We start from the raw sequence: 56,194 nt of genomic DNA, 5'->3' as shown, positions 1-56,194 counted from the left end.
TTTTTGTCAGAAGGAGCATGATAAGAATGATTACAAAGCAATCCGTCATTGGGTTTATCGGAACCGGTGTCATGGGAAAAAGCATGGCTAGAAACTTGCAAAAGGAAGGATTCCCTCTTCATGTTTATACCCGTACGAAAGAAAAAGCAGCCGAATTAATCGAACATGGAGCGGTATGGAAAAATTCCGTTCAGGAACTGGCGGCATCGTCTGATGTCATTATTACAATGGTCGGTTATCCTCAAGATGTGGAAGAAGTATATTTTGGCGAGGCAGGTATACTAGAAAATGCAAAAGAACATACTTATGTCATTGACATGACGACATCCAAACCGTCATTAGCGGTAGACATTTACAGGAAAGCAAAGGAAAAAAATATCTTTGCCTTGGATGCTCCAGTTTCCGGCGGTGATATCGGCGCGAAAAATGGCACTTTGGCGATTATGGTCGGAGGAGATGAAGATGTATTTCAGCGGATGATGCCGATTTTTGAAGTCCTGGGAGAAAATATTCGCCTGCAGGGCGGTGCCGGCAGCGGCCAGCATACAAAATTGGCCAATCAAATTACGATTGCTTCCAATATGATTGGTGTTTGCGAGGCCATCGTTTATGCGAAGAAAGCCGGACTAAATCCGGAAAAGGTTTTGGAAAGCATCTCCACCGGTGCTGCAGGAAGTTTTTCTTTGTCAAAACTCGGCCCGCGGATGTTAAAAGGTGATTTTGCCCCAGGATTTTACGTGAAACATTTTATTAAAGATATGACAATTGCTTTGGAATCTGCAAAAGAAATGGGGCTTTCCACCCCTGGTCTCGAATTGTCGTTGCGCTTATATAAAGAACTGGCAGAAAAGGGCGAAGCAGATAGCGGTACACAAGCATTAATCAAATTATTTGAATAAATACGCAAACAGCTGGAGCATGGAAATTGCATCCAGCTGTTTTTTATAGCACCAGCATTACCTCTTTTGAAACATAAATACCCACATGAAGGATAAGGCTTGCTTTAACTCTAACGGCAATCCTTCAATGTGCTTCTCTTGTACAGCTTTTTTATATACGCCAAATCCGTCGACATAGTGTAATTGCTGATCTGAGGCTAATTTCAGTAATTCCCAAGGCATCATCGAATTACAAATAACTTTCTCGCCATAGAGTCTTGGATACCCCTTCGACCTCGGTCCAGCGGTGGGACCAAGCAAACCTATACAAAGATGGCCGTCATTTTTTATCGTTCGCTTCATTTCCAACAATGCCTGTAATGGGTCCGGCGTCCATTCCAAGACGGTGACTGCCATTGCCCCGTCAAAAGTATCATCGGGGAAAGGCAGTTGTTGGATATCCCCTTGCAAAAAGGTTAAATGGTTATGTTGAAATTTCTCCTTGGCAATGGCAATCATTTCTGACGATAAATCAACCCCAGCAGCTTCATATCCCAATTTCGCCAGCTGATATGTACTGTAACCGTTGCCGCAGCCTACATCTAAAACAGTGCTTTTTTCCGGAATAAATTTGGATAAAAAGGGGATAATGTCTTTTCTGCTCCCGTCTTCCCATATACTCTCACTTCGATCGTCCCAGGATTGAGCCCGAGCATTCCATTGCTGTTCCGCTGCTTTTTTCCACTCCATCATCTGGTTCACCTTCCTTTCTGTCCTTTCTTCGACAGAACTGTCGGAAAACCCTTTAAATGAAATATAAAAAAAGCTTATCTCCAAGGAGATAAGCCTTTCTTGTTATTATAAGCGAACAACGTTAGCTGCTTGTGGTCCGCGATTGCCTTCAACGATTTCAAATTCTACTTCTTGACCTTCTTCAAGAGTTTTGAAACCTTCTGCTTGAATCGCTGTGAAGTGTACGAATACATCGTCACCATCTTCACGTTCGATGAAACCAAAGCCTTTTTCAGCGTTGAACCATTTTACTTTTCCAGTCATCTATCATGACCTCCTTATACAAGTATGCTGCAAAACAATTGAACCTTTCATACTTTTACAGCTCTTGAATAAGAGGTCGTAAAGTATTACTCAATTTCCTTTTGCCTCTTAACTTTACTATGTTCCAAAGCAAATTGCAAGCTTTTTATGGAAAATTTTTTCAGCGGCTGCTTTAATGGAATTATTTTGAATATATAGGTTTTCACTATACGTATAGTAATAACGTTAAAAACGTGGTAAAATTATTGTTTGCAAGATAAAAATAAAAATCACCCCACATTTGTATCTTGCAAATATAAATGGGACAGGTGGTAAATATGACAAAAGATTATCGAGTATTATTGTATTATAAATTCGTCACGATTGACGATCCGGAAACATTTGCAAAAGAACATTTGGATTTTTGCAAAAGCCTCGGATTAAAAGGACGTATTTTAGTAGCAGAAGAAGGTCTCAACGGCACGGTTTCCGGAACGGTGGAAGCAACGAATAAATATATGGAAACGATGCACGAAGACCCTCGTTTTGCTGATATGGTATTTAAAGTAGACGAACATGATGGACATGCCTTTAAGAAAATGCATGTGCGGCACCGGAAAGAAATCGTTACCCTTCGTCTTGATGAAGAGGAATATGTCAACCCGCAGGAACTGACCGGGGAAATGCTCAGTCCGAAAGAATGGTATGAAGCGATGCAGCGGGACGATGTCGTTATTTTAGACACACGGAATGACTATGAATATGATTTGGGCCATTTCCGCGGAGCCATTCGACCTGATATTGAAACATTCCGGGAACTGCCGGAATGGGTAAGGAAAAACCGTCATCTTATTGAAGGAAAGAAAATTTTAACGTATTGTACCGGCGGCATCCGCTGTGAGAAATTCACCGGCTGGATGATCAAAGAAGGTTTTGAAGACGTTGCCCAGCTCCACGGCGGAATCGTCACTTACGGCAAAGACCCGGAAGTTCAGGGAGAATTATGGGATGGCAAATGTTACGTCTTTGATGAGCGGATTGCCGTGCCGATTAACAGGAAGGAACACGTCGTCGTCGGCAGAGACTATTTTGACGGCGAGCCTTGCGAGCGGTACGTCAACTGCGCCAATCCGGAATGCAACAAACAAATTCTTTGCTCTGAAGAAAATGAGCATAAATATTTGCGGGGCTGTACCCATGAATGCCGTGTACATCCTAATAACTTGTATGTAAAAGAACATAACTTAACGAAAGAAGAAGTTGAAGAAAGACTCGCTGCAATTGGCGAAACGTTAGAAGCGGGGGCGTAATGGATGGAGGCAGCCATGTATTTGGCTGTCCCTTTTTTATATTTGCAGCAATGCACATTTAGTTAGGAGGATAAGGAATGACTGTTTACTCTTTTACGGTAAAAACGATGGACGGGACAGAAAAGTCGCTGGCAGATTATAAAGGCAAAGTGCTTCTTATTGTGAATACAGCAAGCAGATGCGGCTTTACCCCACAGTTTCAAGGGTTGCAAGACCTATACGATACATATAAAGACAAAGGTTTTGAAATTCTCGGCTTTCCTTGCAACCAATTTGGCAATCAAGATCCGGATTCCAATGAAGAAATATTAAACTTCTGCCAAACAAACTACGGTGTCACCTTTCCGATGTTTCAAAAAATCGATGTGAACGGGGAAAATGCCCACCCTTTATTTCAATATTTGAAGAAAGCAACGAAAGGAATGCTGACAGAAAACATTAAATGGAATTTTACAAAGTTCCTTGTAAATAAAGAAGGAGAAGCAGTGGAACGATTCGCTCCTCAGACGAAGCCGGAAAGCATTGCAAAGCACATCGAGAAACTGCTCGCGTCATAAAAAATAGCGCGGCATACAATTGCCGCGCTATCTTTAGTAAGCTTTTGCCCAATATACGAGTTCTTTTGCTTCTTTGCCACAGCATACACAAGTATCCGCCACTTTTTCCTGTTCGAATGGAATACAGCGGGAAGTTGCTGTCGTTTCCTCTTTGATTTTTTCCTCGCATGCGATGTCGCCGCACCACATCGCTTTAATAAATCCGCCTTTGTTTTCCAGCGTCTCTTTAAATTCTTCCATATTCGTTGCTACGGACGTCATTTCTTTTTGGTGCGCCAATGCTTTGTCGTACAGATTTTGCTGGATTTCTTCCAACAGTTTTGGCAAGCGGGTCTCCAATTCGCTAAGTGATACGAATTCTTTTTCTAACGTATCCCGGCGAACGAGAACAACTTGTTCCTTCTCGATATCCTTCGGTCCCATTTCAATACGGACAGGGATACCTTTCATTTCGTATTCATTAAACTTCCATCCAGGCATTTTATCGCTGTCATCGATATCGACACGAACAATCTCTGTTAAGCGGTCACGGAGTGCGTACGCCTTATCGAGTACCCCTTCCTTATGCTGGGCAATCGGAACAATCATCGCTTGAATTGGAGCGATGCGAGGCGGAATGACTAGACCGCGGTTGTCTCCATGCACCATAATTAGCGCACCGATCAGACGGGTCGTTACTCCCCAGGACGTTTGATGGACGTATTGGCTCTTGCCGTTTTCATCCAAATAGGTAATATCAAAGTTCTCTGCAAAGGATGTTCCGAGATGGTGAGATGTCCCCGACTGAAGCGCCTTCCCGTCGTGCATTAAACTTTCAATCGTTAACGTATATTTTGCCCCGGCAAACTTCTCTTTTTCCGTCTTTCTGCCGCGAAGTACAGGAATCGCCAAGTAATTTTCCACTACATCCGTATAGACATCTAACATTTTGCGTGTCTCTTCTGCCGCATCTTCATCCGTTGCATGGGCGGTATGGCCTTCTTGCCAATAAAATTCTAAGGAGCGCAAGAACGGACGGGTCGTTTTTTCCCAGCGGACCACGTTAGCCCATTGGTTATAGAGCATTGGCAAATCACGGTAGGAATGAATATTCTTGGAATAATATTCACAGAACAGAACTTCAGAAGTTGGACGTACGGCAAGTCTTTCTGCAAGTTCCTCATCTCCGCCATGGGTTACCCAGGCAACTTCCGGCGCAAAACCTTCTACGTGATCCTTTTCCTTTTGCAGCAAACTTTCCGGAATAAATAACGGAAAGGACACGTTGGAATGTCCTGTTTCTTTTATTTTCCGGTCCAATTCATTGCGAATGTTTTCCCAAATGGCATGACCATACGGCTTGATAATCATCGTCCCGCGGACAGACCCGTAATCTACAAGTTCTGCCTGTTTTACGACATCCGTATACCACTGGGCAAAATCCTCTTCCATCGCTGTAATTTTTTCCACAAACTGTTTATTTTTCTTACCCATTTAAAACCACCCCATTACATGATCTCATTTATTCGGAAACAAAAAAATCCTCCATCCGATAAGGGACCGAGGATTGGCGTTACCACCCTTGTTTGTAAACATGTTTGTTTACACACTCTTACTGATAACGGTATGATAAACCGCGCACTTCTTCAAAGCGTATGCTAATCCGAAGGCGAACTCCAGAGGCAGGTTCCAATTTGTGTCTTTGGAAATTTCCACCACCATTTCCTCTCTGGAAAAGACGGACAAATTGTACTAATCCCCATCATCGTTTCTGCTTTTCATTTATTAACCTAAATATATCGATATGCATTTGTAAAGTCAAGATTTTACCATAACTGTTTTTCATACAGGGACATCTTATCTGTTCCATAGTTTTTGTAAGCTTTTAAAGTAAATCCTGCCTGCAAATAAAACTCATTTAATATTTTGTTATCCGCAACACAATCAAGGCGCAGACAGTCCTTTCCCTCAAGATGCGCAATAATCCACTGAAGAAGCTCGCTTCCGACATTTTGATTTTTATACGTTCGGTTGACGGTAAAACGGTGCAGGTAATAGGCATCTTTCAAATTGTCTTTCCACAGTTCATAATCCCATTCTGACGGTTCTTCATAGATCGTAAAGGTTGCAACGTATTTATTATCTTTCTTCACAACATACGTGTTCCCTGCCAATATATCTTTTGGAATCTCTTCGTTATTCTCAGCATGGAGCAAATACGTCCATTGGGAAACCCCTTTTTCCTTTAGCCAAGCTGCAGACTTTTTAAGCAGGGCAGTTACCGGCTCCATATCCTTTTCCTCAGCAGCTTTTACATAACAGCCATTCCATTTTTCCTCAGAAAATAATCCAATCATCGTTTCAGCTGCATCCTTTTATATTACTTTTGCCCCTAAAGTGTCAGCAAAATGCCCCAGCGCCCATTCGTGACCCTGGGCATTGAAACTTGCTACCGCATCTTTATGAATGACGATGTCAAATCCTTTATTATAAGCATCCACCGCCGTGTGCAAAACACAGATGTCGGTACAAACGCCGACAATATGCACTTCTTTAATGCCCCGCTCCCGCAATTTTAATTCTAAATCTGTACCGCAAAAAGCGCTGTACCGGGTTTTGTCAAAGTAGTAAACATTGTCTTTATCCTTATGTTCTTCATAAACAGCCTTTAATTTGCCGTATAAGTCCCTTCCCGCTGTCCCGATAATATTATGGGGCGGGAATAGACGGTGTTCCGGATGGAGAGTATCCCCTTCTTTATGGGCATCAATGGCAAACACGACATAATCGCCCTGTTCGATAAACTCCTTCGTTATTTCAGCTATTTTTTCTTCAATGTTTTGCCCAGGCTCACCGCAAGTTAACGCGCCGTCCGCTGCCACAAAATCGTATGTATAATCGACGTTAATTAATGCCCGCTTTGTATTTCCCATATTAACCTCTCCCCTCTCTGTTCGTTATTTTAATTTCATGGGCCTTTCCAAAATTCCTCTCTGCTGCATGGTACGTCGGTCCAACAATATTCGTATAGGAAAAGCTATGCTGAATGGCTGTCGTCACAAAGCTTTTCGCGATAAGAACTGCATCTTCCACCCTTTTGCCTTTCGTCAATTGGGCCGCAATTGCTGCTGAATAGGAACAGCCTGCACCACTCGTATGGTCCGTGTCAATTCTCGGTGCTTCATAAAACGTCAGTGTCTTGCCGTCATAGAGTACATCGATGGCCGGACCTTCCAGCCTGCCACCCTTCACTAACACATATGGAGAACCGTAGGAGTGAAGATCCATTGCTGCCGCTGCCAAATCATCCACGGTTTCAATCGGCCGGTCATCCAGCAAAATTGATGCCTCAATGACATTGGGAGTTATAATCGTTGCCTTCGGTATTAGCCGTTCTTTCAAAGCGAGGATTGCATCATCTTTTAGTAATTTGGATTTCATTTTTCCTACCATAACCGGGTCTACGACAATCGCTTTTCCGTCCAAATCTTCTATTAAAGAAGAAACCGTTTCGATGATTTCGACAGAAAACATCATTCCTGTCTTTAGTCCATCAACCCCTACTTGTTTCATCGCAGTATAAAACTGGGCTTCGATCGCTTCGATGGTCATTGGATGAACATTTTCCTTCGTTTCCGGATGCCTGCCGACAATGGCGGTAATCACACTCATTCCGTAAACGTCCATTTCCTGAAATGTCTTTATATCAGCCTGAATCCCGGCGCTTCCGCCAGCTGCAGCTCCAGCAAAAGTCATCACACGTGGTGGTCTTGCCATATATATTACCTCTTTCTTTCTAGTCTAGATTAATATTACGACAAAAAACCACATAATCATAATAAGTTGAATCAGAACTTTCGCAACGGAACCGCCCAGAAACCCAAGTAATGACCCGATGGAGGCGCCTAATACTTCCCGGGCAGTTCGCTGCTGGAACAGCTCGATTGCAAATACGGCAATGAATGGAAGAATAATAATTCCTAGCGGGGGATAAATAAAGGAACCAACGATTACCGCAACTGCTGCCCCCCGCTCTCCCCATTTGCTGCCGCCATATTTTCGGACAAAATAACTGTTGGCGAGAATATCTGCGACAAACAAAATGATGGTAAACAATCCCATTACGATCCAAAATAAAAGACCAAGCTCCCCGGAATGAATAAACAGGTGATAAATAATAAAACCTGCCCATAGCAATAATACCGAAGGAATGACGGGAAAAAGGATCCCGGCAAAACTTAAAATAAAGAAAAGAATAATCACGAGCCAAAGTAAGAAGTCAATCATGACCGGTGTCCTCCTGCCTATTAAGAAGCTTTCTTTTTAAACATGCTGGAAATTTTCCTTTCATCCTTATTTATAATACGGCGATAGTTTTCCAGATGTTTCAAAAAGCTGAGAATCAACAGGATTCCGGCAATAATTTCAGGAATGACATCGTATAAAACAAAAGTGGAGACAAAAAAGGCGATATACATGAAAAGGACACCGATGACAAGATAGTCTGTCAGCAAGGAAACGAGCAAAAGCACACCAATGCCGATGACCGCTATTTTCCAATCGATAATGAGCAGCGATCCGACAAGGGATGCGGTTCCTTTTCCCCCTTGAAACTTCATTGTAATCGGAAAGTTATGCCCGATAATGACAAAAAGTACCGTAACATATACATATAATGTTTTAGCCTCTTGTGGTATGCTGAAATACTCGGCTAAATAAAGAACGGCCAATACAGCAAAGGTTGCCTTAAATATATCGATAATCCCGACAATGATACCGTACTTCCAGCCTAACAGAATGGTTGTGTTCGATGCTCCTGCATTTTTTACACCTTCATTTTTAATATCTATATTTTTATATTTTCCTATGATTTGGGAACCGTGAATACACCCAAAAACATAGCCTAGGAAAATGGAAATGAATAAAAACATGTTTTCCCCCTTTTTTATTCCGTACGGAAATATACCTTTTTAAGAAATGGCAGTCTTAGCTTTTATTAGCCATTTCCTTCTTCTCTCCATCCTCTTTTGGAAGAGGATCTACACTATGTTTATAAGCGTAGCTTTTATTAATTTGAAAAACAGTCAATACAAAGACAAGAATGACTACAATAACTGATAGCACGATGATTTCCAAAGTTCCCATTAGAATCCCTCCTATTATGTTTAGATTATATGAATCTGTCTGTGAACTCAATAACAATTTATGAGAGAACATACACTTCGCAATAAAATTTTTGTTCGCATGCCGGAAAGCTCAAATTTAGCGAAATTGGAGGAAACAAGAGGATATTAGACCATTTGCCAGGATGTTTCTGCATACTCTCATCAGACAAACTACAGGCCTTTATACTGCATATAATTGGGAAATATCAAAAAATATAGCATTTGAGACTCATATTAATAAAACCTATCATTGAAAGTGTACCCTTTTCTTATCGGTTCCAGCAGAGGAGAGGACAATTAGGAGCGTGAAAAATAAGGAGGTTTTTATTATTTTAAAGAAATTTTTTCCAACATTGGCTATTGGACTAGCCATATTCCTAGCCGCATGCGGTTCGGAAAATGGTTCGGAATCAGCTGATTCCGGGGGAAGTGACGGTGACGGAGGAAAATTAGAAGAGTTACGGGAAAAAGGAACTGTCACTGTCGGTTTTGCAAATGAAAAGCCTTATGCCTATGAAGAAGAAGGAGAATTAAAAGGAGCTGCCGTTGATATTGCCAAAGCTGTATTTGCTGAGCTGGGCATTGACAATATGGATGCGAAACTAGCTGATTTCAGCCAATTAATTCCTGGCCTTCAAGCAGGACAGTTTGACGTTGTCACGGCAGGCATGGCCATTTTGCCTGAACGGTGTGAAAATGCCCTATTCAGTGAACCGGAAATGAAATATGGTGAAGGATTAATTGTACCGAAAGGGAACCCGTTAGGATTACAAAGCTATAAAGATATTGCAGCAAACCCGGATGTTACCGTGGTCGTAATGGAAGGTACTACCGAAATTGGTTTTCTAAAAGAAGAAGGGGTAAGTGAAAACCAGATTGTAACTGCACCAGACATTCCAGCGACGTTTTCTGCTGTGCAATCCGGACGTGCGGACGCAACAACAGGGACAGAAATGACCGTGAAGATGGCTTTGGAATCTCTGGATTCTGATGATTTGGAATTTGTTGAATCATTCGAACAGCCAGATGTAGATGGAGTTCCAAGCTATGGAGCGGCTGCATTCAGTTTAGAAAACGCTGACCTTAGGGATGCATACAACGAAGTTTTAGAAAAGCTGAAAGAAGACGGCACCGTTGCCGAATTACTTGAAAAAAACTATTTTAGTGCAGAAATGAATATGGTTCAACCTGGAGAAGTGACGACAGAGGCTATTTGTAACGGGGAAATATAATTCACAAGCAAGAAAGTGAAGGTAGGGTCCGGTTCCCGTCCCCTGGGGCCGGACCTTATTTTTATGGGATGACAACGAAGGAGTGATCAAAATTAATGCATTAATTGAAGTTTTTCCACAGCTTGCCCGCGGTTTGGGGATTACCGTTTCCGTCCTTATTGCAGCTGCCATTTTTTCTTATATCATGGCATTTGCCGCCGGATTGTGCCGGCTTTCCAAAAATGTCTTCATTCGGAAAGCGACGAGTGTATATGTTGAAATTTTCCGCGGAACATCCCTCATCGTTCAATTATTCTGGCTTTACTATGCGATTCCGATGCTTTTCGGCATTCAGCTCGGAAGCAATTGGTGGACCGGGGTTATTGCCATCGGCCTGAATTACGGGGCATATATGTCTGAAGTAGTTCGAGGATCCATTTTGTCTGTTGCTAAAGGACAAACGGAAGCAGCCATCGCTCTAAACATGTCGCCATTTCAGCGAATGCGTCTCGTTATTTTTCCTCAGGCTCTCCGGATGATGCTCCCGGAATTTAGCAATTACACGATTCAAATGCTGAAAGCAACATCCCTCGTTTCTCTAATTGGGATGACCGATATTTTATACTATGGTGACATTATTCGCAGTGCTAATTTATCCCAGGCGCCAATTGTTTACGTATTAGTATTGATTTTTTATTTCCTGCTGGCATTGCCGCTCATCTTTCTCCAGAGGAAGGCAGAGGAAATTTCTAAGAAAGGAGTGGCCAGCCAATGAAATGGAATTGGGAGATCTTTTTTGATGCCTTTCCCTTTGTATTACAAGGGTTAGGGATTACTGTCGGACTGACCGTTACATGCTATCTGTTTGCATTGCTGCTTGGCTTTTTCTGGACCTTTTTACGCCGGGTGCCGAGTAGACCTTTTCATTGGTTCGTAACGTGGGCGATGGAATTTATCCGTTCCACACCTCCCCTTGTACAGCTATTCTTTATTTATTATGCATGGCCGATGATTCCTGGGGTTGGCGTTACCTTAAGTCCTTTCGCCAGTGCCGTTTTAGGACTGGGAATCCATTTCAGCACGTATATCGGCGAGATTTATCGGTCGGGCATCGAGAGTGTCGACAAAGGCCAATGGGAAGCAGCAACAGCACTTAACTTTTCAACTTATCAAAAATGGCGAAAAATTATTTTGCCGCAAGCAGTTCCCCCGGTTATACCGATGCTGGGGAATTATTTCATCATCATGTTTAAAGAGGTTCCCCTTGCCTCCACGGTCGGTGCTGCAGGAATCCTTTACATGGCGAATACGTACGGGGCGAGAAACTGGGCATATCTAGAGCCATTAACGATTGTCGGTATAATATTCCTGCTGTTAAGCTATCCGTCTGCCATTTTCATCAAAAAACTGGAAAGAAAAATGAATACCCGATTTGATAAAAATACGATTTTGGAAAACAGCCAAAAAGGAGCGGTACTGTAATGTTAAAACCGATCGTTGAATATAAAGATGTCCATAAATCCTTCGGCGAGGTGGAAGTATTAAAGGGAATTAATCTCGATATTTACCCTGGAGAAAAAATTGCCGTTATCGGGCCGAGCGGGTCAGGAAAAACGACAATTATCCGCATGTTAATGACATTAGAAGAACCGACTTCAGGGGATATTTACGTTGATGGGAAAAACCTTTGGAAAATGGAAAAGAATGGGGAAATGGTACGTGCCAATGAAAAGCATCTGAGGGAAATACGCAGCGATATCGGCATGGTGTTTCAGCATTTCAATTTATTTCCCCATATGACCATTTTGGAAAATTGCATGACTGCACCAATTCATGTAAAAAAGGAAGATAAAGAAGAAGTCCGGGAACGTTCCATTCATATGCTGGAACGAGTCGGCCTTGGAGATAAGCTTAACAATTATCCGAGTCAGCTTTCCGGCGGGCAAAAACAGCGGGTTGCCATGGCCAGAGCCCTTGTTATGCGGCCGAAAATTATGCTGTTCGATGAAGTCACCTCTGCCCTCGATCCGGAACTTGTCGGAGAGGTATTGGAAGTAATCCGCGACTTAGCAAAACACGAAGATATGGCGATGGTACTTGTCACCCATGAAATGGACTTTGCCCTAGATATTGCCGACAAAGTATTATTTCTTGATAAAGGGATAATTGCCGAACAAGGTACAGCCCGGGAAGTAATCGAGCAGTCGGATAATGCGAGATTGCAGGAATTTCTAAGGCGCTTCCGAAAATAAAGGAAAAGAGCATAGGCCGCATTATGCAGCTTATGCTCTTATCTTTTACTTGTCCTCTTCGTCTAAGTCTTCTCCGATAATCCGGACTTCTCTTTCCAAAGTAACGCCAAACTTTTCTTTCACCGTCTTTTGCACGTGACGGATTAACTCAATGTATTCCTTTGCCGTTGCATGATCAATATTGACGATAAACCCGGCATGCTTTTTAGAAACTTCGGCACCGCCAATTCTTGTCCCTTGCAAATTGCTGTCCTGTATCAGCTTGCCGGCAAAATATCCGGGCGGCCGTTTAAATACACTGCCGCAGGACGGATATTCCAAGGGCTGTTTCGATTCACGCCGCTCGGTCAAATCATCCATTATCGCTTTAATTTCTTCATATTTTCCGCTTTTTAAGGAGAATTCTGCCTCTAAAACAATATATCCTTTGTCGGGAATATTGCTCTTCCGATAGGATAAGTCCAAATCTTCCGCAGGCAATGTTATAATTTCTCCCTGTTTATCCATCACGACAGCACTTGTTAGCACATCTTTAATTTCTCCGCCATAGGCACCTGCATTCATATATAATGCCCCGCCAACCGTTCCTGGAATTCCGCAGGCAAATTCCAAGCCGCTTAAACGTTCCTTTAATGCTTCCCGAGAAACATCAATAATACGTGCCCCGCTTTGGGCAACGATGATATGATCTTCCGTCGTGATTTTATTCAGCTTGTTTAAATTCATTACAATGCCCCGGATGCCGCCGTCCTTGACAATTAAATTGGAGCCATTTCCTAGCAATGTAAAAGGGACCCTTTCTTCATTTGCCAGGCGGACAATACCTTGCACTTCCTCGTATGATTCCGGAGTTACATAAAAATCTGCCTTGCCGCCTAAGCGGGTATACGTATGGTTTTTTAAATATTCATCAATAAAAATATTCTCTTTCGCAGTAATTTGTGTTAACTTCTCATAAAGCTGATTTTGTATCACAAAAACCATTCCTTTTTCTCATTATGCACTTAGCCTTCCCTGAAAAAAATCACCTTAACATATAAGGTGATTTTCCATCTTCTTTATTGTAAGGGATTATGCCCAATCTTGCTACATTAAAAACAAATGAATCCAATATTGCTAAATATGTTTTTCCAATGTCTTTTGCTTTAAAATGAAGCGGGTAAAATATGCTGCAATTCCGAGCAATAAAATTTTAATACTGACGAGCGGAATCACAACGATTACAGTAAAGAGCATCGATATCCAGATTAATGTAACACCCATAATTTTCGCTTTTAATGGGATCCCTTTCCCTTCCCGGTAATTTAATATATATGGTCCAAAACGTTTATTCGTAATCAGCCATTGATATAAACGGTCCGAACTGCGAACATAGCATGCTGCTGCAAGCAGCAATAACGGTGTCGTCGGGAGAACAGGGAGAAAAATCCCTAATATCCCCATTCCTAAAGAAATGGATCCTGCTACGATTAAAAACACCCTTTTCACCGTATTCATATGCCAACACCTTCTAAAATATTGATATCCTTTTTCATTATATCATGCTAAGAAGCGCGCCATGCCGGTCGTTCGGTAATATTTTGTGACTTTTTTCCTGGGTTTGTCTCTCATGAAGCCCTTGTAAAGGAATTGCCCCTTACCGGTAAAATTTTTTCACTTCCTCAATTGGATGCATTTTCGGGACTTGACCTTCGAAAGTAGCTACGTATCGAAAGCCAATCGAACTTAGAAGTTCCAGCGTATCCCGAAAACGAGATGCCAAAGTCGTTTCTGTGTGAGAGTCGGATCCTAACGTAATCATCTCTCCGCCACAGTCTTTATACAATTTGAGTATATCTGCACTTGGCATTCCGCTTTCAAGTCCATAACGGTAACCAGAAGTATTCACTTCAATCCCTTTTCCATCCTGAATTACGACATTAAAAATATCAGCAATGATATCAAAAAAGTTATCCTCCGCTTTCTCTTCCGTATACCGTTTCACTAAATCTAAATGGCCTAAAACACTATAATTCTTGTATTCTTTAATGCAATGGAACAATTCTTCATAGTAAATCCGATATGCTTCCTCTACGCTCTTCCCGGCAAAAAACGCCCCGGAATGCAAATCTTTTCCGCTCGTTGCGTGCATGGAACAGATGATAAAATCAAAGTATTCCGTTTTTGTTAACGATTCATATTTTCCTAGAAGGTGTGGCTGAAGACCAATTTCCACGCCCTTTTTAATCTGAATCTTCCCCCGGTACTTCTCTTGCAGTTCTTTTATCTTTTTGTCGTATTCCTGAAGGTCAAATTCAAATATCCAATCTTTATCCGGATAATCATAATCAATATGCTCCGTAAAACAAATTTCGGTTAAATTCATTTCTATCGCTTTTTGTATCGTCGTTTCCATTCGAGTGCTGCAGTCTGCAGAAAAGTCGCTATGAATATGGTAATCAAACATCTATTAATCTCTCCTCAATTATTGACTTTTTTTCCATCCATCTATATAATACATTATAACTTTATTTTGTTAAAGTGATAAAGTATTAAAGTTAAATATTTTAATTGAATGATAACAAAGGAGTTTAACCGATGCTAAATCCTTACAATAATCCTAATATAGAAGAGTTTGAAATAAAAGAGAATTTAATGTCCGTCATAAAAAAGCGTTTTTCCACCTACGGCTACCAGCAGATAAGAACACCCGCCTTTGAATCTTATGATATGTATTCCAACATTACGGGTACAGTGAGCAAAGGAGAAATGATTAAAGTTATTGACCCGTCCGGTGACGTCCTCGTCCTCCGACCAGACGTTACTATTCCATTGACGAAAATGATCAGCAAATCGTTATTACGGGAACAGCGGTTATTCTACATCCAAGATGTATATCGGCAAAATAGCCAACGGGAAATTACAGAAAGCACCCAGGCAGGCGTGGAATGTTTCGGAGAAAATTCTCCTTTCATTGATGCGGAAGTCATCATTCTTGCGATTCATACGCTAAGAGATTTAGGCTTGAAAAATTTTAAAATTGAAGTTGGCCATGCAGGTTTTTTTAAGGAAATCATTGAACAAATTCAAGTAACCGGCCAGCAGCTTGAGCAGATTAAAGCCCTTATCCAATCTAAAAATGTCATTGAAATGGAACCTTATTTGTCGTCACTTACGATTAGTACGGAGGCAAAAGAAGCCATTCGGCAAATTCCTGTCATGTATGGGGATCCGGAAACAGTTATTCAGCAGGCTAAAGAACTGACTTTAAATGAAAATATGGAAAATATTTTGCAGAGATTAATGGAAATTAATGAACTGATAAAAGATTATAACGCCAGTGACTATATTCTCTTTAATCTTGGCCTGATAAATCATATGAATTATTACTCCGGTGTTATTTTCCAAGGGTTTGTAGGAAATGTCGGCATGCCGGTACTGATGGGCGGCCGGTACGATCACCTCGGAGAACAGTTTTCTAATTCTGTGCCTGCCATCGGCTTTGCCTTTGATGTTGATTTGCTTCTGCAGGCACGTAAACAGCAAGGCCTAAATATTTCCGTTGATTCTGCCGCCGATATTTGCATATTTTACGATCAAAACAGGCAAAAAGAAGCCCTGTCCATGTCCTATGAGCTGCGAAATTATGGTTACAAAGTAATCACAAATATCACCGGGCTCCCTGCCAAAAAGCATGTATATTTTTCAGGAGATCGATCGCCTTATCTCGGCGGGAATGAAAAACAGCCTTTCACAACGATGGAAGAATTGCTGCAATTATTGAAACAAAATGAGGGGGAACAAAATTAAATTGGAACGGATTACGATTGCCTTGGCGAAAGGCAGACCAGCAAAAAGTACAATTGAATTGCTTAAAAAAACAGGGAGTCGGTTTCAGGATTTGCATGAAGATTCCCGGAAGCTCCTATTCTACAATGAAGACAATACGATGAAGCTTATCTTCGTCAAAGCATTAGACGTCCCCACCTATGTGGAAAAGGGAGCTGCGGATATTGGCATTGTCGGGAAAGACAATATTATGGAATCCGAAGCGGATGTTTATGAATTGCTTGATTTACAAATAGGAAAATGTATGTTTGCTGTCGCAGGCAAACCAAATCATACGGTGCCGTCCGGCAAACCGTTGACGATTGCAACGAAGTACCCAAATGTTGCCAGAAGACATTTCCAGAAAAAAGGACAGGAAATTGAAGTGGTCAAATTAAATGGTTCTGTGGAACTCGCACCAATTATAGGACTTGCCGATTATATTGTGGACATCGTTGAAACGGGGAATACGTTACGGGAGAACGGTTTAGTAGTCCACGAAGAAATGGACGCCATCAGCACCCGGCTAATTGTCAATAAAGCGAGCTTTGCTACAAAATCGAAAGAAGTACAGCAATTCATTCAGCAATTGCGTACCGCAATGGAGGGTTGATGAATGAGAATAGTAACCGCAGATGCATATCTGAAAGAAGAAAAGGCAACAACATCCACAGAAATGACGGAAGCTATCGACGAGGTCGTGCTTAATATTATTCGAAAAGTCCGAGCCGATAAAGATAAGGCGTTATACGACTTCACGGAAAAATATGACGGAGTTAAACTCGAAGAGCTTCTCGTTACGGAAGAGGAAAAGAAGAACGCGAAAAAGCTTGTTGATCCTCTGTTTTTTGAAGCGTTAGTGCGGGCAAAAGAAAACATAGAAGCGTTTCACCGGGAACAGAAAGAAAAATCATGGTTTGTTGAAAAAGAAAACGGCATTATGCTAGGACAAAAAATTACTCCGCTGGAAAAAGTAGGAGTGTACATTCCTGGAGGAAAAGCCGCCTATCCCTCCACCGTGCTGATGAATGTCATCCCCGCTAAAATTGCCGGGGTTCCAAATGTGGTCATGACAACCCCGCTTCAGCCTGACGGAACAGTAAACCCATATGTGCTTGCTGCAGCCGATTTAGTCGGGGTGGATACAATTTATAAAATTGGCGGTGTACAGGCAATCGCTGCCCTTGCTTACGGGACGGAAACAGTGGAACGGGTAGATAAAATCGTCGGGCCAGGCAATGCTTATGTTGCCCGTGCCAAAAAATGGGTATACGGCGATGTCGGGATTGATATGATTGCCGGTCCAAGTGAAATTTGTGTTGTTGCAGATGATTCTGCCCCGGTGCCTTATGTAGCTGCCGATCTGCTCTCCCAAGCTGAACATGACGAATCTGCACGAGCCATTTGTATTACTACATCGGCGGAAAAGGCAAAAGAAATAAAGGCGGAAGCAGAAAAACAGGCTATTTCTTTAGAACGCCACCCGATCGTTAAACAGTCGCTGCAAAATAACGGAATGATTATTATCGCCAGGAACATGGAAGAAGCCATGGAAATCGTTAATAATATTGCCCCGGAGCATTTGGAGTTAATGGTGAAAAATCCGGAAAGATGGATGCATTCCGTAAAAAACGCAGGAGCCATCTTTCTCGGAAACTTTTCACCGGAACCGCTCGGAGATTATTTTGCCGGTCCGAATCATACATTGCCTACAAATGGAACCGCCCGTTTTGCTTCCCCATTAGGGGTTTATGATTTTGTAAAACGGTCGAGCATTATTCGATACTCGGAAAAAGCACTCCTTCAACATGCCGAAAAAATCGAAAAACTGGCTTTTGCTGAAGGCTTAACCGCCCACGGAAAGGCAATTGCCATCAGAAAGGATGATACTGATGCGCCAGGCAAAAATTAGCCGGAATACAAAAGAAACGGAAATTGAATTGGAATTAAACATTGACGGAACGGGAAAAGCTTCCATTGACACAGGCATCGGCTTTTTCGACCACATGCTTACCTTGCTTGCGAAACACGGACTTTTTGATCTTACTGTAAAATGCCGCGGGGATTTAGAAGTTGACCAGCACCATTCGGTGGAAGATGTCGGCATTGCTCTTGGTCAGGCCTTTCATCAGGCAATCGGCAATAAAGAAGGAATTAACCGCTATGCATCTGTGACGATTCCGATGGACGAATCCCTTTCTACCGTTACCGTCGACATTAGCGGCCGGCCATATCTCGTCTATCGTGTCGAAGGACTGAAGGACAAGGTAGGAAATTTTGATACCGAGTTAGTGGAAGAATTTTTTCAAGGCTTTACAAATAACGCCAAGATAAATCTTCATATTCAATTAGCTTACGGCAGAAATACACATCACTGTATTGAATCTATTTTCAAAGGATTCGGAAGGGCACTGGACCAGGCTAGTTTATTAAATCCGAGGATTCAAGGGGTTCCTTCGACAAAAGGACTTTTATAAGTACAAGGAGGAACGAAGATGATTGCCATAATCGATTACGGTGCCGGAAATACGAAAAGTTTACAAATTGCTCTTGATAAATTAAACATGCCTTCCATCCTTACGGCAGATCCAATACAGCTGAAAGAAGCTGATGCTATTATTTTGCCGGGAGTTGGCGCTTTTAAAGATGCAATGGACATACTGAAACAATCGGATTTAGCAGCCGCAATCAATGAAGCAGCTGCCGGCGGCAAGCCAATATTAGGAATTTGTCTCGGCATGCAATTATTTTATGAAAAAAGCTTCGAAAACGGTGAATGGGAAGGCTTAGGCTTGCTGAAAGGGACAGTCTCCCGGATTCCAAATACGGTGAAAGTGCCCCACATGGGATGGAACACCTTAATAAAACATCTTGACAGACCGATTTGCAAAGGAGTGGACAGCAACGCTTATGTCTACTTTGTCCATTCCTATTTTCTTAGTTCATCATATGACAAAAATACGGTTGTTGCCAGCAGCCATTACGGCGAGCCGATTCCTGCAATCGTACAGAGAGAAAACATCATCGGCATGCAGTTCCATCCGGAAAAAAGCGGTGTGACAGGTATGCAATTACTCAAAAATTTCAGGGAGATGATTGAATGATAATATTTCCAGCAATCGATATTCTTCGGGGCAAATGTGTCCGTTTAACCCAGGGAGATTATAACAAAGAAACGGTTTATGACAATTCCCCGCTCGAAGTTGCCAAAACGTGGGAGAAAAAAGGAGCTTCCTGGATTCACGTCGTCGACCTGGATGGGGCAAAAACAGGGGAAAACGTGAACAGACAGACCATTAAGGAAATTGCAAAACAAGTAAATATCCCGATACAAACCGGCGGCGGCATCCGTTCCCTAGCCGTCGTTGAAGAGTATTTACGTGCCGGCGTGGAAAGAGTAATTCTCGGCACGGCAGCAATTAAAAGTCGTTCCTTTCTCCAAGAGGCAGTAGGAAAATTTGGTTCCCGTATTGCTGTATCCATTGATGCAAGGAATGGCTATGTTGCCACGGACGGCTGGACGGAAGACAGCGGCCTAAAAGCGATTGACCTGGTGAAACAGTTGGCGGCCATTGGCGTTGATACGATCGTTTATACTGATATTATGAAAGACGGCATGCTAAGCGGCCCCAATTTTGCTGAATTAGAGACAGTGAACAAAGCAACCGCAATGAAGGTAATCGCTTCAGGGGGCGTATCTGCAAAAAATGATGTGGAAAAATTAACGGCTATGGGAATATACGGTGCGATTATCGGAAAAGCATTGTATGACGGAAGACTTGAATTGGAAGAAGTATTGGAGGCAGAAAAAAATGCTCGCTAAACGAATAATTCCTTGTCTCGATGTGGATAAAGGCCGGGTTGTAAAAGGGAGAAAGTTTCAAAATATCCAAGATGTTGCCGACCCGGTGGAATTAGCCAAACAATATAATGAAGCCGGTGCAGATGAACTTGTACTTTATGATATTACCGCATCCAATGAAGAAAGAGATATTTTTCTTGATGTCGTTGAAAAAGTTGCAAAGGAAATTTCCATACCATTTACCGTCGGAGGCGGAATTCGGACCGTTGATGACATCCAGCGCGTCCTTCGTTCCGGAGCCGATAAAGTATCCATTAATAGCGCTGCTGTCACAAACCCGGATCTTATTGAAGCAGGCGCAAATAAATTTGGCAGCCAATGTATCGTCCTTTCTATCGATGCAAAGGAAACATCCCCTGGCAAATGGGAAGTTTTTATCCAAGGCGGACGAAAAAATACCGAAATTGATGCGGTAGAATGGGCGAAACGAGGAGAGCAGTCCGGTGCAGGAGAAATTGTCATCAATGCCATCGATACGGACGGGGAGAAAAACGGCTATCACCTTGCTTTAACGAAGGAAATTGCCGGTGCAGTTAATATTCCGGTTGTTGCTAGCGGCGGTGCCGGCAAACAAGAGCATTTTTTAGAAGTATTAACCGAAGGCAGTGCTGATGCAGCTTTGGCTGCCTCCGTCTTCCATTATGGAGAGATCTCCATTCCTAATTTAAAGACATACTTAAAGCAGCATGACATACCTGTAAGGGGGAGCTATTAATGGACATCAGTATCACTGAATTGCAATTTGACGAACACGGTTTGATTCCTGCCATCGTCCAAGATATCCGTACCGGCAAGGTTTTAACATTAGCTTACATGAATAAAGAATCATTGCAAAAAACGATAGAAACAAAGGAAACTTGGTTTTTCTCGCGAAAGAGAAAAAAGCTGTGGAATAAAGGAGAAACTTCCGGAAATAAACAAAAGGTGCGGAAAATTGCCTATGACTGTGACGGGGATGCTTTGCTCGTTTACGTATCCCCCCTCGGCCCGGCTTGCCATACCGGTGAAGAAACGTGCTTTTATCAAAGTTTGTATGCGGAAGAAGAACCGGTTCACGATATCATCTATCAGGTTGTCGATATTATTAAAAACCGCCGTCAGCATCCGACAGAAGGATCCTATACTGCCTATCTTTTTGAAAAAGGCGTCGATAAGATCCTTAAAAAGGTAGGAGAGGAAACGAGCGAAGTAATTATTGGAGCAAAAAATGCGGATAAACAGGAGCTGACCAGCGAAATTGCCGACCTCACCTACCACGTTCTTGTTTTAATGGAACATGCGGGTGTCACATTGGATGATATTAAAGCCGAATTAAAGAGACGGCATATGGAAAAGGAAGGACAAGAAAAAGATGCATAATAAAATGGGCTAGGACAGCTTGTGTCCTAGCCCTCTTTGATCAAACGATTGTTTTATTTACATTCTTATTTTAATTCGGCTAATACTTCCTCGATTTTTGCAAGTTCTGACTGTAATCCACCGCCGCTTAAGTACCAAAGAGGACCATCTAAATAAACGATCCGATTTTCTTTGTATGCTGTCGTTTGTTTAATAATGTCATTTTCAATATCTTCTTTGATATTGGAATTGCCGGAAACTGCAGCAGTACGGTCAATGACAAATAACACTTGCGGATCAAAATCTAAGATCGCCTCGTAACCGAAGTTAGAACCATGTGAGGAAGCGTTAATATCCTCGGTTACCGGTTTGAATCCGTAATTTTCATAAACATATCCGAATCGGGAGTTGGTGGAAAACCCGGATAATTCGCCTTCATTATACATGGTGACTAAACTTGTATCATAGTTTTCCGCTAAAGCATTAATTTCTTCCAGAGCAGAATCAATTTTCGCAAGGTATTCTTCTGCTTCTGCTTTCTTATCAAACAGCTTAGCTGCAATATCTACGGAAGCAAGAAACGTATTCCAATAGTCATCATCAACTGTTCCTACGAAGACGACATTTGGGGTAATTTCCTTTAATTGTTCGTAAAACGTTGCTTGACGACCAGAAATAAAAATTACGTCCGGCTCAAGGGCAGCAATATCTTCAAGCAACGGCTCTTTTAAAGTTCCGATATTTCCATATTCATCAGCTGAATATTTCTCTAAATGTGCCGGCAAAGAAGAATCCTTCGCCACACCAACAATCCCCTCTACTCCAAGGGCATCTAATGTATCTAAAAAGCCATAATCAAATACAACAATTCTCTCAGGCACAGATTCAAAGGTAACTTCTTCAAACGTATATGTCTCGCTGCCATCTCTATTTTGGCTGGAAGTAACCGTTGGAGAAATGGTCATCGGAAAGCCGGAATCACTGTCAGCTGATTCTTCAGCTGTTGTCCCTTCTTCATTGGCTTGATCCTCCGCTGGTTCATCAGATCCGCCGCAGGCAGCAAGAATAATACCTAGCAACGCAAAAATAAGAATTAATAATTTCTTATTTTTCATTATGTATTCTCCCCTTCATATTTAAATGAATTGATAATGATAATCATTATCAATTATAGGCATCTTCATTATATGACGGCACAGCGATGTCGTCAATATTAATTTTGCACAAAAATAAAGAAAATTTTCCTTCTAAGATTCCTTTCATATTTGGTTTGATATCCCATTAGTAAAACCTCCTGTTATGAACGTTTCGTTTTATCTTCATTAACAGGAGGATTGGCTAAGGCTATTTCATTGGCATTTGGTGTTGGATGCTCTGGCTCTTCTTATTATTAAGCATGGGAATTAAAATATACACAAATCCGGCAGCCATTCTGTTCTTGGACCGGGATATGCATATCATATATTTCACGGAGTGATTCAGAGTTAATAATTTCTTTCGTAGGTCCGTTCTTCACTAATTTTCCATTTTTCAAAGCAATAATGCGATCGGAGTATACCGACGCAAAATTAATATCGTGCAGTACAATAACAACGGTTTTGCCAAGTTCATCCACCAATTTGCGCAGAATTTTCATAATTTGTACTGAATGTTTCATATCCAGATTATTTAACGGCTCATCCAGCAATACATAATCCGTGTCTTGGGCAATAACCATGGCAATAAATGCCCGCTGCCTTTGACCGCCGGACAATTCATCAATAAACTGGTCTTGCAAATCATGTAAATTCATATAATCAATTGCCTGTTCTACATGCTTTTTGTCTTCCTCTGTCAAACGTCCCTTCGAATATGGATATCTGCCAAAAGAAATCAAGTCCCGAACGGTAATGCGGACATTTGTGTAGTTGGATTGTTTTAAGATGGATACCCGTTTGGCAAATTCCTCGGATTTCCATTTTTTTACTGTTCGTTGATCGAGCAATACTTCACCTGTATCCGCGTCTAATAAACGGCTCACCATGGATAACAATGTTGATTTTCCGGCTCCATTCGGACCAATAATCGATGTAATGGCTCTTGGCTGAATTTCTAATGAAACTTTATCTACAACGTTTTTCTTACCAAATCGTTTTGTCAGTTCCTTTATTTCAATCATCCAGCAGACCTACTTTCTTTAAGTAATAAGTAAATGAAGTAAATACCGCCTACAAAATTAATGATGACACTAATGGTCGTACGCAATTCAAAAATATGTTCGGCAAGAAACTGTCCGCCAACGAGCGCAATGACGCTTATCAGACTGGCACCCAAAATCAATGTTGAGTGTTTATGTGTGGCTAAATACTGATACGACAGATTGGCTACGATTAAGCCTAAAAATGTTATAGGGCCAACTAGAGCAGTGGATGTGGCAATGAGTACAGATGATAGGATTAAAATATTCATTACCATCCGATCATAGTTAATCCCAAGGTTAATTGCGTTTTCACGGCCCAGTGACATAACATCCAATTTGCTCATAATCTGAAAACCATAAATAAATGCGATTAGCAAAATACCCATGGCAATATATAAAAGCTCTGCTTTCACATTGGTAAAACTGGCAAATAATCGAGTTTGCAAGCTGAGATATTCCACCGGGTCAATTAATACTTGCAGGAACGTTACAAAACTGCCTAACAGTGTCCCTAAAATCATCCCAATCAGCAGCAATAAATAAATGGGATATTTATTGGTTCGGAATAAAAACCGGTATAATATTAGGGCGAATAAGACCATCGCAATGATTGCTGCCCCAAAATTTAAATATCGATTAACTACCCAAATCGACATGGATCCCGCAAAGAAATATATCAACGTTTGAACAACTTCATACATGGAGTCCATCCCCATTACGGAGGGGGTCAATATCCGATTGTGGGTAATTGTCTGAAACACAACAGTAGAATAGGAGATGGCAATTCCAGTTACAACCATCGCCGCAATTTTAATGACTCGTCTTGGAAATGCGTAATCAAAGCCGCCTTTTATATCATAAAATCCGTATAAGAGCATACAAATGATTGCCAGTACTGCCAGAAATATGATTTTCGTCTGATTACTTCGCATATGCTCTGCCCCTAAACAACATAGTGAGGAAAATTACACTTCCTATGACTGCTACGGTAATATTGACTGGTATCTCATACGGATGAATGATAATACGGCCCGCAATATCACAGATTAATAAAAATACAATTCCAAGAATCATCGTATGCGGTATTGTTTTACGCAAATTATCCCCCAAGTACAGAGAGACGATATTAGGTACAATCAGGCCTAAGAAAGGAATTACCCCGACGGTCAGGACGACCGATGTAGAAATAATGGCTACAAGGGTTAGCCCGAGATTCAGCACAAACCTGTAACTTAATCCTAAGTTTTTTGCAAAATCCTCCCCCATACCGGCAACCGTAAACTTATTCGCATAAAGATAAGCTAAAATAATGGCCGGAATACTGACGTACAGCAGTTCATAGCGGCCGGATATAACTAAAGTGAAGCTCCCCATTAACCATGAGGAAATATTTTGGAGTATATTTGCTTCGTATCCCAAAAAGGTAGTAATTGCAGACAAGATGTTTCCATACATAATCCCAATCAGCGGGACAAAAATAGCATCTTTAAATTTGATGCGATCCAAAATTTGCATAAAGACTAATGTCCCGATTAAGGTGAAGATAAAACAAAAAATAATTTGCTGTATATAGGTTGCGTTTGTAAAGAACAGCATCGACAATATAATTCCCAGTTTAGCCGCATCTAATGTTCCGGCTGTCGTCGGGGAAACAAATTTATTCCTGCTTAAACTTTGCATAATTAAACCAGCAATACTCATGCCTGCTCCTGCCATTATAATTGCCAATAATCGCGGCACTCTGCTGATTAAAAATATTTGTGTTTCATCGGAACCCCAATCAAGCAAGTCGCTCGGCCTAATGTCGATGGCTCCGACAAATAGCGAAATAAATGACAGGATAACACTTGCAATTATTAGCATCCACAGTCTCATATGTAAGCCTCTTAACTAATTATTTTAAACAAACGTTTGAACAAAGTGTGTATTGCCTAAATTATCGGGTTATAGAAATGTAAATAATAATAGTTATTATCTTTGAATAAGTCTAAATAAGAATGATATTCATTATCAATTAGTTGTCAATTAATAGTATAACAGAATTATAAGTTCCGTCAATATAAACTAAGATGAACAGCCTTTATTCCAAACAAAAAGCTGACACAAAATGTGCCAGCATTCCATCGACTTATTTTTCTTTTATTTCGCACCCTTCATCGGTACAGTAGGATGTTTCGGACTGTTTCGGATTTAAAGGCTGCAGTGCGGGTTTTTCCTTCTCTTCTTCCCACACTTTTTCCAGCGCCTGAACAAACACTTCTTCCGGCTGGGCTCCAGACACAGCATACTTTTCATTGAAAACGAAGAATGGAACTCCCCTTACTCCGATTTGCCGGGCAACATCAATATCTTCCCGGACCTCCCGCGTATATTTATTCGATTTCAGTACGTTCAGTACCTCCTCCCGGTCTAACCCGACCTCTTCCGCCAAGTCTGCCAGCGTTTCGTGGTCGCTGATTAATTTTGACTCGGTAAAGTAGGCAAAAAGGAACCGTTCTGTTATTTCCTTTCCTTTGCCGGCTGTTTCCGCATATTTCGCCACCCGATGGGCATCAAATGTATTGGCATATTGCATCGTATCGAAGCGGTACGTGAGTCCTACCTTTTTCGCTTGTTCACCAACTTGTTTATTCATTGCAATTACTTGATTTAACGGCATCCCTTTTAATTCAGAAAACGTTTCATAGAAACTTTTTCCTGGAATATGCCGGGCATTTGGATCCAGCTGAAAACTTTTATATTCGATCGTTACCGAATCACGATGAGGGAATTTTTCCAGCGCATGTTCCAAATGTCTTTTACCAATATAGCAAAATGGACAAACAAAGTCTGACCATACTTCAATTTTCAATTTCAGCACCTCCTCCAGTTTAAAAATGCACATAGATGCAAAGTCGAAAAGCAGCATCAACCGTTTGAAAAAGCTTTACACTATTTTATCACGGCTGTTTCTGTACATAAAGCAATAGATGTCATGGATTAGATTCCTGTTATTCCAGCAATGACTTCCCCATAACACTGACACGTTTTGTATTTTTTAATTCGGTTATATTTTTCGCACCAATACCAAACATTGTCATTTTCAATTCTAATTCAATTTGTTCCATCGTTTCTATGACCGCTTCTGCCGACTCGGTGGCAGCCTTTAGCAAATGACGGGCAAAACCGACCATATCTGCCCCAATTGTAATCGCCTTTGCTGCATCCATGCCATTTTTCATCCCCCCGCTGGCGACGAGCGGCACATTAGGGAGCTTGCTCCGTACCGATACAATACAATCCTTCGTCGGTATTCCCCAGCTGTTAAATGCCTCAGCTGCCCGCTTTTTTAACGGGTTGCGTGACCGCAGCTTTTCCACTTGACTCCAGGAAGTTCCTCCTGCACCGGCTACATCAATATATGCAATGCCAGCATTGTAAAGCTTCTCTGCCACCGTACCATCAATGCCAAAACCTACTTCCTTGACACCAACAGGAACTTCCAGCGTTTTGCACACTTTCTCGATTTTTGGTAGCAAATTCTCGAAATTTAAATCTCCTCCATCTTGTACCGCCTCCTGCAAGCTGTTCAAGTGGAGAACAATGGAGTCCGCATTCGTTTTATCAATAATTTGCTGACATTCTTCCGGACCATAGCCGTAGTTCAATTGGACCGCACCTAAATTCACAATTAATGGAGCTGTAGGGGCTTGCTCGCGAAGAAGAAATGACTCTTTATAAGCATCGCTTTCTAAAAAAGCTCTCGTCGAACCGATGGCAAGAGCCCAGCCTTTTTCCTCGGCAGCAACCGCTAAGTTTTGATTAATCGTGATTGCCAGATCCGTTCCTCCCGTCATTGAACTTACTAGAAATGGCGCTTTTAATTCCCGGCCTAAAAAGGAGATTCGGATATCGATATCGTGAAAGTTAATTTCCGGCAGTGCATTATGGATAAATTCAATTCCTTCTAACCCTGTCGTTTTATTAACCCCTTCCACTCTTCCTGTCAAACAGAGACGGATATGCTCCGTTTTTCGCTGATTAATTTCTTTTTTCATCTTGAATGCCTCCACGAATAAAATATATGTTTATAGTTTACCCATTTCTCACGCAATTTGAAAGTAAAGCCTTTTCAAAAGGACTTCTTATTGTATAATAATGGGTATACAGTCTCACAACAATTGCTTTACTAGTATTTATTCATTACTGTTTATAAAATATAATTAGAAATTGAGGAGAGATGCTTTTGAAAGAAAAGGCAAGAGCATTTTCAACAGAAGCCCACAAAGGCCAAATTCGCAAAATCTCCAATGAACCTTATATCAATCATCCGATTCAAGTTGCACAATACTTGGAACGAGCAGGTTTTTCCGAAGAATTAATATGTGCCGGTTATTTGCATGACATCGTTGAGGATACTCCTTATAATATAGAAGATATTGAAAAATTATTTGGTCCGACGGTAGCCAATCTCGTTTCGGCACATACGGAAGACAAAGGAAAAAGCTGGAAAGAACGAAAGCAGCATACAATTCAAACGGTAAACAATAGCAGCAAAGAAATAAAATATTTAATCGTCGCAGATAAACTCGATAATTTGCTCGGAATAGAAAAAGGACTGCAGCAATATGGCGCTTCCATCTGGGAAAAGTTTAATGCAGGGTTTGAGCAGCAGAAGTGGTATAACGAATCGATTGCTGCCTCGATGTACCATGGCTTAAATGAGGAAGACATCCCTTTTTACTTTTACGAATACGAAGATGCTGTGAAAAGGGTGTTTTCGTCTTAATATTACATAACTAAAGGGCATATAAAACAAAAAAATTTATTCGTGATGCAGGCAAAGGAGAAGTTACAATGAAGATTAAAACACGGGGGAAAAACAATCTAAAGAAAAAAGGAACAAAATTTAAAAAAGGAACAAAATTTTCTTTTCAAAATTTAAAAATCGGCTATAAATTTGGAGCTGCTTTGCTTATTGTTAATATCCTGTTTGTCATTGCCACGCTAATTATTTTCTTCCAATTAAATATCGGAAAGAATGATATTGCCGAGATTCATAGTCAGAGTGAACGGGTCCGGAACATGTCCAGATTAGCTACCGCCATTCAAACCCGGGATATCGATATCGCTGATTATATTAATTCCGGGGATAAAGCGTTTGAAAAGAAATTTGAACAGCAGCAAGAAGAGATTGTTCAGCTGGTGGACAAGCTGCTTGCTGAAGCAAATACAGACAGAGAAAAGGAATTATTAGAAGATATCCGTTCCATGACAAGCATTATTCATTCCAGTTTTATCAAAAAAATTATCCAACATGTCAATAATGAAGATACTTTGCTGGCAAACGTAAGCAGAAAGTCATCCACTATTGTACGTACAGATATTATTGAAAACGTCAGGGAATTGATGGATATCGTCAGTGAAGAAGAAGCAGCATTAATTAATTCGACAACTGAAAGAATGAACGGAATTTCTTTATTGCTGCTGACTGTCAATTTAGTGGCAATTGTCATCGGGTTATTGCTGATGTTCTTAATAAGCAGGAGAGTCTCCCGCAGTCTGCACCAATTAGTTGAAGTGACGAAGGATGTCGCCGCCGGGAAATTAAACGTCCCTGCAATTCAGTATCAAGGCAAAGATGAGGTTGGCCAGCTATCCACCGCAATTAATCAAATGAAAGATAATATCCATCAAATTTTATCAAAAGTTATTGATGCAAGTAACTCCCTCGCCCAAAAGAGCGAAGAGTTAACGATTGCATCATCGGAAGTAAAAGAGGGCAATGAACAAATTGCCAATACGATGCAAGAGCTGGCAGCCGGTTCAGAAACGCAGGCAAACGGCGCATCTGAATTGTCGGAAAAAATGGGTGAATTTGTCCAAATGGTGCAGGAGTCGGAAAACAGCGGGCAAATCATCGAGAATAATTCGCGGCATGTACTCACGTTGACCGACGACGGAAAAGTATTAATGGAAAAATCTGTGAAGCAGATGAAACAAATCGATTCCATTGTCTCCCAATCGGTGGACAACGTGAAACAGTTAGACAGGCAGTCCTTAGAAATACAAAAATTAGTTTTAGTCATTAAAGACATTGCCGAACAAACAAATTTATTGTCTTTAAATGCAGCTATAGAAGCAGCAAGAGCCGGAGAACACGGCAAAGGGTTTGCAGTAGTGGCGGAGGAAGTAAGAAAACTGTCGGATCAAGTTTCTTCTTCAGTAGAAGAAATTACATCGATTGTAACTGCCATTAATACTCAGATTAATCATGTTGTAGATTCCTTAGGAACTGGCTATAAAGAAGTAGAAGAAGGCACACGGCAAATAGAAGAAACCGGCCAGAAGTTTACGACGATTCAGCAGGCTGTTTCTGAAATGGCAGAAAAAATTGCTGCCATCTCGGAAAACTTGCAAGAGATTAATGAAAACAGCAATTCGATGAACACAACCATTGAAGGAATTGCATCTATTTCGGAAGAATCCGCAGCAGGTGTCGAACAAGCATCGGCATCCGCACAGCAAACCGCCGGTTCCATGGATGAAGTTGCAAATCACGCAAAAGATTTAGCTGCCTTGGCGGAACAGCTAAAAGCAGAATTAAAAGTATTCAAGCTTTAAATTAATATAAAATATCCCAGCCTTCTTAGGCTTGGGATATTTTTCATTCGGCAACGGTACATTATTCTTCCCCTGTTGCAACTTCGTTTTCCTCGTAAGAAATCCAATCGCTAAAGCTTCCGGGATATAGTTTCACCTTTTCATAGCCCGCCAGTTTTAGCGCTATGAAATTGGGACAGGCAGATACGCCGGAACCGCAAGATACAATAATTTCCTCTCCTTTTGGCAAGGTTTGAAAATGCTTTTCCAGTTCCGAGGGATCCTTCCATTTTCCCCCTTCGGTAAAGACGTCTTTCCAAAAATAATGTTTTGCTCCCGGAATATGGCCTGCTTTTTCGTATAGCGGCTCTTCCAGTCCTAAGTACCGTTCTTTCGACCGGGAATCTATTAAAATTGCCCTTTTATTCCGGATCTTTTCCTTTACCTCTTCCATCGTTGCAACCAGCTCCGGTCGGACAGAAGCATTGTATTGCTTTTGCGGATAATGCGGCACTTGTTCTGTTGTTTCGTAGCCTAGCTCTTTCCAGCGTGAAAATCCGCCTTCTAAAATATACATTTCTTCATGTCCCATATAATATAAAAGCCACCAGCATCGGGAGGCGTACATGTCATTCTCTTGGTCGTAAATGATTACCTTCGTCTCCCGGTCAATCCCCAGATCTCCTAATCTCTTGGCAAATCGTCCTTCGTCCGGAAGAGGATGATTCCCCCCGTGTTTCACAGGTTTACTCGATAAATCCTTATTTAAATCTAAATATACCGCTCCCGGAAGATGTTCTTCCTTATACCACCTTCTCCCCGCTTCCGGTTCCTGCAAATCAAAGCGGACATCAATAATTACGACATTTGTTCCTTGTTCTAACTCATTTTTAAGCTCTTCTGCCGTTACCGTAAACGCCATGTATATCCCCTCCTCTTTCATTATTATATGAATTCGCTCTTCCCGCTCCGATTCCTGCTAATCATTCAAAAGGAAATGAACGATGTGGTAGAATAATTAAAAGCACTTTCAACATAGCGATAAGGAGGTTTTTTCTATGAAAGATGAATTGATCCAGCGGCTTACAACATATGCAAAAATTGACACCCAATCCAACGAAGCGTCGGAAACGACCCCCTCAACGCCGGGACAGTGGGATTTAGCAAATCTCTTAGTCGAGGAGTTAAAAAGCATCGGGATGGAAGAAGTGGAAGTAGATGAAAACTGTTATGTCATGGCAACCCTCCCTGCCAACACGGATAAAGAAGTGCCAACGATTGGCTTCCTTGCCCATTTAGATACGGCTACAGATTTTACCGGTAAAAATGTGAACCCGCAAATCGTAGAAAATTACGATGGAGAAGATATCATTCTTAACAAAGACTTAAATGTCGTGTTATCTCCAAACGAATTTCCGGAACTTGCGAAATATAAAGGACATACATTAATTACGACGGACGGGACAACTTTGCTTGGTGCCGATAATAAAGCCGGAATTGCTGAGATTATGACAGCAATGCATTATCTGATTCAGCATCCGGAAATAAAACATGGAAAAATCCGTGTAGCATTCACCCCCGATGAGGAAATTGGCCGCGGCCCGCATAAATTTGATGTAAAGAAGTTTCAAGCTGATTTTGCCTATACGGTAGACGGCGGCCCCCTCGGTGAATTGCAGTATGAAAGTTTTAACGCTGCCCAGGCGAAGGTAACTTTTAACGGAAACAGCGTCCATCCGGGTACAGCAAAAAATAAAATGGTGAACGCCGGGAAAATCGCAGCGGAGTTTGTGCAAAAATTCCCAGCTGCTGAGGCTCCAGAACATACCGAAGGATACGAAGGGTTTTATCATTTAATTTCCATCCATGGAGACGTTGAAAAAACCGAGGTCCATTATATTATCCGCGACCACGACCGGGATAAGTTTGAAGAACGAAAACGAACAGCAGAACGATTTGTTGCCGAAATAAACGAAAAATATGGCGAAGGTACAGCGGTACTCCAGCTAAAAGACCAATATTACAACATGCGGGAAAAGATTGAGCCAGTAAAAGAAATTGTTGAGATTGCCAGCCAGGCAATGGAAAACTTAGGCATCACACCCGTTATTGAACCAATTCGCGGCGGAACCGACGGATCCCAGCTTTCTTTCATGGGACTGCCAACTCCTAATATTTTCACTGGCGGAGAAAACTTCCACGGGAAATATGAATATATTTCGGTAAATAATATGGAAAAAGCGACAAAGGTTATTGTAGAAATATGCAAATTATTTGCAGCGAAATAAATATCGTAACGCGAACAAGTGGAGATAACGTATACATTCTCCACTTGTTTCTATAAATCTTTAAAGAGCAGGAGCAACGGAAATAAGCCGAAGGATTTCCCGCCATTTTCCTATTGCCAAGCATTTTATCTATGTGAGAGAATAAAATCTGTGAAGATTATCCCTTGCATATAAAGGAGTTTATCCATGGTCCATTTTAAAAAAAACATCATCTTTGTGTTGACAATTGTACTCTTGGCCATTTCCGGATGTTCTAATGATCATTCCGATTCTAATAATCAACAAGAAAATCCGACAACCAATCCTGCTCTGGAAGAAAATGAAAATACAGAAAAGGAAACGTTAGAGGAAGTGAAAGAATTAATTGTACCAGATCAAGAGCTGGAGAAAAAAAGCGAAGGCCGGGATGTTGAATTATTGCAAAAAGCTCTAATTCGTATCGGTTATCCTATTACCGTGAATGGCATCTATGATGAAGCGACAACTTGGGCTATTACCGATTTCCAGCTGCAGCATGATGAACTGCCAGCCCTCGGAGTATTTAACAAAGAAACAAAATCCGTATTAGAAAAATATATTGAAAACGAAGAAAGCATTCAAGCTGGAAAAGCTCTGCCGCCAGTAGATGAACCGGTATTTACGAACGAAGGGAAACATATTTTAGGCAACCCCTACGATCAATTGGCAATTATTAATAAGGAAAATACGTTGCCTTCTGACTATGAACCTGACGATTTAGTCGTCCCGGATGTCCGATTCCCGTTTACAGAAGATTTGCCGAAGAAAAAAATGCGGAAAGTCGCGGCGGACGCACTGGAAAAATTATTTGCAGCGGCAGATAAGGACGGTATCAAACTATATGCCCAATCCGGGTACCGTTCCTATGAAACCCAGGAAACCCTTTTTGCCAATTATGTTCAGCGGGATGGGGAAGAGGCAGCAAATAAATATAGCGCCAGGCCTGGTGAAAGTGAACACCAGTCCGGTTTGACGATGGACGTTACGAGTGAAGCGGTAAATTACGAGTTAACCGTTGAATTTGGTGAAACGAAGGAAGGCAAATGGCTGCAGGAACATGCTGCCGACTACGGCTTTATCATCCGCTATCCGAAAGGAAAAGAAGAAATTACCAAATATCAATATGAACCGTGGCATATCCGCTATGTCGGCAAAAAAGCTGCAAAAGCCATTATGGAAAACAATATCACTTTAGAAGAATATTTTTCTCAAGAACAATAATCGAGGGCTGCTACAAGCAGCCCTCGATCTGTTAAAATGGTTTTAAAATCATTAAAGTAATAATAACGACAAAAATCAAGTTTTCCACATGTTCCACTTGAAAAAGCCTTTTCGATAACCGGTAATATTCCTCCGGTATTTCTTCCCCTTCGTATGTCTTAAATAACTTTTTAATCGGTACGGAACGGGGCTTCAGCAGAAACGGCCCAAAGGATAGGGCAATTAAATATAATATGAGACTAGTAATATACCAGCCTTGGCTAAACCAATAAGGATTAAGGATACCCATAATTAATCCGGTTACTAATAGCAAAACCCCGCCGATCATCGTTAAAATATGCAAGGAATTCCTGATGGCAAAGGCGTGTTTTAATTCGGTCATATTTTTTGGCTTTGCGCTAGTAACGACAAAAGTCATCACTAATCCCGGGCCCATCCCTAAAATGGCAGAAAAAACATGGATAAATACGAGTAATTCATAAAAGGTCACGGTGCTCCCCTCCTATTCCCTTTTATTATACACAAACTTGAAATCCAAATTGTGACGGCACTCACATATACACTTATGAATGTTACAAATTCATAACATTCACTATTGTATTCTAATAAATAATGAAACTTTTTATCTTTTGCAATCGTATCAATGGCAAATAATTTAAGGGAGCGATAACATGAAACCAATTACAAAAAAGCGGGCCAAAGCTTACTTTATTGATGCAGCAATTTCAGCAGCCGTTACAATGGGTGTGGAACAGGTGCTTCGTAAAAAGGTGAAAAACGAGTTTGTTCATACGGTTATTAATCCGACGCTGATTATGTGGTCACTGGAATATTTCCAATTGCGAAAATCCGGGCAAACTTACGGCATGAAAAAAGCAGGGTTAGTTCTTAAAGATCAGCAAGGCAACGATTTAACTTGCAAGCAGCTAGTTAAACGGATGGCTTACCGTGATACTTTAAGCACGTTCAAATACATAGGAAACCGGGAAGCGTTTGAAGGGAAAGACGGCACCGTTTTCCCGCATGATGCATATGCTAATACGGTAATAAAGGAAATTTAAGAGAAAACATCCTTCGCCTAAATGGTGAAGGGTGTTTGTTTTCTGACCAATTCCTTGATAATATGGAGTCCATCGATTACTATGTATCATTGAAAACAATTATCAGATAACAGTGAGAGAGGTTATGGGAGTGGAACATACATACTTGGCAGAAATTATCCGCAATCGGCGGGCCGTTAAAAAGGGGTATATCGATAAAGAAGTTTCCGAAAAATTAGTCCGAGAACTGCTCGATACCGCGATTTGGGCTCCAAACCACGGGATGAGGCAGCCGTGGCGGTTTATCTTTATTAGCAAGAAAGCATTGCCAGATTTTGCGAAAAAGGTTGCCGCAGCTTATCCGGAAGAAATGCAAGCCAACCGGGAAGCATACTTAAATGAACCGCAAGCGATTCTCGTTGTCATTATGGAAAACTCAGATATGCCTAAAAAACAGGATGAAAATTTCGGGGCAACGGCGGCTATGATTCAAAACTTCTGGCTGCTTGCATGGGAACGGAATCTCGGCGTCGTCTGGAAGACGAACCCTCATATTTATTTTCCAAAGGTGAAAGAACTATTAGGGGTTCAGGAAAACGAAAAAATTGTCGGCTTCCTTCATCTTGGCTATTTTGAGGAACAGCCTGTCCGCAAGGAAAGAATCCCTGTATCAAAGAAGTTTATGACGTATGAACAGCTTCTTGGGAAAAAATAATTTTTGTAAATGCTATTGACATTTGAAAAAAACTGAATTATTATATGTTTTAATATTTAAAATAAACAGGCAATGATGAAGAAGAGTAGTCTATTTTGCCACAGAAGAGAGCTGGTGGGTGGTGCGAACCAGCGTGGTCCAAAATAGATGAATGGGCTTCTGAGCTCCAAACCGAACCATCATGGATGCAGTAGGCTTTGGCGGTTTACGTCTTTCCGTTACAAAAGACACATATTAAGCTTTACGCTTGATATGAAGAGTTGAGCTTTAATAGCTAATAAAGGTGGCACCGCGGTCCCTCGTCCTTTACGGATGGGGGGCCTTTTTGCATATAAAAATTAAATACATGGAAATCGATGAGTAAGAGGAGTAGGCAACCGAGAAGCATTACAGAGAGCCGGTGATGGTGGGATGCCGGCATGTGGACGGCTGCTGAATGGACTTACGAGAGGCTTCCTGAAGCTTTCAGTAGGGATGCCCGTTGTTCCGACGTTACACGGATAGGATATCGGATTAGTAATAATCCTGTATCTGAACGAGCTGGGAAGTCTTTTCCAAACGAGGTGGCACCGCGGTGATGGATCGTCCTCGATAAACACTTGTTTTGTGTTTATCGAGGTTTTTTTATTTCCATATGAAAGGAGTTATCAAGATGTGTATGTATAAACTTGCTGAACTCCCGGCAAACAAATTAACCCCGGCAGAGATTTATCTTAAGCTTTCGGGCAGAAAAAAATTTTTGCTGGAAAGTACGTTTGGGCATGAAAAAAAGGGAACGTATTCCTTTATCGGAATGAACCCATATCAGGAAATAATCGGGACTGGGAGTAGAACGATTGTGATGGACCGATGTACAAATACGAAGCTAACCGTCCAGGAACCTCCGCTGGAATTTATTAAAAACCATTTTCCCGCTGCAGATATTTCCCTGCCCTTTCCCTTTTACGGCGGAGGTATTGGCTATATCGGATATGACGCTATCCGGCAATACGAAAATATAGGCGAACCATTGCCCGATGATTTGGAGATGCCCGACGTCCATTTTATGCTCTATGAAAATACGATTATTGTGGATCATCGAAAGAATAAAATCTACATTGTTGCAGTAAACATTCATGGCAAACCCGAGGAGGAACTGGACCGGGAATTGCTCTATTTGCAAAAAGCGATAGAGAAACCGATTGCGCTCCCATCCGATAAACAAGCGGATTTCCGCTTTCAGGCAGAAACAGCAAGAGAAGATTTTATCGAAAAGGTCCAGCAAATCCAAAGGCTGATTCAAAATGGGGAAGCAAGACAAGTCGTACTGTCCCAGCGGTTTATTGCCGAAGTAAACGGCTGCCCCTTTTCCTATTATCAACAGCTGCGAAAAAAGAATCCTTCTCCGTACATGTTTTATATCGACTTTGACGATTATATCCTGCTTGGTTCCTCTCCAGAAAGTCTGATTCGAGTTGAAGGAAAAAGGGTGACAACGAATCCGATTGCCGGTACAAGACCCCGGGGAAAGACGATACAGGAAGATGAACAGCTTACGAGAGAATTGCTCCAAAATCCGAAGGAATTGGCAGAACACCGAATGTTAGTCGACTTAAGCAAGGAAGATTTAAGAAAAGTTTGTGAACGAGAAAGTATATCGGTCCCAACAAATATGGCGATTGAAAAGTATGAACACGTCATGCACATTGTTTCCGAAGTACAAGGAATATTAAGGCCGGATTGCAGCGGTTTTGACGCCCTCCTTTCCTGTTTTCCTGCAGGAACCGTATCCGGTTCTCCAAGACATAAGGCAATGACAATTATTAATCAATACGAGGAAAAGAAAAGAGGAGTGTATGCGGGAGGAATCGGCTATATCAACTATCAGCATGACATGAATTTTGCCATCGCCATCCGCTCCCTCGTCATTAAACAGAACAAAGCATACTTGCAGGCCGGAGCTGGCATTGTTCTTGAGTCGGATCCGGAAAGGGAATATTTCGAGACGTTAAATAAGGCAAAATCTTTAACGGAAAAGGTTACTGGCTTATCGTTAACAACTCAAAATTAAAGAAAGGAGAATGAAAAAATGAAAGCATACTTGGAAAAGTTAACTTGTCACCAGCATTTAACATCTGACGAGATGAAGGAGGCAATCACCTATTGTTTGACGGAACAGGCTACCGATGCGGAAATCGCAGCCCTTCTGACGGCATTAAAAGCGAAAGGAGAAACTGCGGAGGAAATTGCCGGAATTGTCGATGCCATCCGCTGTCAGTCTACGTTCCAAACTTCTCCAATTCCAAATGCCCTGGACAACTGCGGTACCGGAGGAGACCGGTCCGGAAGCTTTAATATTAGCACTACTTCCGCCTTTGTCATTGCAGGTGCGGGAATTCCCGTCGCCAAGCACGGCAATCGCAGCATAACGAGCAAAGCCGGCAGTGCAGACGTACTGGAAGCACTTGGTATTTCTTTATATTTTTCCAAAGAACAAGTTGAAGAATTATTGTACGAAAACAACATCGCCTTCTTATTCGCTCCCCATGTCCATGAAGCGTTGAAATCTTTTTCCCGCGTCAGGAAATTCCTTGGGATTCCAACGGTGTTTAATGTCATCGGTCCGTTGACGAACCCTATTTCGCTTGACTATCAGCTTCTGGGGGTATACCGGAAAGATTTAATGCCGATTTTAGCGGACACCTTGCAGAAACTGGGAAGAAAAAGAGCAGTCGTCGTCCATGGAGCAGGAAGTATGGACGAAGCAACTTTATCCGGGGAAAACCATCTTCTATTCATTGACAACGGGCAGCAGACTTCCATTACGATCCGTCCGGAAGATGTCGATCTTCCCTATTATTCAAAAGAAGAAATTGTTGGCGGAAGTTCGAGGGAAAATGCCGACATTTTAGTGCAAGTGCTGAAAGGGAAAAAGGGCGCTTATTATAACACCGTCCTTCTGAATGCCGGCTTAGGCATTTTTACAAGCGGCAAAGCAAGCACCCTTCTTGAAGGAATTGAGCTGGCAAGAGAGAGCATCGAGTCAGGAAAGGCTTACGAAAGGCTGCACTATTTAATCAAGTATAGCCAAAAGCAGAGAAAGGAAGTGATTTAATGTCGATATTAGAAAAGATCCTGGCTGAAAAACAGAGGGAAATAGCACTGTTTCAGAAACAGCAATGGGAGGTCGTAAAGGAAAAACAAGTACCATCTTTTACCGAGCAGGTGCGGAAAGCCGAGACAATTTCAATTATTGCAGAAATCAAGCGGGCCTCTCCTTCCAAAGGAGAAATTAACAGTAAAGTTGATCCGGTTTTCCAGGCAAAACAGTACGAAAAATCGGGAGCAGCAGCTATCTCTGTATTAACCGACTCCGCCTTTTTCCAAGGATCGATGGAAGATCTGGAAAAAGTGCGGGAGGCGGTGAGCCTGCCCATATTATGTAAAGATTTCATTATTGATCCCATCCAAATCGACCGGGCCAAAGCGGCGGGGGCAAATATGATTCTCTTAATTGCTGCTGCATTAAAGGATACACAATTAACCAGTCTTTTTACTTACGCTAAAAAGGAGCATTTAGAAGTGCTCGTGGAAGTTCACAATGAAGAAGAAATGAAACGGGCCATGAAATTAAATCCTTTCCTTATCGGTATTAATAACCGCAACTTAAAGACGTTTGCAGTTGATTTGCAAACGACGGAAAGACTCGCTTCCTATGTAACCAACAATAATTCCATCCTGGTAAGCGAAAGCGGAATAAAAAGTCGGGATGATGTTTACCGCTTGCGCAATGCGGGAGCAAAGGCAATTTTAGTCGGAGAAACTTTAATGCAGGCGGAGAATTTGAAACAGACTTTTCAGGACTTGCAAGTTCCGTTGGCCAAGGAAGGAATTGGACCGGGATGCTCGTAAAAATTTGCGGTATTACGACGTCAGAAACAGCGGAGGCGGCAGCAGCGGCAGGGGCTGACTTTATCGGATTTGTCTTTGCTGCAAGCAGAAGGAAAATTACACCGGAAAGGGCAAAGATGATTGCCAGGTCCCTTTCTTCATCGGTAAAAACCGTTGGAGTTTTTGTAAATGAGACGGTGGAGCAAATGGTGAACATTGCTGAATATGTCGGCCTAGATTATTTACAGCTCCATGGCGATGAAGGAGAAGCTGTGTCGAAACAGCTCCCCCGCCCTGTCATTAAAGCCTTTTCCGTAAAAGACAAAAGCATAAAAAATATAATGAATTATCCTTGTGATTATTATTTAATCGATAGTCCTGGCGGCGGAACCGGAAAATCCTTTGACTGGAAACTGCTCGATAAATTTAACCTAGATGCCAGCAAACTAATTTTAGCCGGAGGATTAAACCCAGAAAATGTACAGGAAGCAATCCGTGTCGTAAAACCCGCAGGAGTGGATGTATCCAGCGGGGTAGAAACAAACGGAGCAAAAGACATTAAGAAAATTAAACAATTTATTCATGCCACTAAAAACGAAAGAAAGGATGAAAAAATTGACAGCATATACAATGCCTGACGAAAGAGGACGTTTCGGCAATTATGGCGGGCAATTCGTGCCTGAACTATTGATGCCGGCATTGATTGAACTGGAGGAAGCGTATGAGGAAGCCGTAAATGATCCGCATTTCCACCGGCAATTCCATCATTATTTGCAGCATTATGTCGGAAGAGAAACCCCCCTTTATTTTGCCGAACAACTCACCAGCCTTCTCGGCGGGCCCGATATTTATTTGAAACGGGAAGATTTAAATCATACCGGAGCTCACAAAATCAATAATACGATCGGCCAAGCTCTGTTAGCTTTGCGCATGGGGAAAAAGAAAATCGTTGCCGAAACTGGCGCTGGCCAGCACGGGGTAGCCACTGCCACCGTCTGTGCCTTATTCGGGCTGCAATGCACTATTTTTATGGGGAAGGAAGATGCGGAAAGACAAAAATTGAATATTTTCCGCATGGAATTGCTTGGTGCCGAAGTTCGGACCGTATCCCAAGGAAGCGGAACATTAAAGGATGCAACGAACGAAGCGTTACGTTATTGGGTCAGCCACGTCGACGACACCCATTATATTCTCGGTTCTGCAGTCGGTCCCCATCCTTTTCCGAAAATCGTCCGAGATTTCCAGTCAGTAATCGGCAAGGAAACGAAAAGGCAAATGATGGAACAGGCAGGTAAACTTCCAGAGGCAATCGTCGCCTGTGTCGGCGGCGGCAGTAATTCTATCGGGATGTTTTATCCATTTATCAAAGAGGAAAACGTAAGGCTTTTTGGGGTAGAAGCTGCAGGACATGGAATTGAAACGAATAAACACGCAGCCACATTAACAAAAGGAAAACAGGGGGTTTTACACGGTTCCCTTTCCAAGTTGCTGCAAAATGAAGACGGACAAATACAAGAGGCCTTTTCTATTTCCGCTGGCCTCGACTATCCTGGGGTTGGGCCTGAACATAGTTATTTACAGAAGATCGGCCGGGTAACCTATACAGCCATAACCGATGAAGAAGCGTTAGAAGCCTTTCAATTTCTCGCTAAATCGGAAGGAATTATTCCCGCCTTGGAAAGCGCCCATGCAGTGGCATTTGCGATAAAACTTGCAAAGGAAATGAAAACAGGAGAATCCCTTGTCGTCTGTCTGTCGGGACGCGGGGACAAGGATGTAGAACAAGTAAAACAGAGACTGGAGGGGCGTTAACATGGGAAAAGAACGAATTGATAAGATATTCCGGGAAAAATTAGCGGCAAAGGAAAAACTGTTTGTTCCTTATATGATGGCGGGAGATGGCGGTTTAGACACCTTGGAAGAAAAGATTGCCTTTCTGGAAAAGTGCGGTGTTTCCGCGATAGAACTCGGCATCCCCTTCTCGGATCCGATTGCCGATGGCCCTGTAATTCAACAGGCTGGAATTCGGGCATTAGAAAGCGGTACGACTCTGGCTTCGGTGCTGGAAAAACTTTCGGTTATCAGAAAAAAATACACGGTTCCTATAATTCTAATGTCCTATATTAATCCGATTTTTCAATACGGCATAGAAAAGTTCGCCCGCGATTGTTTTGCGAGTGGTGTGGATGGGGTGATTATACCCGACATACCAATGGAAGAAGAAGGGATCATTTCCCCCCATTTGGCAGCATATGGCATTGCCTGTATCCGGCTTGCTGCCATGACCAGTCCTCCCGACAGAATAAAAAAGATTGCGGAAAGGACGGAAGGTTTTTTATATGCCGTATCGGTCATGGGGACAACAGGAGCAAGAAACGCGTATGCTGAAAACATTTCTGCTTATTTGCGGCAATTAAAGGAAAACAGCCCTGTTCCTGTACTTGCAGGCTTTGGAGTCTCTAGCGGAAAACAGGCCCGTTACCTCAGCCAATATTGCGATGGCGTGATTGTCGGCAGCAAAATTGTTGACTTATTTTTTAAAGGAAAGCGGGAGGAAATCAAACGTTTGATTGAAAGCAGTTTATCGGGAGAACCGCTTACAGAAAAAGTAAAATTCCCATAAAGAAAGTTCCGGTCTGTATTTTGACCGGAACTTCATTAATCTATTACAGGATAACCTAATTTTTCGATCGTTTCCTGTAATTTTTCTGCGGATACAGTTTCTTCATGAAATGTCGCTTTTACTTTGCTCGAGTTGAATAACACCTTTGCTTCTTCTACCCCATCCATTTTATTTAACGCCTTTTCGATTTTATGAACACAAGATGGGCAAGTTAACGGTTCTAATTGAAACTTTACAGTTGCCATGATTATCTCCCCTTTCTTTTATTCTACTTAAATTGTAAAGGTTGCCTGAAAACTTATCCTTGACTCATGTCAAGTTTTGTCCTTTTTATACCTTCTGCAGATGCAAGTTGGATTAGTAATGTGTGGTTTATGCATGGGCAGCTTTCCAATCCATTTCTTTTTTCTTCCTCTTTCTATCATTAAAACGAATTAAGCGCATGCCATTTAATATAACGAGGAGTACACTTGCTTCATGGATGAACATGCCGGATGCAAGATGGACCGAACCAGCAAGCACCCCAATTAAGAGAATGAATACGACACCGACAGCGAAGGACGTATTTTGTTTCATGTTGCGGCTCGTTGCTTTGGATAACGAATATGCATGGGAAAATTGCATTAATTTATCTGCCATGAGCACAACGTCTGCTGTTTCCATCGAAATATCTGTTCCGCCCTCTCCCATGGCCAAGCCAATGTCTGCTGTTGCAATTGCCGGAGCGTCATTAATACCGTCGCCAGCCATAGCTACTATATGTCCTTCTTCCTTCAATTTTTTCACATGCGTTACTTTGTCTTCCGGCAGCAGTTCCGCATAATATTCATCAATTCCTAGTTGTTTTGCAACGAGTTCGGCTGTATGTCTATTGTCTCCAGTAAGCATGACAATCTTTTTCACTCCATTTTCGCGCATCTCTGCCAGTGCACTCATTGCATCTTCGCGAATTTGATCCGCTATCGAAAAAACTCCGGCGACTTTTCCATCAACGGAAGCAAAAATGGCTGTATTTCCTTCCTTTTCTTTGTTGATGGCGTAGTCCTCCACTTCATCCGGTATGGCAATATGTTCTGCCTTCATTAATTTCCGGTTGCCGACGGCTAGAATCCGTCCTTCCACCTTTCCCCGGACTCCGTTCCCTTTTATGACTTCCCCATCCTCCGGTTCATATAGTGCCGATATTTTCCTCCTCTTCGCTTCTCGAACAATCGTTTGACCTAAATGGTGTTCAGAAATTGTCTCCAATGCGGCAACCATCCGCAACAGTTCTGCCTCACCAATGTTTCCAAAGGATTTAATATCCGTTATTTCCGGTTTTCCTTTCGTCAATGTCCCTGTTTTATCAAAGACAACGGTATCTACTTTCGAAAATGTATCCATCACTTCTCCGCCCTTTACAAGAACTCCATGTTTTGCTCCATTTCCAATTCCCGCTACTGTGGATACAGGAGCTCCGATGACCAAAGCTCCGGGGCAAGCAACGACTAAAAACGTGATGGCGATATGGAAATCTCTCGTTAACAGATAAACAAGAATCGATAGTATAACGACGGAAGGAGTATAGATATTCGCAAATTTATTTAGGAATTTTTCTGTTTTTGTTTTCGATTCCTGTGCTTCTTCCACCAATTCAACGATTTTCGCAAAGGTCGTATCATCGCCAACCTTTTCTGCAATAATTTCAATATATCCGTTATCAACTATCGTTCCGCTAAACACTTTGTCGCGGAATCGTTTCGTTCTTGGCACTGACTCTCCGGTAACTGCCGCTTCATTTAAGGATGCTTGTCCAGAAAGAACGATGCCATCGACAGGCACTTTCCCGCCGGATCGGATAATAACCCGGTCACCTTTTTCCACCTCTTCAATGGAGATTGTCTCTTCTTTCCCATTACGAATAACCGTAGCTTCCTGAGGCGCCATATCGACCAATTGCTTTATCGACGAGCGGGTTTTCTGTAAAGTGCGTGCTTCTAAATAATCCCCAAAGAGAAATAAAAAAGTAACGACAGCGGACTCTACGTACTCCCCGATGAAAATTGCGCCGATTACCGCAATTGTTACGAGCAATTCAATGCTAAAGGCTTTCATCCGCAACGCCTGGAAAGCTTTAATTAAAATAGGAACACCGGCAATGACCGTTGCCGCAATAAGTGTTATTTGCCTGGAATTGACATATCCTGCCAGATGAAAAGTAAGGGCTAACATTAATAGTGCTCCGGAAACCATTGTAATTTGAGTTTTATACCGATGAACAAGCCGATTCATTTTTTTGCTCCTTTCGACTATCTTTCTCTTGATGGTTTTATCTTATAGGAAAGGAAGGAAAATGAAATTGACAGGCATCAATTTTTAGGAATTATATCCGGATTCTAAGAAAAAAAGTTTTCCTGAAATGATACGCCTAAAAATAGGAAAGGAGAAAGCCTTTTGCCCTGTATAATGATTGCAAAAATGAAAATCCGGCCGGATTGGATACCCGGCCGTATAATTTAGTTAAAGATAATATCATGAATATACAATTCGTATTCTCCAGAATGCGCTTCCGGTTCCTGCAATTCAATCCGTCCGCTATAAACAATCTCTCCAGATTCCACATCTGCAACAATGATTGACTTATCTGTATCTCGCTTATTTATCCACTCTACGATATAAATCCGTTCATGAGCCACTTTTATCACCGGAGAATCGCTAAATGACTTTTCAAGCGGCACTTTCTGAGAACCTTGCAGGCTATTCGTCTCTAAAGAATAGGAATAAACATCTATTCCATCCGTAGTGAAGATTGCAAAATAGACCGTTGAGCCGGAAATTTGCGCCTTATCTGGAATTGGAGAAATTCCTGCTGCTGCAAAAGGTTTTATTTCCGGAATCTCAAATTGTTTGATTTCTCCCGTTTCCACGTTATACGATACAAAATATAGTTGTTGAACTTGTTCCACATAATCCCCAGAGTTTTCTGCATCCTGTACGTGTTCGACATTCAGTACCTTTGCCAAAACATATTCTTCTTCTCCGATATGTTCATGTTTATTTAGAATCATGATTTCTGCCCATTGGTTCGCATCCAGTGATTCTTTTTCTTCTATGATAATCTTATCATCCAGCAGTTCCCCTGTTTGAATATCAAAAGTATAGACGTGGATTTCAATTTCATGATTTCCCTGGTGTTCAACTTGATTGCTCGTAAATACCTTTAATACATTATCTGTAACCTGCACATTCTCAACACTCATGGAATAATACTGATTCCTGTTTGGCACTTCCGTCTCCCTCTTCACTCTGCCCCCCGTTTCCTTATGAAGGATATCAATGTCAAAGGTAAAGTCTCTTGAAGAGCCTATTGGTCCTGTAAAGTTGTAGTTTACATCAGCATAAGCTAAGAATTTGCCGTTTTCAAAGAAAGAACTTAACGATGGCCATTTTCCGCGCATATAACTGCGATATTCCTTTTGCCATCTTTCTATCTGCCTATCCCAGCCAAATCCAAATAGTTGTTCAGCAATAGATTGTTCATTAAAATATTTTGTTCCTTCTGCTGAAATCTGCAAACTATGTCCTGACCCCGCCGTTCTGCTTTGATGATAATTTGCATCGAGCAATATATTGCTTATTTCCTCTTCATTACCTTGGATCTTTTTTATTGTAAAGGAAGGACCGTTATCATTTGCTGTTCCTGTCTTCGTATAAAAAAGTCCAAGGATGAGTATAACTGCAGCAGTTAAAATTATGAGCTTCCAGTAACGCTTCATCATCCAGCCTCCTAAACTCTAATCTTCTTATTCAGCAAATAATATCCTAACCAAATAGCTCCTGTCATCACAATTAGACCGGCAAATACTTCCAGCAAAAACATTTCGATTGGGTAAAAAAATCTTGGCAAAAATATTTCGCTAAGGATCAAAGGACTTATAAAAACGAAAAAGGATGCTGCCACGTATAGTCCTCCGATAAAAACGCCCTTCAGACGATAGCTTCGTTCAATTAATATCGCAGTAAATAGGACAAATACAGCCATTAGTCCCGTTCCATAACTAATTAAAAACCCTAAAAAAGAATCGGGTATCAGTATATTAAAATAGTCAAAAGAACGAATAACCTCATGAATTGTTAAATCAAGACGAAAATCCCGCGGAACGAGCAAGCGGACCAAATTCATTTCCAAATAGATCAAGACGATTTGCAAAGAAACAAGTCCAAGCACCATGGTAAAAATAGTCATTGCTTTAGCAAGATAGACATTGAGCCTTTCTGTCGGCAGCATCAGCAATCGGTAAATAAAGGTGTTTTTTCCGAACCAGTCCCGATACCAGATAAAAAACACATATATAAGCAATGAGACAATGCATAGCGCAATCGGGCCAAAAAACCATAAGGAGTGGGTCAAATTCGCTAATGAAAATTGCCCGTAAGTCTCCAGAAAAGATTCCATCGAATTTTGGTTCACAACTATTTCTTCTCTCGCACGCCTCATATATAGTTTCGATATGATAACGAGTCCAGCAAGCTGGGACACGATTGTAACGACAATGAGAACAATGTACAGTTTAAAGAAACGGTCCAATTCAAACCGGAGCAATTTGAAAAAATTAGTCACTGCAAGTGCACCTCCCTCAAGACATCGATGACTGATTTTCCTTCTTTCTCCCGCACTTCTTCTGTATAAAAACTTTTCACCACCGTACCATCGTTTAGAATAACAACCTTATCAATTAAATGTTCGATATCGTTTATCTCATGAGTAGTAATAATCACTCCCCGGTCCTCCACTAAATGACTCGTAAATACGTCTGCAATTTGCTCCCGGCTAAAAATGTCAATCCCTGAAAAAGGTTCATCCATCAACAGGTAATCGACGTCTAACGCAAGGCCTAAAAGCAAATTAATTTTGGCCGTATTCCCTTTGGATAAATTGGATATTTTGTTGCCTTCTTCCAGCTTAAAGAAATCAAGCAATTCCTTTGCCCGCTTTTCATTCCAGCTTTCGTAAAAGTCGTCCATAAATTGCATTGCCTGCTGAATCGTCATTTGGGGAAGCATCGTAATGGCATCCGGGATAAACATGATCTTTTCATAACTTCTCTTGTTTATTTTCTGGCCGTCAATTAATATTTCCCCGCTTTGAATCGGAGTCAAATTCATAATCGCATTCATAACCGTTGTTTTCCCCACGCCATTAACCCCGATCAAGCAAGTAATTTCCCCCTTCTCAGCGGTAAAGGACACCCCTTTCAGCACTTCTTTCCGTCCAAATCTCTTTGTTATTTCTCTTACTTCAATCATTTTCTCCCCTCCTGTTCCTCGTTAAGCTTTGCTTCAATTAATCCGACTACTTCATCCAGCGATACATTAATCGGCCGGATGGCGTGAACGAAAGCATCTACCGCTTCCATAATCATCTCCTGTCTGACCGACGCAATTTTCTCAATATCCTTTGTCACCTTGCTCGGATTATTGCCTTCCGTATAAATCAATCCTTCTTCCTCCATTTCCTTATAAGCACGCTGTGCCGTATTTGGATTAATTTTCAATTTAGATGCCAATTCTCTTCTGGATGGGATTTCTTCGCCTGGCTCAAATGCCCCTGTCGCGATTTGTTCTTTAAAATATCGGATAACTTGAACATAGAGCGGATCCCGTTTATTGAAGGTAATATTCATGTTCAACAGCTCCTAACCCTCCTCGTGTATTAATCACTTAATACACCATGGATATGAAAAAAGTGTATTAACCCGTTAATACATTCTTATTGTGTATTATATGGTTAATACAGTTTGTTGTCAACAAATTTTTTATAAGTTTTCGACAACATTTCCAAAAATATTTCCTAGGAAATCAAAATGTTCCATAAACTGACTTTCCTTCACATAATGCACCAAACTTCGCTCTCGTGCTATGTTAAAATGGAAGGGCAAAAGAAAATGATGATTTTTATAAAGATAACCTATTCGCAGAGGAGAAATAGTTATGCTTAAAATTGTTTCATGGAATGTGAACGGACTGCGTGCCTGTGTCCGGAAAGGTTTTTTAGATTTTTTCCATCAGGCAGATGCTGATATATTTTGTGTTCAGGAAACCAAACTGCAGGAAGGTCAAATAGATTTGGAACTGGAAGGCTACGAACAATATTGGAGCTATGCAGAGAAAAAAGGGTATTCGGGTACAGCCGTTTTCACAAAAAGGAAGCCGAATGCCGTTTCCTATACGATGGGAGAGGAAATTGGCGAAAAGGAAGGCCGTATTATTACGTTAGAATTTGACACGTTTTATTTAGTCAATGTATATACGCCAAATGCAAAACGGGATCTTTCCAGACTAGCCGAACGCCTGAAATGGGAGGACAATATTTTTGATTATCTTCGTAAACTGGACAAAGAGAAGCCGGTCATTTATTGTGGCGATTTAAACGTAGCCCATCAGCCCGTTGACTTGAAAAACGATAAATCAAATGAAGGAAATTCCGGTTATACAAAGGAGGAACGCGGGAAAATGACCCGCCTTTTAGAAGCAGGCTTTATCGATACGTTTCGTTATTTATACCCGGAAAAGGAAGATGTATACACCTGGTGGTCCTACATGAAGACGGTGCGGGAAAGAAATATTGGCTGGCGGATTGATTACTTTATTATTTCCGAAAGGCTTAAATCTGTCCTGAAAGATTCCCAAGTACATGCAGATGTGTACGGAAGTGATCACTGTCCGATTTTGCTAAATATTGATCTGTAAGGCGGAGGGCAGCAGATGTTTCCTCAAACATAAAAGAGGAGTTATTCTAGGGCTTGTTTGAATAACTCCTCTTGGGTTTATTGTTTTAACTTCAGAAAATAATCGATAATTCCTAAGGAACATACTTGCATGTCTAGATTTATGACAATATAAACCGGATGATCATCAGGTATCCCTTTATCCCGAAGGTCTTCTTTAATTTTTTGCATCAGTCTTTCGGCAAGGACGTCATATCCCTTTTTTTCTTCGATTACTTGCTCTCCTTCATCAACGAATACCTCAAGCCAATCAAGGGCTTGCTGCAATGCATCATCCACATTCTCGGTCATGCCGAAGTGCCCGTAATAAATCCGGTCTACCTTCATTGCCCGAATTCGCTCAATGGAATGCTTCATTGCCTCTGGATCAAAGTGATTTGGAGATGTTGACGGCAAATAATATTCGATTCCGTCAGGCACCACTTGCTGATAAAATACACCGACCGTATCCCCCGTAAAAATGCCGTTGCTTACCGGGTCATAAATGCTAAAGTGGTGTCTTGAATGTCCCGGTGTATCAAGGAATTTTAAAGTACAGTCCGGTCCAATCTCCAGTGTATCTCCTTCATTTTTTACGATTAGCCGATCTTCGGGTATCGGAATAATTGGATCAAAGAAGTCGGAAAAACTTTCCCCATAAATCGCTCGCGCTCCGGCAGCCAATTTCCTTGGATTAATCAGGTGTCTTTCCCCTCTAGGATGAACGACCACCTGTGCATTCGGACAATCTTTCAGCAGCAATCCTGCTCCGCCGGCATGATCTAAATGGATATGGGTTACAATAATGTATTTTACTTCGTCTAATCGAAATCCTAATTTTTCTAATCCTTTTTTTACATGCTTGATCGATGGACTTGGTCCTGTTTCAACAAGGGTCAATTCTTCTTCAGCAATGACATATGTACCTGTCCGATAAGGAATATTCATATCGTAACCATCAATTAAATATATTCTGTCACCTAAGTAAATCGGCTCCTTTTCCTGCATGACCATCCCCCTTTTGCCTTTTACCATATGTTAGCATACATTCCAATATTTTATCAAAATAGTAAATTTTCATTTCTCCATAGGGAATAAGGATTACTTTCTTGCTCAAAATAATGAGGAAAAAAAGATAGGAGGTTATATTATTGCATAATCAACAGCAAAACCAGCATTTTCAAAGTTCTTCACAAATGCCGGCGGAAATTAGCCACGGCGGCCATGAGCTTTTTGATGCCCATGAAGCTATCGGCGGTCTTGTTGCCGGTATGGAGCAATATTTATTTTACGAACAGCACATCCAAGACCCTGAGCTGAAAACGATATTAAACAAACAAAAAGCCTATTTAACCCAAGTTTACAACAGTCTCGTCGAAACATTAAAAACCGGACAGGAACCTGCTGTCAAAGTACAAACGTACAATTTTTCCCAACCGAGCAACAATACGATATACGGCATGCAGCCTTCCCAGCCGAAAAAACCAGCCCAATCCTTAAATGAAATTAATGACGAATGTATATCCGGCTTTATGATGGGCTGTTTAAAATCTTGCGCTTCCGCCTTCACGCTGGCGGCGTTGGAATCAACTAACCCGGTGATGCGGAGGGTATTTGCCGACAGCATTCCAAATATTATCGAAATGGCCTACGAAATCTTTTTATACCAAAACAAACACCATTATTACCAAGTACCGCAATTGAAACAGGAAGATATGCAAAACTATATCAACGCCTTCCAGCCGATACAAAACCAAATGCCCCATTAAGAAAAGCACCCATCCAGGGTGCTTTTTCGCTGATCTTGGTGAATCTTTTTTATCGTTTGGGCGTATTATAGTTAAGATTTGAAAAAGGAGCTGAAGTGATGAATACACATGAAATTGATTACAAATTATATGGCGACGATATGCAGTTTGTCGAAGTGGAACTGGACCCGGGGGAAACGGTTATTGCCGAAGCGGGAAGCTTAATGATGATGGAAGACCAAATTCGGATGGAAACGATTTTTGGCGACGGATCTGGAAAACAATCCAGTTTCATGGATAAATTAATTGGTGCCGGAAAACGGTTAATTACCGGCGAAAGTCTGTTTATGACAACCTTTACAAATGAAGGAATGGGAAAACGCCACGTATCATTTGCTTCCCCATATCCGGGCAAAATAATTCCGATGGACCTTAGTGAATTAAATGGAAAATTAATTTGCCAAAAGGATGCATTTCTTGCTGCGGCAAAAGGGGTTTCTGTCGGTATTGAGTTTCAAAAACGGATCGGCACCGGATTTTTTGGCGGGGAAGGCTTTATTATGCAGAAACTCGAAGGTGACGGATTAGCCTTCATTCATGCCGGAGGAACAATCCAGAGAAAAGATTTGGGACCGGGAGAAGTTCTTCGGGTTGATACCGGATGCCTTGTCGCGATGACGAGCGATGTTGACTATAATATTGAATTTGTCGGCGGAATAAAAACTGCTCTATTTGGCGGGGAAGGACTGTTTTTCGCTACGTTAAGAGGCCCTGGTTCCGTATGGATTCAGTCCCTTCCTTTCAGCAGGCTCGCGAGCAGAGTATTTGCAGCCGCACCCCAACGTCCCGGCTCGGAATCCAAAGGAGAAGGCAGCCTCGCAGGAGGATTGTTTGATCTGCTTGGCGGCGACAGACGGTAGCATTGCATTGGCAAATTATACTTACGCATGTCGAGATTAAACAATCCCATCTTGCCCATACTATCCGTGAACACATCTTTTTAAAGAGGTGATTCAAATGGGCAGGGATGAGCATCGGAATAAAAAGAACCAATATCTTGCGCAAACGCCTAAAACAGAAGTTTCCGACGGAATCGATATTGAATTTTCCGAGGAATTAGCCGATATAGATGATAGGAAGGCGCAAGAAAGAAGCAAAGCAGCAGAACGGCGGGTAAAAGCGCGAAGAACATTGTAATTATAAAAGCGATTCGATACGTCGAATCGCTTTTTGAAAAGGAACGATTCAAATGCATAAAAAAGATGTGAATGACTATTTAACGGAAGGCTTGTACGGCACCCGGCTGCCAAAGGATGATGAAAGAAGGAAATATTTAGGAACGCTAAGAGAAAGAATCGTTCTTGCTCTAACAATTAGCCAAGTAATGACAGATAAAGGCATTGCCCATTTAGAGCAGGCGATGAAAGAACATCCGAAAACAAAATTGTTAATGAACGGCAAAGTAGACATTCGTTTTCTCAAGGAAGAAAAGAGACTGGCAAACAAATATAATATTCCTTATACGATTATCCAAAATGAAGAGAGCGATACAAATATAGGGGCTGTTTTAACCTACGATTATGCCATTGACAAAGAAAATATATTTATTCCAGAAAATAACGGGACAGAGAAAAAAGAAGAAGAACAGAATGATGACAACTTTCTTAAGCGCCTGAAAAAGTGGTTTTCATAAAAATCCCGCTACATACCAACCATACATTGGATAAACAAAATCCTCCAGGGAAAAATAACCTTGGAGGTGTTTTTTATGACCAAACCTTACCGTTGTCCAAATTGCAAAACGAACCGATCCCGGTTTAACCGCATTGAACAGATTGCAACGCCGATAAAAATCGATGCACAATCCGGAGAGTTAATTGCCGAATATCGAGACGAGCCGGTTGAAATCTTCCATCGTACTTACAGCGGTCCGAAATACCGAATCCAATGTGCTTACTGCGGTTTGATTGAAGATGAACAAGTTTTTGTTCAATTTGCAAAATATGAAGGCAATTGACTACCTTCCCCTTCCTTTACATCAGCAATACATTTTTTTATAATTAAATTAATCGTCAGAATTTTCAGGGGAGGGGATAGGATGACAAACATTAAAGAAGGGACACTGCTTTGGAAGCCGACCGAGTCACAGAGGAAACAATCCAAAATGTTTCAATATATGAACTGGGTTAATGAAAAGAAAGGAAAATCGTTTACGGATTATCATTCTCTTTGGAACTGGTCCGTAAACGAAGTGGAGGAATTTTGGGAGTCGATTTGGCAATTTTTCAGCATCCAAGCAAAAGAGAACTATTCCACCGTTCTTACGAGCCATGAAATGCCGGGGGCAAAGTGGTTTCCGGAAGCGACCATTAATTATACGGAACATGTTTTTCGCAATCGGGATCCGCAAAAAACGGCCATTTTACATACATCGGAAGACAGAACATTACAGGCAGTGACGTGGGACAAACTGTATAAAGATACGGCAGCATTACAGCATACTTTAAAGAAGCTTGGTGTACAAAAGGGCGATAGGGTCGTTGCATATGTTCCTAATATTTACGAAACTGTAGTTGCTTTTCTTGCTGCAGCAAGTTTAGGTGCAGTCTGGTCCAGTGCTTCGCCGGATTTTGGCACTCAAAGCGTCATTGACCGTTTTAAACAGATTGAGCCAAAGGTAATGATTACTGTTGACGGTTACCGCTACGGCGGAAAAGAATTTGATCGTCTGGAGATTGTAAAAAATATCCAGTCCGAACTGCCTTCTTTAAAGGCAACAATTGCTATTCCTTATTTACATCAGCATGCAGATTTCTCCACGCTAATTAATGTTGTCTCGTGGAATGAGGCAACTCAAGCTGAGCAAGACAAATTAACGGTAGAACATGTATCCTTTAACGATCCCCTCTGGATTCTGTTTTCATCGGGAACGACAGGAAAACCAAAGCCGATTGTACAGAGCCAAGGGGGAATCCTGCTCGAACATTATAAAGCTCTTTCTTTGCATAATGACATAGGTGAAGAAGACCGCTTTTTCTGGTTTACTACAACAGGATGGATGATGTGGAATTTCCTTGTCGGCGGACTGCTTACCGGAAGTACAATTATTCTTTTTGATGGAAATCCAATGTACCCGGATGAGACAAGACTTTGGAAATTGGCAGAAGAAACGAAGATGACCGTGTTTGGAACGAGTGCCAGCTTTATTACGGCATGTATGAAGAAGGGAATCCGTCCGAAAGAGAGCTTTAATTTATCTGCTTTAAAATGCATCGGTTCAACAGGATCGCCCTTGCCGCCGGAAGGATTTAAATGGTGCTATGAAAACGTGAAATCTGACTTGTGGATTGCATCGGTCAGCGGCGGGACAGATGTTTGCACCGCCTTTATCCTAGGAAACCCAATGTTGCCAGTGTATGCCGGGGAACTGCAATGTCGAGGATTAGGAGCAAAAGTAGAAAGCTTCACAGATGCCGGCGAGCCGCAAATAGAACAAGTTGGTGAATTAGTTTTAACCGAGCCTTTGCCTTCCATGCCGATTTATTTTTGGAATGACCCGGACGGAACCCGCCTGCACGAAAGCTATTTTGATATGTTCCCAGGTATTTGGCGGCACGGAGATTATATTAAAATAACGGAACGTCATACGTGTGTGATTTACGGCCGTTCCGACGCCACGATTAATCGCGGCGGCATACGAATCGGCACGAGTGAAATCTATCGTGCTGTAGACCGCGTCTCCGAAGTTGAAGATAGTTTAATTGTCGATATTCCGAAAAACAACGGCGAATCTTCCACCCCGTTATTTGTTGTGCTGAAGGACGGTCATACGCTAACTGATGAATTAATCCAAAAAATTAACTATCAGATTCGGACTCAATGCTCCCCTAGACATGTGCCGACGGGAATCTACCAAGTTGAAGATTTGCCAAAGACTTTAAACGGGAAAAAGCTGGAAGTGCCAATCAAGAAAATATTAATGGGACAACCGGCGGAACAAGTTGTAAACAAAGGGTCCTTGGCCAACAGTAAAGCACTCGAATATTTTATCGACTTTGCCAAAAAACATACGTTTGTCTAAACAGGAGCAGCATCTTGCTCCTGTTTTTTTGGCTGGAAAGATTTTTGAACAAAAAGATTGAAATAAAAGGACAAACTAGATATAATAATAAACGTCTGGGGCATTAGCACAGCTGGGAGTGCGCTACGCTGGCAGCGTAGAGGTCACCGGTTCGAGCCCGGTATGCTCCATCTCGAGAACCCTTGTGTAGCAAGGGTTCTTTTTCTTTTGTGAGGATTTTATGGTGAGGAAAGTGCAGGTGCACAAACCATATTTACTTTATTTCCATAATGATTGCCATCTCCCTTTGCAATCGAGCTGCCCACTCAAACAAACCGATTTGATCTAAAATTAATGAAATAAGAATAATTGCAACAAACGATAATGTCGCGTTCCAGGTAATGTCTATTACTTCTAAGACATCACTAAATTCCACTACTCCTACTAGAAGAGCAACGATTGCCCCCGCACAGGCAGAACAACCAATATTTAATCCTTTCGGTTGCCACATAACGAAGATTAATGTTTTAATAAAAATGATTAATGCTAATACTACGACAGTTGACAAAAGATAGACCGCCAATAAACCAAATGTTGGTGAAATTGTACATCCCTCTTAAAGAAAAGAGGGATGTACTTGCATAATAAGTGATTTCTTAACTTACACAGCAAACATTGGCTTCATCTTGTTTCATATATTCCTTCGTATAGAAGAACTCCCATTCATTCCCATCTGGATCTGTCACCCAAAATTTATCTTGAAGAGCATAACAGCAGGTAGTGTTCATTTCCTCACGTGTAAAGAATCCTTCTTTTTCTAGTCTTTCCTTATGGTAAATAACTTCTTCAACATTTTGGACTTGGAAACCAAAGTGATTAACTTGATTACCTTTTACTTCGTCCCTTACGTTTAATGTAAAATTTAATCCAGGTTCAGCTAATAAAAATTTTGCGTAATCTGGTTTAATTTTTACTGGTTTGGTTCCAAACACCTTTTGATAAAACTCAATTGATTTTTCTAAATTGGTAACATTAATCCCCACGTGAACATACTTCATTTGATTTTCCTCCTTTTATCATTTGTTAAATCAAAAAAAATTGATATATAAGTTAAAAAAAATTAACAACAGCTGTTATTTCCTGCTTTATTTTCTACTTTTCTAAAAATGCAACAAAGTTCTTCAGAGAGCAAGTTATTTACTTCTTTTTCATTGATGTCGTAATAATTCCAAGTTCCCTTTGTTTCTTTTTCAATTAAGTTGGCATCTAATAAAATTTTAAGATGATACGATAGTTTTGACTGTGAAACTCCAAAAATTTCCATCAAATCACAAACACAAGTTTTACCTCTTTGACAAAGTTCGTACATTATTTCTAACCGTTTTTCATCCGCAAGAGCTTTAAATTTTTTTTCATATAATTGAAATGTTGGTTTTACCGCTTCCAATTTACACCTCTCCTTTCATCAAAATTTCTTGATGTAATTTAATAATAAAATAATTTCCAAAATAATGCAATTAATAAATCAAAAAAAATTGATTTATCTGTAATATAAGATTGTTAAGGGCAAATAAAAACACAATATGCTGTATCTTGAATGTGTAAAATAGTTCTCGGTGATATTTCTACAAAATCCTAGCCAAAAAGGAAGAGGCACTCTATCATAAATGTATGCTTACCAGGCAAATACACTTAGAAAGAGGCCTCTTC

63 protein-coding genes, 1 tRNA gene, 1 pseudogene and 3 other annotated features are annotated in these 56,194 nt (G+C 41.4%); of the genes and pseudogenes, 35 read left to right on the top strand and 30 right to left on the bottom strand.

What is annotated here, in order from left to right:
* The first annotated feature begins 26 nt into the window (after window positions 1–26).
* A complete protein-coding gene (locus IEV18_RS04845; protein ID WP_188391251.1) occupies window positions 27–899 on the top strand; it encodes an NAD(P)-dependent oxidoreductase in 873 nt (290 codons plus the stop codon).
* A 57-nt stretch (window positions 900–956) separates the two neighbouring features.
* Here the strand turns inward: IEV18_RS04845 and IEV18_RS04840 are convergent, their stop codons facing one another.
* Window positions 957–1,715 carry a class I SAM-dependent methyltransferase gene (locus tag IEV18_RS04840; protein WP_268235411.1) on the bottom strand — a complete coding sequence of 253 codons (759 nt, stop codon included), beginning with the start codon at window positions 1,713–1,715 and terminating at the stop codon, window positions 957–959.
* A 21-nt stretch (window positions 1,716–1,736) separates the two neighbouring features.
* The gene (cspD, locus tag IEV18_RS04835) at window positions 1,737–1,934 is read right to left on the bottom strand and encodes a cold-shock protein CspD (RefSeq protein ID WP_188391249.1); all 198 of its coding nucleotides are present in this window, start codon (window positions 1,932–1,934) and stop codon (window positions 1,737–1,739) included.
* Between the two features lie 317 nt (window positions 1,935–2,251).
* Between cspD and trhO the strand changes: the two genes are divergently transcribed.
* Both trhO and IEV18_RS04825 read left to right on the top strand, forming a co-directional pair.
* Window positions 2,252–3,223, top strand: coding sequence for an oxygen-dependent tRNA uridine(34) hydroxylase TrhO (trhO, locus tag IEV18_RS04830; RefSeq protein ID WP_188391248.1), 972 nt, complete (start codon window positions 2,252–2,254; stop codon window positions 3,221–3,223).
* A gap of 77 nt (window positions 3,224–3,300) precedes the next feature.
* Complete coding sequence (locus tag IEV18_RS04825; protein WP_188391247.1) at window positions 3,301–3,780, top strand: glutathione peroxidase; 480 nt, start codon at window positions 3,301–3,303, stop codon at window positions 3,778–3,780.
* 33 nt (window positions 3,781–3,813) lie between these two features.
* Here the strand turns inward: IEV18_RS04825 and proS are convergent, their stop codons facing one another.
* The 7 genes from proS to ytzI all read right to left on the bottom strand — a co-directional run bounded on the left by proS (window position 3,814) and on the right by ytzI (window position 8,904).
* Window positions 3,814–5,253 carry a proline--tRNA ligase gene (proS, locus tag IEV18_RS04820; protein WP_188391246.1) on the bottom strand — a complete coding sequence of 480 codons (1,440 nt, stop codon included), beginning with the start codon at window positions 5,251–5,253 and terminating at the stop codon, window positions 3,814–3,816.
* A gap of 58 nt (window positions 5,254–5,311) precedes the next feature.
* Window positions 5,312–5,534: a binding site (T-box leader), on the bottom strand.
* A 51-nt stretch (window positions 5,535–5,585) separates the two neighbouring features.
* On the bottom strand, window positions 5,586–6,116 hold the full coding sequence (locus tag IEV18_RS04815; RefSeq protein WP_188391245.1) for a GNAT family N-acetyltransferase: 531 nt from the start codon (window positions 6,114–6,116) through the stop codon (window positions 5,586–5,588).
* Between the two features lie 18 nt (window positions 6,117–6,134).
* Entirely contained in the window at window positions 6,135–6,692 is a 558-nt protein-coding gene (locus IEV18_RS04810; protein WP_188391244.1) for a cysteine hydrolase family protein, read from the bottom strand.
* A gap of 1 nt (window position 6,693) precedes the next feature.
* Entirely contained in the window at window positions 6,694–7,536 is an 843-nt protein-coding gene (gene thiD, locus IEV18_RS04805; RefSeq protein ID WP_188391243.1) for a bifunctional hydroxymethylpyrimidine kinase/phosphomethylpyrimidine kinase, read from the bottom strand.
* A gap of 24 nt (window positions 7,537–7,560) precedes the next feature.
* Entirely contained in the window at window positions 7,561–8,046 is a 486-nt protein-coding gene (locus IEV18_RS04800) for a DUF456 domain-containing protein (RefSeq protein WP_188391242.1), read from the bottom strand.
* A gap of 20 nt (window positions 8,047–8,066) precedes the next feature.
* Window positions 8,067–8,690 (bottom strand): glycerol-3-phosphate acyltransferase, encoded by a 624-nt coding sequence (locus IEV18_RS04795; protein ID WP_188391241.1) that lies wholly within the window; start codon window positions 8,688–8,690, stop codon window positions 8,067–8,069.
* A gap of 55 nt (window positions 8,691–8,745) precedes the next feature.
* A complete protein-coding gene (gene ytzI, locus IEV18_RS04790; protein WP_188391240.1) occupies window positions 8,746–8,904 on the bottom strand; it encodes a YtzI protein in 159 nt (52 codons plus the stop codon).
* A gap of 325 nt (window positions 8,905–9,229) precedes the next feature.
* On the opposite strand from ytzI, the gene ehuB reads away from it, so the two are divergent.
* The 4 genes from ehuB to ehuA all read left to right on the top strand — a co-directional run bounded on the left by ehuB (window position 9,230) and on the right by ehuA (window position 12,387).
* Complete coding sequence (gene ehuB / locus IEV18_RS04785; RefSeq protein WP_229733551.1) at window positions 9,230–10,156, top strand: ectoine/hydroxyectoine ABC transporter substrate-binding protein EhuB; 927 nt, start codon at window positions 9,230–9,232, stop codon at window positions 10,154–10,156.
* 91 nt (window positions 10,157–10,247) lie between these two features.
* On the top strand, window positions 10,248–10,910 hold the full coding sequence (locus IEV18_RS04780; RefSeq protein WP_188391259.1) for an amino acid ABC transporter permease: 663 nt from the start codon (window positions 10,248–10,250) through the stop codon (window positions 10,908–10,910).
* Entirely contained in the window at window positions 10,907–11,617 is a 711-nt protein-coding gene (gene ehuD, locus IEV18_RS04775) for an ectoine/hydroxyectoine ABC transporter permease subunit EhuD (protein WP_188391239.1), read from the top strand. The genes IEV18_RS04780 and ehuD overlap by 4 nt, the downstream gene beginning before the upstream one ends.
* Entirely contained in the window at window positions 11,617–12,387 is a 771-nt protein-coding gene (ehuA, locus tag IEV18_RS04770; protein WP_308421540.1) for an ectoine/hydroxyectoine ABC transporter ATP-binding protein EhuA, read from the top strand. The genes ehuD and ehuA overlap by 1 nt, the downstream gene beginning before the upstream one ends.
* Window positions 12,388–12,432: 45 nt before the next feature.
* Here ehuA and murB read toward each other — a convergent pair whose 3' ends face one another.
* From murB to IEV18_RS04755, 3 genes are all read right to left on the bottom strand, one after another.
* Window positions 12,433–13,371 carry a UDP-N-acetylmuramate dehydrogenase gene (gene murB, locus IEV18_RS04765; RefSeq protein ID WP_188391238.1) on the bottom strand — a complete coding sequence of 313 codons (939 nt, stop codon included), beginning with the start codon at window positions 13,369–13,371 and terminating at the stop codon, window positions 12,433–12,435.
* Between the two features lie 132 nt (window positions 13,372–13,503).
* Window positions 13,504–13,884 carry a YbaN family protein gene (locus IEV18_RS04760; protein ID WP_188391237.1) on the bottom strand — a complete coding sequence of 127 codons (381 nt, stop codon included), beginning with the start codon at window positions 13,882–13,884 and terminating at the stop codon, window positions 13,504–13,506.
* A 139-nt stretch (window positions 13,885–14,023) separates the two neighbouring features.
* On the bottom strand, window positions 14,024–14,833 hold the full coding sequence (locus tag IEV18_RS04755; RefSeq protein WP_188391236.1) for a histidinol-phosphatase HisJ family protein: 810 nt from the start codon (window positions 14,831–14,833) through the stop codon (window positions 14,024–14,026).
* A gap of 131 nt (window positions 14,834–14,964) precedes the next feature.
* On the opposite strand from IEV18_RS04755, the gene hisZ reads away from it, so the two are divergent.
* The 8 genes from hisZ to hisIE are packed head-to-tail and all read left to right on the top strand — an operon-like array spanning window position 14,965 to window position 21,415.
* Window positions 14,965–16,176 carry an ATP phosphoribosyltransferase regulatory subunit gene (gene hisZ, locus IEV18_RS04750; protein WP_188391235.1) on the top strand — a complete coding sequence of 404 codons (1,212 nt, stop codon included), beginning with the start codon at window positions 14,965–14,967 and terminating at the stop codon, window positions 16,174–16,176.
* A 1-nt stretch (window position 16,177) separates the two neighbouring features.
* Window positions 16,178–16,807 (top strand): ATP phosphoribosyltransferase, encoded by a 630-nt coding sequence (hisG, locus tag IEV18_RS04745; RefSeq protein WP_188391234.1) that lies wholly within the window; start codon window positions 16,178–16,180, stop codon window positions 16,805–16,807.
* Between the two features lie 3 nt (window positions 16,808–16,810).
* A complete protein-coding gene (gene hisD / locus IEV18_RS04740; RefSeq protein WP_188391233.1) occupies window positions 16,811–18,106 on the top strand; it encodes a histidinol dehydrogenase in 1,296 nt (431 codons plus the stop codon).
* Window positions 18,087–18,671 (top strand): imidazoleglycerol-phosphate dehydratase HisB, encoded by a 585-nt coding sequence (gene hisB / locus IEV18_RS04735; protein WP_188391232.1) that lies wholly within the window; start codon window positions 18,087–18,089, stop codon window positions 18,669–18,671. The genes hisD and hisB overlap by 20 nt, the downstream gene beginning before the upstream one ends.
* Window positions 18,672–18,689: 18 nt before the next feature.
* The gene (hisH, locus tag IEV18_RS04730; RefSeq protein WP_188391231.1) at window positions 18,690–19,298 is read left to right on the top strand and encodes an imidazole glycerol phosphate synthase subunit HisH; all 609 of its coding nucleotides are present in this window, start codon (window positions 18,690–18,692) and stop codon (window positions 19,296–19,298) included.
* Complete coding sequence (gene hisA, locus IEV18_RS04725) at window positions 19,295–20,017, top strand: 1-(5-phosphoribosyl)-5-[(5-phosphoribosylamino)methylideneamino]imidazole-4-carboxamide isomerase (RefSeq protein ID WP_188391230.1); 723 nt, start codon at window positions 19,295–19,297, stop codon at window positions 20,015–20,017. Before hisH ends, hisA begins: the two co-directional genes overlap by 4 nt.
* Window positions 20,007–20,771 carry an imidazole glycerol phosphate synthase subunit HisF gene (hisF, locus tag IEV18_RS04720; protein WP_188391229.1) on the top strand — a complete coding sequence of 255 codons (765 nt, stop codon included), beginning with the start codon at window positions 20,007–20,009 and terminating at the stop codon, window positions 20,769–20,771. Before hisA ends, hisF begins: the two co-directional genes overlap by 11 nt.
* Entirely contained in the window at window positions 20,771–21,415 is a 645-nt protein-coding gene (hisIE, locus tag IEV18_RS04715) for a bifunctional phosphoribosyl-AMP cyclohydrolase/phosphoribosyl-ATP diphosphatase HisIE (RefSeq protein WP_188391228.1), read from the top strand. Before hisF ends, hisIE begins: the two co-directional genes overlap by 1 nt.
* A gap of 65 nt (window positions 21,416–21,480) precedes the next feature.
* Here hisIE and IEV18_RS04710 read toward each other — a convergent pair whose 3' ends face one another.
* The 6 genes from IEV18_RS04710 to fni form a co-directional block, all read right to left on the bottom strand.
* Entirely contained in the window at window positions 21,481–22,509 is a 1,029-nt protein-coding gene (locus tag IEV18_RS04710; RefSeq protein ID WP_188391227.1) for a siderophore ABC transporter substrate-binding protein, read from the bottom strand.
* Window positions 22,510–22,784: 275 nt separating this feature from the next.
* Entirely contained in the window at window positions 22,785–23,552 is a 768-nt protein-coding gene (locus IEV18_RS04705; protein ID WP_188391226.1) for an iron ABC transporter ATP-binding protein, read from the bottom strand.
* Window positions 23,549–24,505, bottom strand: a complete 957-nt coding sequence (locus tag IEV18_RS04700; RefSeq protein ID WP_188391225.1) for an iron chelate uptake ABC transporter family permease subunit — start codon at window positions 24,503–24,505, stop codon at window positions 23,549–23,551. Before IEV18_RS04700 ends, IEV18_RS04705 begins: the two co-directional genes overlap by 4 nt.
* Window positions 24,495–25,448, bottom strand: a complete 954-nt coding sequence (locus IEV18_RS04695) for an ABC transporter permease (protein WP_188391224.1) — start codon at window positions 25,446–25,448, stop codon at window positions 24,495–24,497. The genes IEV18_RS04700 and IEV18_RS04695 overlap by 11 nt, the downstream gene beginning before the upstream one ends.
* A gap of 253 nt (window positions 25,449–25,701) precedes the next feature.
* On the bottom strand, window positions 25,702–26,424 hold the full coding sequence (locus tag IEV18_RS04690) for a DsbA family oxidoreductase (protein ID WP_188391223.1): 723 nt from the start codon (window positions 26,422–26,424) through the stop codon (window positions 25,702–25,704).
* 139 nt (window positions 26,425–26,563) lie between these two features.
* Entirely contained in the window at window positions 26,564–27,610 is a 1,047-nt protein-coding gene (gene fni / locus IEV18_RS04685; protein ID WP_188391222.1) for a type 2 isopentenyl-diphosphate Delta-isomerase, read from the bottom strand.
* A 182-nt stretch (window positions 27,611–27,792) separates the two neighbouring features.
* On the opposite strand from fni, the gene IEV18_RS04680 reads away from it, so the two are divergent.
* Complete coding sequence (locus IEV18_RS04680; RefSeq protein ID WP_308421539.1) at window positions 27,793–28,341, top strand: HD domain-containing protein; 549 nt, start codon at window positions 27,793–27,795, stop codon at window positions 28,339–28,341.
* A 68-nt stretch (window positions 28,342–28,409) separates the two neighbouring features.
* Complete coding sequence (locus IEV18_RS04675; RefSeq protein ID WP_229733550.1) at window positions 28,410–30,176, top strand: methyl-accepting chemotaxis protein; 1,767 nt, start codon at window positions 28,410–28,412, stop codon at window positions 30,174–30,176.
* Window positions 30,177–30,237: 61 nt separating this feature from the next.
* On the opposite strand, the gene IEV18_RS04670 is transcribed toward IEV18_RS04675, so the two are convergent.
* The gene (locus tag IEV18_RS04670) at window positions 30,238–31,077 is read right to left on the bottom strand and encodes a sulfurtransferase (protein WP_188391220.1); all 840 of its coding nucleotides are present in this window, start codon (window positions 31,075–31,077) and stop codon (window positions 30,238–30,240) included.
* A 136-nt stretch (window positions 31,078–31,213) separates the two neighbouring features.
* On the opposite strand from IEV18_RS04670, the gene pepT reads away from it, so the two are divergent.
* The gene (gene pepT / locus IEV18_RS04665) at window positions 31,214–32,443 is read left to right on the top strand and encodes a peptidase T (protein ID WP_188391219.1); all 1,230 of its coding nucleotides are present in this window, start codon (window positions 31,214–31,216) and stop codon (window positions 32,441–32,443) included.
* Window positions 32,444–32,629: 186 nt separating this feature from the next.
* Window positions 32,630–33,682, top strand: coding sequence for a D-alanyl-D-alanine carboxypeptidase family protein (locus IEV18_RS04660; RefSeq protein WP_188391218.1), 1,053 nt, complete (start codon window positions 32,630–32,632; stop codon window positions 33,680–33,682).
* Between the two features lie 31 nt (window positions 33,683–33,713).
* Here IEV18_RS04660 and IEV18_RS04655 read toward each other — a convergent pair whose 3' ends face one another.
* Window positions 33,714–34,172: a DUF2269 family protein gene (locus tag IEV18_RS04655; protein WP_188391217.1), complete on the bottom strand. Its 459-nt coding sequence runs from the start codon at window positions 34,170–34,172 to the stop codon at window positions 33,714–33,716.
* Between the two features lie 181 nt (window positions 34,173–34,353).
* Between IEV18_RS04655 and IEV18_RS04650 the strand changes: the two genes are divergently transcribed.
* The 8 genes from IEV18_RS04650 to trpA all read left to right on the top strand — a co-directional run bounded on the left by IEV18_RS04650 (window position 34,354) and on the right by trpA (window position 41,930).
* Complete coding sequence (locus tag IEV18_RS04650) at window positions 34,354–34,743, top strand: RDD family protein (protein WP_188391216.1); 390 nt, start codon at window positions 34,354–34,356, stop codon at window positions 34,741–34,743.
* 130 nt (window positions 34,744–34,873) lie between these two features.
* Window positions 34,874–35,437 (top strand): nitroreductase family protein, encoded by a 564-nt coding sequence (locus IEV18_RS04645; RefSeq protein ID WP_373281887.1) that lies wholly within the window; start codon window positions 34,874–34,876, stop codon window positions 35,435–35,437.
* 63 nt (window positions 35,438–35,500) lie between these two features.
* Window positions 35,501–35,747: a binding site (T-box leader), on the top strand.
* Window positions 35,748–35,784: 37 nt separating this feature from the next.
* Window positions 35,785–36,030 (top strand) — a binding site (T-box leader).
* Between the two features lie 59 nt (window positions 36,031–36,089).
* Complete coding sequence (trpE, locus tag IEV18_RS04640) at window positions 36,090–37,487, top strand: anthranilate synthase component I (protein WP_188391214.1); 1,398 nt, start codon at window positions 36,090–36,092, stop codon at window positions 37,485–37,487.
* 18 nt (window positions 37,488–37,505) lie between these two features.
* Entirely contained in the window at window positions 37,506–38,531 is a 1,026-nt protein-coding gene (trpD, locus tag IEV18_RS04635; protein ID WP_188391213.1) for an anthranilate phosphoribosyltransferase, read from the top strand.
* Window positions 38,531–39,328: an indole-3-glycerol phosphate synthase TrpC gene (trpC, locus tag IEV18_RS04630; protein ID WP_188391212.1), complete on the top strand. Its 798-nt coding sequence runs from the start codon at window positions 38,531–38,533 to the stop codon at window positions 39,326–39,328. The genes trpD and trpC overlap by 1 nt, the downstream gene beginning before the upstream one ends.
* Window positions 39,319–39,945 carry a phosphoribosylanthranilate isomerase gene (locus IEV18_RS04625; RefSeq protein ID WP_188391211.1) on the top strand — a complete coding sequence of 209 codons (627 nt, stop codon included), beginning with the start codon at window positions 39,319–39,321 and terminating at the stop codon, window positions 39,943–39,945. The genes trpC and IEV18_RS04625 overlap by 10 nt, the downstream gene beginning before the upstream one ends.
* Window positions 39,914–41,119, top strand: a complete 1,206-nt coding sequence (trpB, locus tag IEV18_RS04620; RefSeq protein ID WP_373281886.1) for a tryptophan synthase subunit beta — start codon at window positions 39,914–39,916, stop codon at window positions 41,117–41,119. Before IEV18_RS04625 ends, trpB begins: the two co-directional genes overlap by 32 nt.
* A 1-nt stretch (window position 41,120) precedes the next feature.
* A complete protein-coding gene (trpA, locus tag IEV18_RS04615; protein ID WP_188391209.1) occupies window positions 41,121–41,930 on the top strand; it encodes a tryptophan synthase subunit alpha in 810 nt (269 codons plus the stop codon).
* 35 nt (window positions 41,931–41,965) lie between these two features.
* Here the strand turns inward: trpA and IEV18_RS04610 are convergent, their stop codons facing one another.
* The 6 genes from IEV18_RS04610 to IEV18_RS04585 form a co-directional block, all read right to left on the bottom strand.
* Window positions 41,966–42,175 carry a heavy-metal-associated domain-containing protein gene (locus IEV18_RS04610; RefSeq protein ID WP_188391208.1) on the bottom strand — a complete coding sequence of 70 codons (210 nt, stop codon included), beginning with the start codon at window positions 42,173–42,175 and terminating at the stop codon, window positions 41,966–41,968.
* Window positions 42,176–42,302: 127 nt separating this feature from the next.
* Window positions 42,303–44,201, bottom strand: a complete 1,899-nt coding sequence (locus tag IEV18_RS04605; protein WP_188391207.1) for a heavy metal translocating P-type ATPase — start codon at window positions 44,199–44,201, stop codon at window positions 42,303–42,305.
* A gap of 224 nt (window positions 44,202–44,425) precedes the next feature.
* A complete protein-coding gene (locus IEV18_RS04600) occupies window positions 44,426–45,685 on the bottom strand; it encodes a hypothetical protein (RefSeq protein WP_188391206.1) in 1,260 nt (419 codons plus the stop codon).
* Window positions 45,686–45,696: 11 nt separating this feature from the next.
* On the bottom strand, window positions 45,697–46,530 hold the full coding sequence (locus tag IEV18_RS04595; RefSeq protein ID WP_188391205.1) for a hypothetical protein: 834 nt from the start codon (window positions 46,528–46,530) through the stop codon (window positions 45,697–45,699).
* Window positions 46,527–47,216 (bottom strand): ABC transporter ATP-binding protein, encoded by a 690-nt coding sequence (locus tag IEV18_RS04590; RefSeq protein ID WP_188391204.1) that lies wholly within the window; start codon window positions 47,214–47,216, stop codon window positions 46,527–46,529. The genes IEV18_RS04595 and IEV18_RS04590 overlap by 4 nt, the downstream gene beginning before the upstream one ends.
* On the bottom strand, window positions 47,213–47,593 hold the full coding sequence (locus IEV18_RS04585; protein WP_188391203.1) for a GntR family transcriptional regulator: 381 nt from the start codon (window positions 47,591–47,593) through the stop codon (window positions 47,213–47,215). The genes IEV18_RS04590 and IEV18_RS04585 overlap by 4 nt, the downstream gene beginning before the upstream one ends.
* A gap of 307 nt (window positions 47,594–47,900) precedes the next feature.
* On the opposite strand from IEV18_RS04585, the gene IEV18_RS04580 reads away from it, so the two are divergent.
* On the top strand, window positions 47,901–48,659 hold the full coding sequence (locus tag IEV18_RS04580; protein WP_188391202.1) for an exodeoxyribonuclease III: 759 nt from the start codon (window positions 47,901–47,903) through the stop codon (window positions 48,657–48,659).
* Between the two features lie 77 nt (window positions 48,660–48,736).
* Here the strand turns inward: IEV18_RS04580 and IEV18_RS04575 are convergent, their stop codons facing one another.
* Entirely contained in the window at window positions 48,737–49,684 is a 948-nt protein-coding gene (locus tag IEV18_RS04575) for an MBL fold metallo-hydrolase (protein WP_188391201.1), read from the bottom strand.
* Between the two features lie 143 nt (window positions 49,685–49,827).
* Between IEV18_RS04575 and IEV18_RS04570 the strand changes: the two genes are divergently transcribed.
* From IEV18_RS04570 to IEV18_RS04540, 7 genes are all read left to right on the top strand, one after another.
* Window positions 49,828–50,445, top strand: coding sequence for a spore coat protein (locus IEV18_RS04570; RefSeq protein WP_188391200.1), 618 nt, complete (start codon window positions 49,828–49,830; stop codon window positions 50,443–50,445).
* A gap of 98 nt (window positions 50,446–50,543) precedes the next feature.
* Window positions 50,544–51,344 (top strand): TIGR00266 family protein, encoded by an 801-nt coding sequence (locus IEV18_RS04565; RefSeq protein WP_188391199.1) that lies wholly within the window; start codon window positions 50,544–50,546, stop codon window positions 51,342–51,344.
* 97 nt (window positions 51,345–51,441) lie between these two features.
* Complete coding sequence (locus tag IEV18_RS04560; protein WP_188391198.1) at window positions 51,442–51,621, top strand: YfhD family protein; 180 nt, start codon at window positions 51,442–51,444, stop codon at window positions 51,619–51,621.
* A 52-nt stretch (window positions 51,622–51,673) separates the two neighbouring features.
* A complete protein-coding gene (locus tag IEV18_RS04555) occupies window positions 51,674–52,117 on the top strand; it encodes a YueI family protein (protein ID WP_188391197.1) in 444 nt (147 codons plus the stop codon).
* 75 nt (window positions 52,118–52,192) lie between these two features.
* Window positions 52,193–52,441 (top strand): DNA alkylation repair protein, encoded by a 249-nt coding sequence (locus IEV18_RS04550; protein WP_188391196.1) that lies wholly within the window; start codon window positions 52,193–52,195, stop codon window positions 52,439–52,441.
* An 81-nt stretch (window positions 52,442–52,522) separates the two neighbouring features.
* Complete coding sequence (locus tag IEV18_RS04545) at window positions 52,523–54,505, top strand: acetoacetate--CoA ligase (protein ID WP_188391195.1); 1,983 nt, start codon at window positions 52,523–52,525, stop codon at window positions 54,503–54,505.
* A gap of 97 nt (window positions 54,506–54,602) precedes the next feature.
* Window positions 54,603–54,675, top strand: a tRNA-Ala gene (locus tag IEV18_RS04540).
* Between the two features lie 125 nt (window positions 54,676–54,800).
* Here the strand turns inward: IEV18_RS04540 and IEV18_RS04535 are convergent.
* The 3 genes and pseudogenes from IEV18_RS04535 to IEV18_RS04525 form a co-directional block, all read right to left on the bottom strand.
* Window positions 54,801–55,052 (bottom strand): annotated as a pseudogene (locus IEV18_RS04535) (ArsB/NhaD family transporter); the annotation flags it as partial.
* Window positions 55,053–55,140: 88 nt separating this feature from the next.
* The gene (locus IEV18_RS04530; RefSeq protein WP_188391194.1) at window positions 55,141–55,542 is read right to left on the bottom strand and encodes an ArsI/CadI family heavy metal resistance metalloenzyme; all 402 of its coding nucleotides are present in this window, start codon (window positions 55,540–55,542) and stop codon (window positions 55,141–55,143) included.
* 62 nt (window positions 55,543–55,604) lie between these two features.
* A complete protein-coding gene (locus tag IEV18_RS04525; protein WP_188391193.1) occupies window positions 55,605–55,931 on the bottom strand; it encodes an ArsR/SmtB family transcription factor in 327 nt (108 codons plus the stop codon).
* Window positions 55,932–56,194 lie beyond the last annotated feature (263 nt).

The sequence above is a fragment of the Compostibacillus humi genome, assembly GCF_014637175.1.
In the GTDB taxonomy this organism is placed as follows: Bacteria; Bacillota; Bacilli; order Bacillales; family Amphibacillaceae; genus Oceanobacillus; species Oceanobacillus humi.
The sequence above is the reverse complement of the archived record's forward strand: the minus strand, read 5'-3'. Positions and strand labels throughout refer to the sequence as shown.

Excerpts from the sequence above, each read along its gene's own strand:
- IEV18_RS04845 (WP_188391251.1), top strand. The coding sequence starts at position 27 with ATGATTACAAAGCAATCCGTCATTGGGTTTATCGGAACCGGTGTCATG.
- cspD (WP_188391249.1), bottom strand. The coding sequence starts at position 1,934 with ATGACTGGAAAAGTAAAATGGTTCAACGCTGAAAAAGGCTTTGGTTTC.
- trhO (WP_188391248.1), top strand. The coding sequence starts at position 2,252 with ATGACAAAAGATTATCGAGTATTATTGTATTATAAATTCGTCACGATT.
- IEV18_RS04825 (WP_188391247.1), top strand. The coding sequence starts at position 3,301 with ATGACTGTTTACTCTTTTACGGTAAAAACGATGGACGGGACAGAAAAG.
- proS (WP_188391246.1), bottom strand. The coding sequence starts at position 5,253 with ATGGGTAAGAAAAATAAACAGTTTGTGGAAAAAATTACAGCGATGGAA.
- IEV18_RS04815 (WP_188391245.1), bottom strand. The coding sequence starts at position 6,116 with ATGATTGGATTATTTTCTGAGGAAAAATGGAATGGCTGTTATGTAAAA.
- IEV18_RS04810 (WP_188391244.1), bottom strand. The coding sequence starts at position 6,692 with ATGGGAAATACAAAGCGGGCATTAATTAACGTCGATTATACATACGAT.
- thiD (WP_188391243.1), bottom strand. The coding sequence starts at position 7,536 with ATGGCAAGACCACCACGTGTGATGACTTTTGCTGGAGCTGCAGCTGGC.
- IEV18_RS04800 (WP_188391242.1), bottom strand. The coding sequence starts at position 8,046 with ATGATTGACTTCTTACTTTGGCTCGTGATTATTCTTTTCTTTATTTTA.
- IEV18_RS04795 (WP_188391241.1), bottom strand. The coding sequence starts at position 8,690 with ATGTTTTTATTCATTTCCATTTTCCTAGGCTATGTTTTTGGGTGTATT.
- ytzI (WP_188391240.1), bottom strand. The coding sequence starts at position 8,904 with ATGGGAACTTTGGAAATCATCGTGCTATCAGTTATTGTAGTCATTCTT.
- ehuD (WP_188391239.1), top strand. The coding sequence starts at position 10,907 with ATGAAATGGAATTGGGAGATCTTTTTTGATGCCTTTCCCTTTGTATTA.
- ehuA (WP_308421540.1), top strand. The coding sequence starts at position 11,617 with ATGTTAAAACCGATCGTTGAATATAAAGATGTCCATAAATCCTTCGGC.
- murB (WP_188391238.1), bottom strand. The coding sequence starts at position 13,371 with ATGGTTTTTGTGATACAAAATCAGCTTTATGAGAAGTTAACACAAATT.
- IEV18_RS04760 (WP_188391237.1), bottom strand. The coding sequence starts at position 13,884 with ATGAATACGGTGAAAAGGGTGTTTTTAATCGTAGCAGGATCCATTTCT.
- IEV18_RS04755 (WP_188391236.1), bottom strand. The coding sequence starts at position 14,833 with ATGTTTGATTACCATATTCATAGCGACTTTTCTGCAGACTGCAGCACT.
- hisZ (WP_188391235.1), top strand. The coding sequence starts at position 14,965 with ATGCTAAATCCTTACAATAATCCTAATATAGAAGAGTTTGAAATAAAA.
- hisD (WP_188391233.1), top strand. The coding sequence starts at position 16,811 with ATGAGAATAGTAACCGCAGATGCATATCTGAAAGAAGAAAAGGCAACA.
- hisB (WP_188391232.1), top strand. The coding sequence starts at position 18,087 with ATGCGCCAGGCAAAAATTAGCCGGAATACAAAAGAAACGGAAATTGAA.
- hisH (WP_188391231.1), top strand. The coding sequence starts at position 18,690 with ATGATTGCCATAATCGATTACGGTGCCGGAAATACGAAAAGTTTACAA.
- hisA (WP_188391230.1), top strand. The coding sequence starts at position 19,295 with ATGATAATATTTCCAGCAATCGATATTCTTCGGGGCAAATGTGTCCGT.
- hisF (WP_188391229.1), top strand. The coding sequence starts at position 20,007 with ATGCTCGCTAAACGAATAATTCCTTGTCTCGATGTGGATAAAGGCCGG.
- hisIE (WP_188391228.1), top strand. The coding sequence starts at position 20,771 with ATGGACATCAGTATCACTGAATTGCAATTTGACGAACACGGTTTGATT.
- IEV18_RS04710 (WP_188391227.1), bottom strand. The coding sequence starts at position 22,509 with ATGAAAAATAAGAAATTATTAATTCTTATTTTTGCGTTGCTAGGTATT.
- IEV18_RS04705 (WP_188391226.1), bottom strand. The coding sequence starts at position 23,552 with ATGATTGAAATAAAGGAACTGACAAAACGATTTGGTAAGAAAAACGTT.
- IEV18_RS04700 (WP_188391225.1), bottom strand. The coding sequence starts at position 24,505 with ATGCGAAGTAATCAGACGAAAATCATATTTCTGGCAGTACTGGCAATC.
- IEV18_RS04695 (WP_188391224.1), bottom strand. The coding sequence starts at position 25,448 with ATGAGACTGTGGATGCTAATAATTGCAAGTGTTATCCTGTCATTTATT.
- fni (WP_188391222.1), bottom strand. The coding sequence starts at position 27,610 with ATGAAAAAAGAAATTAATCAGCGAAAAACGGAGCATATCCGTCTCTGT.
- IEV18_RS04680 (WP_308421539.1), top strand. The coding sequence starts at position 27,793 with ATGCTTTTGAAAGAAAAGGCAAGAGCATTTTCAACAGAAGCCCACAAA.
- IEV18_RS04675 (WP_229733550.1), top strand. The coding sequence starts at position 28,410 with ATGAAGATTAAAACACGGGGGAAAAACAATCTAAAGAAAAAAGGAACA.
- IEV18_RS04670 (WP_188391220.1), bottom strand. The coding sequence starts at position 31,077 with ATGGCGTTTACGGTAACGGCAGAAGAGCTTAAAAATGAGTTAGAACAA.
- pepT (WP_188391219.1), top strand. The coding sequence starts at position 31,214 with ATGAAAGATGAATTGATCCAGCGGCTTACAACATATGCAAAAATTGAC.
- IEV18_RS04660 (WP_188391218.1), top strand. The coding sequence starts at position 32,630 with ATGGTCCATTTTAAAAAAAACATCATCTTTGTGTTGACAATTGTACTC.
- IEV18_RS04650 (WP_188391216.1), top strand. The coding sequence starts at position 34,354 with ATGAAACCAATTACAAAAAAGCGGGCCAAAGCTTACTTTATTGATGCA.
- trpE (WP_188391214.1), top strand. The coding sequence starts at position 36,090 with ATGTGTATGTATAAACTTGCTGAACTCCCGGCAAACAAATTAACCCCG.
- trpD (WP_188391213.1), top strand. The coding sequence starts at position 37,506 with ATGAAAGCATACTTGGAAAAGTTAACTTGTCACCAGCATTTAACATCT.
- trpC (WP_188391212.1), top strand. The coding sequence starts at position 38,531 with ATGTCGATATTAGAAAAGATCCTGGCTGAAAAACAGAGGGAAATAGCA.
- IEV18_RS04625 (WP_188391211.1), top strand. The coding sequence starts at position 39,319 with ATGCTCGTAAAAATTTGCGGTATTACGACGTCAGAAACAGCGGAGGCG.
- trpB (WP_373281886.1), top strand. The coding sequence starts at position 39,914 with ATGAAAAAATTGACAGCATATACAATGCCTGACGAAAGAGGACGTTTC.
- trpA (WP_188391209.1), top strand. The coding sequence starts at position 41,121 with ATGGGAAAAGAACGAATTGATAAGATATTCCGGGAAAAATTAGCGGCA.
- IEV18_RS04610 (WP_188391208.1), bottom strand. The coding sequence starts at position 42,175 with ATGGCAACTGTAAAGTTTCAATTAGAACCGTTAACTTGCCCATCTTGT.
- IEV18_RS04605 (WP_188391207.1), bottom strand. The coding sequence starts at position 44,201 with ATGAATCGGCTTGTTCATCGGTATAAAACTCAAATTACAATGGTTTCC.
- IEV18_RS04600 (WP_188391206.1), bottom strand. The coding sequence starts at position 45,685 with ATGAAGCGTTACTGGAAGCTCATAATTTTAACTGCTGCAGTTATACTC.
- IEV18_RS04590 (WP_188391204.1), bottom strand. The coding sequence starts at position 47,216 with ATGATTGAAGTAAGAGAAATAACAAAGAGATTTGGACGGAAAGAAGTG.
- IEV18_RS04585 (WP_188391203.1), bottom strand. The coding sequence starts at position 47,593 with ATGAATATTACCTTCAATAAACGGGATCCGCTCTATGTTCAAGTTATC.
- IEV18_RS04580 (WP_188391202.1), top strand. The coding sequence starts at position 47,901 with ATGCTTAAAATTGTTTCATGGAATGTGAACGGACTGCGTGCCTGTGTC.
- IEV18_RS04575 (WP_188391201.1), bottom strand. The coding sequence starts at position 49,684 with ATGCAGGAAAAGGAGCCGATTTACTTAGGTGACAGAATATATTTAATT.
- IEV18_RS04565 (WP_188391199.1), top strand. The coding sequence starts at position 50,544 with ATGAATACACATGAAATTGATTACAAATTATATGGCGACGATATGCAG.
- IEV18_RS04560 (WP_188391198.1), top strand. The coding sequence starts at position 51,442 with ATGGGCAGGGATGAGCATCGGAATAAAAAGAACCAATATCTTGCGCAA.
- IEV18_RS04555 (WP_188391197.1), top strand. The coding sequence starts at position 51,674 with ATGCATAAAAAAGATGTGAATGACTATTTAACGGAAGGCTTGTACGGC.
- IEV18_RS04550 (WP_188391196.1), top strand. The coding sequence starts at position 52,193 with ATGACCAAACCTTACCGTTGTCCAAATTGCAAAACGAACCGATCCCGG.
- IEV18_RS04545 (WP_188391195.1), top strand. The coding sequence starts at position 52,523 with ATGACAAACATTAAAGAAGGGACACTGCTTTGGAAGCCGACCGAGTCA.
- IEV18_RS04530 (WP_188391194.1), bottom strand. The coding sequence starts at position 55,542 with ATGAAGTATGTTCACGTGGGGATTAATGTTACCAATTTAGAAAAATCA.